Genomic DNA, 57,671 nt, shown 5'->3' with positions numbered 1-57,671 from the left:
TCGACTACGGGACAGGAACTCACTATCTTGACGTAGATGCGATAGCCATCGGTCCTATTGTGGAAGAGGTATCGCTGTCCTTCGATTCATATTGGAATAGCGCTTCTTCGTATGATGCCGTTCTCTTCTTAGACCTTCCCGCGGAAAAAAGCCTACAGACCAAAGCTAATGCGGCGCGCCAGACTGCCATCGGCGCAGGTTATCAGAAAGCAATCGAGGAAAGTGAACTACCCGACCGGATTGAGGGACATGATTTGAAGTTCGACTGGAGTGAGGTCACTCTTTTTGTCGACGACCCGGCCAAAGGCTTGGGTGGTGTCACAAGTGAAGACCTAATCGTCGAACGACTGATCGAATTCGCCAAAGCCTCTCAAACATCACTGGATCTTGTATCTGCTTATTTTATTCCCGGTGAACGAGGAGCCGAGGTCCTGAATGGGTTAGCGAAGTCCGGAGTAAAAGTCCGTGTCCTGACCAACTCCTTGGACGCGACCGACGTGATGCCAGTTCACGCAGCTTACATGCGGTACAGGGATGACTTGATGAACAGCGGTGTAGAACTCTTAGAGCTGCGCGCTTTGCGGCAGGAACATCGAGACCGAAGCCTACCAGAGATACTGGCCGGATCGGCATCGGGCCTGCACGCAAAGGTATTTGGGTCAGATAGTAAGCGGATTTTTATTGGCTCATACAACCTCGATCCCAGGTCTGCGAGTCTTAACACCGAAATGGGTCTGTTGATCGAAAGTCCGACGATCGCTGTGTCGCTCGCTGATCAATTGAACAAGCCTGAGCTCTTCTACCGTCTTGAGCATGACGACAAGGGGGAGATGATCTGGGTTCAAGAAGAAAAAGACGGGACTGTAAGAGTTCATACTACAGACCCGGAAACCAACGGTTTTCAGCGCGCCCTGACGGCAGTGGTCAGGTGGCTACCGGTAGAATGGATGCTTTGATGACTCCATTGCAGTGTTTTGACCAGTAGTACGACTTTAGTTTCATTTTCAGAAGGTACGAACTTTCTGTACCAAACAAGCAAGTTAGCGCAGCAGGTATGCTACACCATCTTGCCCAAGGCTAAAGTAATGCACAATGATAACTGTTTCAGTTTTTGCTCGATCCACACGGATCGAGCATGACTGGATCGAATGCCACCGACCAGGTTGTTAATGGCCAAGCTTATCCTACTACATTGAACTCAGGACCGTAAGGATAACCGGTAATGTTCTCATTGCCGTCCTCGGTGATAACCAGGATGTCGTGCTCGCGGTAGCCACCTGCACCCGGCTCTCCATCAGCAATGGTCAGCATCGGCTCCATCGAGATCACCATGCCCGGTTCCAGTACAGTGTCGATGTCTTCGCGCAATTCCAATCCGGCTTCTCGACCATAGTAGTGTGACAGCACACCAAACGAATGGCCATAACCAAAAGTGCGGTATTGTAGCAGGTTGCGCTCCGCAAAGAAGTCATTGATCTTGTGTGTAACTTCGGCGCAGGACGCGCCGGGCTTCAGCAGAGAAATTCCCAGCTCATGCGCACCCACATTAGCCTCCCAGATCTTCAGGCTAGCCGCGTCCACTTCGCCTACGAACATGGTCCGTTCAAGTGCGGTGTAGTAACCCGAGATCATCGGGAAAGTGTTCAGCGACAAGATATCACCGCGCTGCAGACGGCGGCCCGTCACAGGGTTGTGCGCCCCATCGGTGTTGATGCCCGACTGGAACCAGACCCACGTGTCGCGGTATTCGGCATCAGGGAAGCGCTTGGCGATTTCCAGTTCCATCGCGTCTCGCCCAGCCATTGCCACGTCAATCTCGCGCACGCCTTCTTTGACGGCCTCGCGGATCGCGTATCCACCGACGTCAGCCACGGCGGCACCGGCGCGGATCATCTCAATCTCGGCAGGCGATTTGTGCATGCGCTGGCGCATCGTTGCTTCGTAGAGATCAACAGTCTTGGAAGGTGAAAGGAAGCTATTCAACTTGCCCTGCTGCAACAGAGTTAGATGGTCGCCTTCAAAGCCTATGACTTTTCCCGAACCGGTGACGGACAGGATCGCGCGCCAATAGTTGTCGCGCTGCCAGTCGGTGTAGGTGATGTTGTCCCCGTAGCATCTGCGCCACGGCTGGCCTGCATCGATGCCCGCCGAAATAGTGACGCATTCTGTAGGTGTTACGACCAGCGCATAGGGTCGACCAAACGCGCAATAGGTAAAGCCCGAGTAGTATGAAATGTTGTGCATGGACGTGAACACGGCAGCATCCGAGCCCGTGTCGGACAGGATTTTGCGAAGACCGTCTACGCGGGCAGCGTATTCGCTTGGGGCGAATTGCAAGTCAGCTTTTTCGCCATTGTGGAAACGATAGAATTCAGGACGTGCAGTCATAGCGACCTCCGTTTAAGAAGGTCCCGGCGTTCAGGACTGTTAGAAACACGCGCCTCCCGGTGGCGACGCCATCGCCATTTGCGTAAGTATTATTTTGCCAGAATTATGGTTCGAATCCAATCTTTTTCGTCCGTCCTGACTAACTTTTCTAGAAGTATTGCGAACCTCTATTATGTTGTTTCAATTAACTAATTCAAGATCGGCACGTATTGAGAATTAGCGGGGCCCATGACTATTGTCATTAACCTCAGCGTAACAAGATTTTGGATAATCGTCTGAGGTCAACTTCGATTTTCGCGACAGGTCCGCTTATCTGCCGAGGTTCCAACGTGGTATTGGCTTTCAAACGTTGCGCCATTCCTGGATGAAGACAGACGTGTGTCCATCTTCCGAGACATTAGAAACGATGCCCTTCGCCGCAATCAAAAAAGCACCGGCCTCGGCCGGAGCTTTTTCTTCGCCAACAAATGCTCAAGAGGTCGTTTCGTTTAGTTGCCCAACGCTCTTTTGCTGAGGTTGCGATTCAGATGGGCTGAGATTTGGCACGACATCACTTGTCACACCCCATTTGATCAGATCTACTCCATCAGCTTGATCATCTTCGGATACACGAAGACCTGTCGTCGCCTTCAGGATTGGCGTCAGTACCAAGGCCGTTACAATTCCCAGTCCGAGCGAAACAACAATACCCAAAGCCTGCATTCCCAGCGAGACTTGGGCATTCTGGAAAGCATAGTCTCCTTCCAAGCCAACAAATCCGCCGTGAGGAGTGCCGGAATGCAGGACGCCAATCATCAGAAGACCATATGAACCACACCCGGCCATCAACGGGATCAGTTTATGCTCATCAATCTTCATCTTCAAAGTCGCTTCGTAAATGAAGTAGGCGACGAAGGGTGCTCCTGCACAAACAAGGAACATTTGCCATGGGACATAGATATCAAAACCGCTCGCGCCGGCGATATGTCCTGCAAACGGGCCAAGCAGCAAATAGGCGTACTTCCTGGTTTTGTAAGCAATCAGTGCACCCGAGAGCGAACCACCTGCCCAAGCCGCGCCAAAGTTGTTTAGTGCGATGCCGACGGACGTATCTGCCATCGTAATGCTTACTCCGAGAGCGCCAGGATCGAAGAAGAACATGCATGCGATAATGACCAAGGGCATGCCTGCAAAGACCATTACGACACAAGTTGTAGCAAGTCCTAGATTTGGTACAATATACGATGGAACCTTGGGATGCTCAGAGAAAATACCCGGACGATGACCCAGAGCCTTGGCAAATACAATCGCCATCCCGCCGGGGAACAAATAGACGAAACCGGCTCCGAAGTAGTCGTGATATCCGGCGTTTGTCAGCCAACCAACCGAACCCCAAGTCCACTGGCTCAGGATCGCGGATACGATTGTCGAAACCACACAGGTCACATAGAACGCTGATGCCTTCATTCGCTCGCCAACCGCTAGGTGCAGCAGAAGGTTTATGAGACCAGTAAAGGCTGCCAGGAAGAAGGCGAAGATCTGAAAGGTATTCAGTCCTGGGAATATGGCCGGATCAATGTGTTGAGCAAGCGAATTCATCATATCGCCGCCAATCCACCAGGCCTTGATGGCATCCCAGAATGCCACGTTGGCGGGATAGTCCGGTCCTTGAAACATGATGTAGTACTGGGAGACCCAGATGGCGAAGCCGATTACATAGTAGACGGTAAAGCTTATGAAAAAGCCGACCAGCTTTTCTATGGTCGCGTTGAAGTTGTTGCCGCGACGAATGCCTCCTGCATCACCCAGGATGAGTCCAGCGATAATCAAAAGCCCGCCAGCACAGCCCGATGCGTAGACAACGTTTTGTAGCAACTGTCCAGTACTGACCTGGTCAGCGAAGATTTGTGGCGCATTCTCTAGTGCCATTTTTGGTCTCCTTCCCCCAAGTTGTTCGTCTCTTGTTTCAATTGCGGAATGTCGCTCGTAGACGCAAACTTCCCGTGTCTTGTGCCGGGTAGATCCGGCACAAGTTTCTCATTTCAGTTGCTTGCCAACTGAGACCAATTAGGCCGCGGTCTGAATAGGTCCTCCGACCGCCGCCGATACGCGGTTACGCCGCTTCCTCTTTATCCTTTAGTGCCCGGATCACAGCTTCCGGTGTCATGGGCACGTCGACCCAAACACCGATTGCGTTATACACGGCCTGACAGATTGCCGGAGCGGCTGCGGCCGCAGGGCTTTCCCCCGCGCCGCGAGCGCCAAATGGTCCGACCGGATCTTCGCTCTCGACAAAAAACACTTCCGCGTCCGGTGGAAAGTCCCCTGTGCGCAGCAGCTTGTAATCGAGCAAACCGTCGTTCAACACCCTGCCGTCTGTGGGATCGAACTCAATGCCCTCATAGAGAGCAAAGCCCGCGCCGCAAATCGCGCCACCAATTACTTGGTTTTTCAGAACCTTTGGGTTCATGACTGTGCCGCTGTCCTGACCTGCAAGGTAGTCAGTTATCTGGATGATGCCGGTCTCGACATCCACTTCGACCTCGCAGAATTGCGCGGCCCACTGACGGGCAAAGGCGATTGTGGGTGGCATTGCCTTGTCGGGGCGACCAGTAATGACCGTAGTTTGGGCAAGGCTGTCCGAACATAGGACGTTCATCATCTCTTCGAGCGCAACGCGACGGTTGTCTTCCGGACGGTTCTTAAGGCAAATGAAAGCGTCATCAATGGTCAGTTCTTCAGGATCGATATTGTCAAAGAACTCACGCGACGCGATCTTCAGAACCTGCCGCTTGGCGTCTTTGGCCGCTTCACGGGTGGCCCAGCCGACGCGGAACATAGTTGTCGAAGCGGACGAGCCAGAGGCGAAGGGCACGGCTGAGGTATCGCCGGTTTCGATGTTGACCATTTCGATTGGCACACCGAATTCTTCTGCGGCGACTTGCGACAGGGTCGTTTCACTGCCTTGCCCCTGACGGCCGCAGGCGGAGAAAACGTTGATCGAACCATCCAGGTTCACCCGAACAACCGAGCTGACGTTGCCGCCGAACTCCACACCGCAACAATGTGCACCGGTACCGACGCCAACACCGCGACGTTTGCTGCCTTCTACGGACGAGGGCACACCCCAGCCCTTGAATCGCTCTTTCCAGCGGAACTTTTCAGCGCCCTGCACAAGCAGCGCCTCGGTGTCCCCAGCCGATAGGTGGAACATCTCGGGCCACTCGCCTTGCTGTTCGTCAGTCAGCCCGTCTACATACTCGGTTAGCGTACCCTTCATATGCTGACGAGGCTCCTGCATCCGCAGGGATTGACCAGCCTTAATTTGATTCTTGATGCGGAACTCGACCGGGTCGACATCAACTGAAATTGCCGCCTTGTCGGCTAGGCGTTCAACGGCAAGGCCCATCGTAATGTCGCCCACCGCACGCATGCAGCCCGACGTTACCAGGTTGGTGCTGGCACCGCGAACACCATAGTAGCCGTTCTTGGCTCCGCCCCAAAGGTCGCAGCAAAAGAAATAAACGTCTGTTTTGAAGCCGTAGGCACCGTTATCCATCAAGTGATTGAAGTTGGCTGCAGTCAGTGAGCCGTCCTTCTTCACCCCCATACGACCCTTGGTGATCTCGATATGGCGGCGTTTGACTGTTGCCATGCATTCTTCGCTGGTGAGTTCGATCTTCACCGGGCGTCGAATTTTCTGGGCAAGAAGCGCGGTTACCATCATGAAGTTGTTGGACCACCAAAGCCCGAAAGACGCGCCGGACGGTAAGGCTACAACCCGCACGTTTGCCATCGGAATACCAAACGCCTGATGAATACCTTGTTGCAGTTCGGACGGCGTTTGAGATGACGTCCACATCGTTACCTTGTCACCGTCCCAGTCGCAGATACAGGCGTTGCGCCCGATCCCCGCGTAGTTCTGGGCCTTGAACCGCATTTCGATTTCAACAACTTCATCTGCTTCGGCCAAGCCTTCATCAATATCGCCCCAAACTACGCGATACTCATCGCGCACGTTGCCCTCTTCACGAACTTGTGGGGCTTCGTCCTTTAGCGCTTCTTCAACGTCCAAAAGTGCGGGTAGTAGGTCATATTCGACCTCAATCAGCTCCAACGCTTGTTCGGCAATCTCTTCGGACGTGGCCGCGATTGCACCAATCTCGTCTCCTACGAACCGAGCTGTGCCGTCGAGAATCTTTCCGCGATAATTGTCCCAAACGCCGTCCCAGTTCAGGTCCGGCGCATCTACGTGCGAAACGACCCCTAGGACACCAGGAAGTTCGAGTGCCTTGGAGGCGTCGATTTTTTTAACTTTGGCGTGCGGTACAGTCGAACGAATGATCTTTCCGTGCACCATGCGTGGCATCTCAAAATCAACGCCGAATTCCAGCTCGCCAGTTACCTTGTCCTTGGCGTCTAGTACAGGAATGCCCTTGCCGGCGATTTTGAACTTCTTGGGTGTGTGTTGTTCGCCCATCATGTCCTCCGAATGTCGATACCCGTGCTTCCGGGTCGGCGCGAAGCTGCGCCATAATTGATATCTACGTCGATTTCTGTGCCTGAATCTTCTTAGCGGCATTCATCACTGCATTGACGATGTAGGGGTGCGCCCCACAGCGGCAGATGTTTCCGCTCATTGCTGTGGCGGCTTCTTCCTTGGTTGGGTTTGGGTGTTCTTCGAGGAAGTGTTTGGCAGCCAGAATGAAACCGGGCGTGCAGAACCCACACTGAAATCCCTGTTCTTCGATGAACGCTTCCTGAACAGGATCAAGCGCGTCGCGTGTCCCAATCCCTTCGATCGTAACGACCTCACGCCCAACAGCCTGACTTCCCAACATCAAGCAGGATGTGACGGGTTGGCCATCAACCAGCACCGTGCAAGAGCCGCATTCGCCTTCACCGCATGACACTTTAACACCAAATAGGCCTAAATCGTCGCGCAACACATCAGACAGTGCTTTGTGCGGATTGATTTCCACAGCATAGGACTGACCATTCACTTTCAACGTCTCAGTCATGACAAGCCTTTCAAGTTTTCGACACATTTCTGGACACCACGCGCTGTCAGAACGGCGGTCATGTCCGTGCGGTATTCTTTGCTTGCGCGGATGTCGCTGATGGCGCGGGCTGCACTTGCGGATTCGGCACCGGCCTTCTGCGCCAGCCCGTTGGCTGCTTGCTCAAGTGTGGCACCGCTCAGCACGCCTTCCGCACCACTGACACGCACCACGTTGGGGGCTACCGCACCCAGAGCAACGCCAGCACTTTCAATATTATCGCCATCGTCCAGTCGGAGACACACCGCTGAGCTAACTAAGGCAATATCGACTACGGTCCGTGCGACACGATTATAAGAGGCTGCAATACGTCCGCTGGCCTTAGGAATGAAGATTTCCTTGAGTAACTCACCATCGCCCAGATCGATCTGGTTTACACCTTTGTGGAATTGCTCCAGTGGCAGGCTGCGCTCTCCACTTGGACCTTGAATCACAGCCTGTGCACCAAGTGCTGTCAGTGGCGGCGACAGGTCAGCCGATGGTGAAGCGTGGCACATGTTGCCACCTACAGTCGCTATGGTGCGCGACTGTTTGGTGCACATCATGCGAGAGGTTTCCCCCAATGCAGCAGTAGCCGCATTAATGCCGCTGGCGCGGTCGAGATCATCCAATGTGGCCATGGCACCTATACGCAGGGCCCCATCTTCCTCGTCGATGTAACGCAGATCAGCGATGTGCGACAGGTCGATGCAAAAATCCAGATCAAGTTTTTTGCGCTTAAACAGCAGCATCATATCCGTGCCTCCGGCCCAGAACCGCGCGCGGTCCCCGTGTTCGGCCTTCATAGCAACGGCTTCCTCAATGCTGTCCGGGCGAAGATATTCGAAAGAGCGTGTCAACGCGGTTCTCCTACCAGTTATTGCGAACAACGGCACATTGCCGCCATTCTCAGATGCAAGTTCCTGCGCGCGGCGCCTAGACGGGGAGGGACACGTCACGCCGCGCGCTTAGTGCTTGTTCAGTTTGCGGCGTTCACCGCGTTACAAGCATTCGAGCAAGGCCCCAGACTCGGCCTTAGTTTCTCCCAAGTAGAGCTGCTGGAAGTATGCCGGCTCATTCTGGTGTACGGCTGTAAGTGCAGCATCCCAAAGCAAATTGGCGAAACGCAATTTCATAGCACCCCTCCCTGTCAGCTATTCTTGCAATACAGTAAGCTCCAAACAGTGCATTTTCATAATTTATTAAGAAAATGTTCTCATAAGGAATGCTAATGCATACTCCGTAGCGTTGATCCTAAAGAGGATTCTACGATTCTGAAGTGAGGTCACGGCCAAGAGGAAATCCAAGATAGAATTCAGCCATCTGCACAAGGTCGCCAGCCTTACGCACCGTGATCTGGTCTATTTGAGTTAGGAAGGTGGCAACGGGTGAGCGGCAGCCTTGAAGTGCTGATCTGTGTTGCGATCCAGGCAATCTATCAACCGGTTTGAGAGTTCGAGCCCGGCCGCGCTCATATTCGGAAGTTTGTAAAACAGACCTATGCGAATCGGTTTCAGAGGGGGAAAACCCTCATCCTCACTAAGTATTCGCATCTCATCGTCCAACGTCGCATTGGTCATGGCACTAACGCCCAACCCAGCTCCGACGGCGTATTGCAATCCAGATACATCCGGGCTGGTGTACACGAAGCGCCAATCGCGGTTAACAGAGCCAAGGGCGTCGGTCATGCGATTGCGATATTCGCATCCAGTAGGGTGGCCTACAATAGGAACTACAACGTCGGGGCTCAGTAGGAAGTCATTCTTGGCTACCCAGATCGGCTGATCCTCCCAGACCCGCACCAAGTATTGCTGGGTCTTTTCGCCTATTAAAGCAATAATCAGATCAAGCTCGCCTTTATGTAAGTCCTCAAACAGCGCCAAAGACAGTCCACAATTAACTTCCAGATCAACATCCGGGTGCTCATCCACATACGCGGCAACCGTGGCTTGCAACTTCGACACCGCAAAGTCAGTTGGAAGCCCGATCCTCAGCACCCCTTGTCGCTCTGGACTTTTGAACCGCGCCACCGCTTCGTCATTAAGATGCAGGATTTGGCGAGCGAATGCGGCCAAAGCACTGCCTGCCTCAGTCAACTCCAGTGACCTTCCTTTCTGTTCCAGAAGCTTGGTTTCAAGTAAATCCTGCAGCCTGTTCATTTGCAGGCTGATTGCGGGCTGAGTACGGCCAAGAGCATCACCGGCGCGCGTGTAACCGCCCAAGTCGATGACCGTCACGAAGGTCCTTAGCAAATCCGTTGGAAGGTTAATCGTCGACACAAAGCATTTCCGATCTTTATTTAATCATTATAACTATAAATTGTATTAATCCCTTTGCAAGCTCTAACGTCACCTCATTCCAGAAACCCAACGGAGAGTGAGGATGAACCGCAGCGACTTTCACACTGAATTTGGTAATGCGGGACCGGTCGTTCTGCCCGTTATCCATGTGCTCAACGAGGCCCAAGCGGAGAAAAATGTCCAGGTCGCAATCGATTGTGGTTGCCCCGGCGTATTTCTAATCAATCACGATTTCGAAAAGGAAAAGTTGGTCCCAATTATTAGGTCTGTCCGGGGCAAGTTCCCGGATTACTGGTTCGGCGTAAACTTCCTCGCAGTAACTGGAAAAATCGCGTTCCCGATCCTTGGCGACCTGCAGCGCGAAGGTGTCCGCGTAGACAGTTACTGGGCGGATGATGCATGCATCGACGAGCGCCGAGGAGAGAACGATCAGGTCGAAGCTTCTGAAATAGACCTCATTCGTCAGCAAAGCGGCTGGAACGGTCTCTACATTGGCGGAACCTGCTTCAAGAAACAGCGTGAAGTTGACCCTTCCCAATATGGATATAGTGCCCAATTGGCCTGTAACTACATGGATGTAGTGCTGACTTCAGGTGTCGCCACCGGTCACGCCGCCGACCTCGGAAAGATAGAAACGTTCCGAAAAAACTGTGGTGATACGGCGCTTGGAATTGCATCGGGTGTCACCCCTGAAAACGCGAATGACTACAGCGATGATGTCGACCTGTTAATGGTCGCCACCGGAATCAACCATGAGGGCGATTTCTACAACATCAATCCCGCTCGCCTTCAGCAACTTATGACAATCACCAAGAGATAGAGAGGTAACCTAACATGGCACTCGACAAAGGACCCCGTGAAGACCGCTGGTATTTCGGCATCATGGCCCCCAACACTAAAGGCGAAAAGTTTGCCTGGCTGGATCCAACTTCGATCTACATAAATGGTAAAGCATACCAAGATCTTCTCGACGATCTGTGCGCTGATCTGGACCCCGATGAGATCGATGTCGTTGCTGGCCTGGATGCTATGGGTTTTGTGCTCGCCGCGGGCATCGCAGCGCGGATCGGTAAGGGCTTTCTGCCCATCCGCAAAGCCGGAAAACTGTGCGTAGACACTGACAGTTCGTCGATGACCAACTACTCGGGCAAGACCCAAGACATGGAAATGCGCCTTCCTGCATTCCGACCCGGAACCCGCGTACTGCTCGTTGACCAATGGGTCGAAACCGGCGGCACAATGCACGGAGCCATCCAGCTCGTCGAACAACAACAAGGGGTTGTCGCCGGCATGGTCGCGGTTGTCATCGAAGAGAACGAAGCCACCGCGGAATACCGCGAAAAATATAAGTGCGTTACGGCCATTCAGCCCGGCACTAAGTGGCAGGAGGAGGCAAACAACCACTTCCTGGAGAGCTTCCGTTCCTACGATCCATCCATGGCATTTCCCACCTAACCGAAAACTACTACTCCCCGACGCGCACGAGGTAACGACCAATGAAACTTATCTGCGGTAACAGCAATACCGATCTGGCTCAATCAATTGCCGGATACTTGAAAACCCCGTTGGCCGAATGCCTCGTGCGCCGTTTTGCGGACGAAGAAGTCTGGGTCAAAATCGGAGAAAACGTGCGAGGAGACGATGTGTTTGTAATACAATCGACATCATATCCTGCTAACGACAATCTGATGGAGTTGCTCGTTCTGATCGATGCGTTGAAACGAGCATCTGCAAAACGAATTACCGCTGTTATTCCATACTTCGGATATGCTCGCCAGGATCGCAAACCTGCACCTCGCACGCCCATTTCGGCTAAATTGGTTGCAAACCTCATTACGTCGGCGGGTGCAGACCGTGTGCTTACAATGGATTTGCATGCAGACCAAATTCAAGGGTTCTTCGATATCCCAACAGACAACCTAATTGCTGTCCCTGCGATGGTACGCGACATCGAAAAAAACTATGACACTGGAAACACAATCGTCGTGTCACCTGACGTTGGAGGCGTGGTGCGCGCGCGCCAACTTGCCAAACGTATTAAGAGCCCATTAGCAATTGTTGACAAGCGTCGGGACAAGCCAGGCCAATCTGAAGTCATGAATGTCATTGGGGATGTATCTGGCAAATCGTGCATTCTGGTCGACGACATCATCGACTCTGGTGGCACATTGTGTAATGCCGCCACGGCTCTTTTGAAGAATGGCGCAAAAGATGTCTCTGCCTTTATCACCCACGGCGTTCTTTCAGGCAAAGCCGTTGAACGCATCAATGGGTCCGACCTGAAAGAGTTGGTCATTACCGACACGATTTCAGCAACCGATGCAGTTAAAGCGTCGGATCGCATTCGGGTCATCACAGTTTCCGATATGTTCGGCAAAGCCATCGTGCGTACGGCGAATTCGGAATCGGTCAGCGTTCTTTTCGAGTGATACAGCAGGGGAAGATCAGCCGGAGAGTTTCCAACACAGAATAAGGAGATAGATATGTCGCGTTTAGAGCAAAGGGCCTTTGTCAGTGGTTATGATTTTGTGCCGAAAGGTGCCGCCTCATTCCAAGTTCCCGAAGATGCACCCGCGCGCGACTATCTATTCCTGCTTTTACCAAATCTAACTTTGCTCGCTCTTAGTTCGGCCATCGAACCCTTGCGTGTGGCCAATCAGTTGACCGGCAAACAGTTGTATCGCTGGTACACTACGTCGATCCAGAACAATACCGTCAATTGCTCTAACGGGATCTCAATTACACCGGATATTGAGCTGCCGCAAAAAGTGGATGACAGATACACATTTGTCTGTGGTGGAACGGAACCAGGACTCAATTCCGATAGTCAAACCATAAACTGGATCCGCGGACAGCACCGCTTTGGGCGCAGCTTTGGAGCAATTTGTACTGGGACATATCAATTGGCCCAGGCGGGCATCTTGAACAACAAGCGTTTTACGTTGCACTGGGAGAACCAGTCGGCGTTCTGCGAAGCTTTCCCAACACTCGTACCCACTATGAATCTATATGAAAACCATTCTGGGCTTTTGACCTGCGGTGGCGGTTCAGCAGCTGCAGATATGATGTTGTCCATCATCGCCAAAGACCATGGGAATGAACTTGCGGCACTGGTAGCTGACATGTGCATCCATGGGCGCAAGAACAGCGATCATGTCCCCCAAAAATCTTCCATTGCTCATATGATCGGAAATCGCAACAAGGCCCTCATAACTGTATTGGAACTCATGAAGAACAATCTTGAAGAACCATTGGCGCTAAACGAAATGACTAAGGCTGCGGGTATTTCGCGTCGGCAGATCGAAAGATTGTTTCAAATTTACTTAGGCACCTCCCCAAAGCGCTTCTATTCAGATTTGCGCCTCGAAAGGGGGCATGTACTACTTGGCGAAACCAATTTGTCCATCATGGAAATCGCATCCGCGTGTGGGTTTTCCGTGGGCCATTTCAACAATCGCTTCAAAAAGCGATACGGGGTTAGTCCGCGCGACTACAGCGCGCAATGGCGCGTTAATCAATCGCGTGAACCTCTAACGAAATCTATGAATTAACGGAGGCTGTAGCGCTGCGATGAATGTCGGAAAAATGACACTTACAGCACTCGACGTCGGCGCACCTTTGCAGCCAATCCGGGCATTAGTTGACTCGCCCGAACAAGGCGCCCTTGCTGTGATTGTGAACGTAGAAGGACCCTCATACCGCCCGCTTGGAGCTATGATGGCAGTATTCAAAGACAAGCGGCGAGTAGGTAGCTTGTCGTCGGGCTGTGTCGAAGCCGATATAGCATTGCATGCGCTGGAAGCCCTTGCAAACGGACGGCCAAAAACTGTGCATTACGGCCGCGGCTCATCGTATCGCGACATCCAGTTGCCTTGCGGGGGAGGAATGAGCGTGTTGCTTATACCTGCACCAGACCTCTCTGTCCTTCGCGACATATGCGAGTGCCATGCGGCTCGAAAGGTTTTGACCCTGCACATACAAACCGATACCGGAGCACTTTCCCTAATTGGTGATACCGAAGCGGCGGTCAAAGAAGCAACATTCGTGCTTCAGATCAACCCAGAGCTCAGATTTTACGTTTTCGGAAAGGGACCAGAAGCAAGTACTTTTGCTTCGCTGGTTCAAACAATGGGTCACGCCAATCTTTTGCTTACCCCGGATACCGAAACGTTGGAAGCGGCCATGCGAGTGGGTTGCAATACGCAACACCTGACCAATCGAAGCTTTCCACCTGATCTTTCCGTCGATGCATACACAGCGATTATTCTCTTTTTTCACGACCACGATTGGGAACCGCCGATACTCGCCCACGCGCTTGAAACACCCGCCTTTTACATCGGCGCTCAAGGTAGCCGTCGCGCCAGAGATATCCGGATTGCTGAACTTAAGAAAATGGGTGTTCTCGAAGCGTCTCTGGACCGACTGGTCGGCCCAGTGGGTATTGTCCCATCGGCGCGCGATGCCGGCACTCTCGCAGTCTCGGTCTTGGCCGAAGTGCTAGGAGCTTTCAACACAAGACATTTGGGTTTGCCGCAAGCAGGCTGATCTTAAGGTTGATGAACTTGGGTCCGTTCAACGTGGACTGCTGCCTTTTTGCACCGACCAAAACTGTTTTTGGTAAGATCAATGGGCAAGGTACTGAATTCCGACATCTTGTTTCTCCTGAGAAAGAAACATCCGTGTATATCCACAAATTTCGATGCCGTCGGGTTGGGGAAAGCATCCACATCATCGCACTTGAAAGAAGCGCACACCGAAAAAGTGACCAAAAGCGCAGAAGCTTAATTATGTTAAATATACACCAACCCGAGCTGCCCAACCGTCAATCAGACCCCGCAACGTTTTCCTGCAAGGCGGTCAACAAAATTCTGGCCGCTATGATCTGACAAACAAACCCGGGCCGTATCAATCTGATCTAAGCTGAGACGCTCTCTGCTATTGGCAAAACCGAAACTGTGCCTTCGCTCATCCAGTTGATAGCAATTCCATTGAGTTGTTTTTCCGGCCACTCCTTTCGGATCAGGTCTGCATACGCTGCGAGTTGAGGCTGATAGGTAGCGAAACGCGCCTCTGGATTGGGGCAGGCACCGGACTTGTGGTCTACGATCAACAAACCGTTCGGGCCTTCGGCCAACAAGTCGATGATAGCATTGGTCTCGGAACCATCCTCAGCTACCCGCTGGAGAGGCAGTTCGAAATGCAATCGGTTATAGCCTTTATCATCGAGCCAAGCGGTGAGTGCTTTGGCATGAACCGTGATTTCTTCAAGGGTTTTCTCCGACAAACCGGTCGCGGCTTGCAGTTGATCGGCTTTGTCCGGAAATTGGACAAGTACTCGAAACGCCAGATGCCATGCCGTTCCGCGTGCAGCCGGATCAACCACTTTACTGTCTGTGACCGGTGCTCCAAGGTCGAGTGTGGTCAGCTCACTAACCACTACTTCGTCTACGCCCTCGAAAGTCGATGGACTTTGCCGCCATGCAGTCTTGTCAGACGGCCTTAAAGCGCGCCTTTCACCAAAAGCTGGCCGCGCTGTTTGTTCCGCAACTGATGGCGTTTCCGGGGCGTCTGTTTTCCCGTCAATAATCTGTGCTTGAAAGGTGCGGCCACAAAGGGAAATCCCGCCTTCCTTCACCGCAAGACCCCCGTGATCCCGCAGAATGTCTACCATCCGCTCAGGCAACACTCGAGCAGCTCTACGCTCTTTTGGCAAAGCCAAGATCAGTCTGTCTCGCGCGCGTGTCAGTGCCACATAGAGCTTGCGCGCGGCGTCTTTCATGTCTTCTGGATGGCGCGGTGCATCAAACAATTGCTGACTCTCTGGGGCTGCAAAGTCTGGCAAGAAGCCAAGGCCAGCGTTGTCGAGCACTCTTGAAAGGTCGTCGAAGCTTTCGAATTCAGCACGCAAGGTGCCCGGCCGCTCGGCGATCTTCTGGTCAAGACCAGCTACGATTGTGATCGGCCATTCTCGGCCCTTCGCAGAATGCCATGTGCAAATCTCAACACCATTGCCAGACCAAGCATCGGGGTCTGGGTGGCGATCCCAGTCTCTTTCCGTCTGCCCCGAAATCCAACCAAGGAAAATTTGCATGTTGCGGCCATGGAAGCCGGCTGCGGCGCGAAGCCCAGGCAACATCCGGTCAAACTCCTGCGCTTCACCATCCAGTCGGGCCAAATCCGCCAAGGCCTGTGTCGCGTCGGGCATGCCTGCAGCCCAGTCTCGTAAACCGACAGACTGCAACACAAAGACAACCGCGTCAGCGATCGGAAGCTGTTCGATTGCTTGGCTCAATCCTCTAAGGGTTTCCAATGACTGATGTGTGTCCAGGACCCCATCCACGGCGTTGCGAAGCGCATCCTCCAGCGCCACTCGAGGTGGCCCTAGCGTCAGCCAGGTGAGTGCCGCGTATTTGTCATTGGGGTCAGACGCGTAGGCCAGCGCCGCGCGCGCAGCACACATAGCAGGTGCGTTGAGCCAACCCGCCTGCTGAATGCGCACAGGGATACCAAGTGCCTCGAGTGCTGCGGCGACATTGCTGGCATGACCGTGCGTGTAACACAGCACAGCGATGTCTTCTGGACGAACGGAACGAAGCTCTTCTCGCACTTTGTCGAACACATTTGTTGCGTTGGCCAGAAGCTCGGCGACTCGGTTGGCGATGCAGGGAGCTGCATTTACAAAGTCGCTACGTGGCAAGTTCAGGGCTTCGAATACCGTCTCACCGGTTTCAGCCCTCACTGGCGAAAGAGCATCGTAGTTATCTGGGAAGAGTGTTGACCCAAGGGTGTTGACGAGTTCCATGATCCGCGGATCGGACCGCCAGTTGCGGTCAAGCGGTGCAATAACATCCGGATTGGCCGTTTGCAGTGCTGCTGACAGCCTGGCGTCTGCGCCCTGAAATCCCATGATCGACTGTTTGGTGTCTCCGACGATGAGTGCATGCTTGGAACTACAGGCAAGCCGCCATAGTAGGGCGAACTGAACCGGGTTGGTGTCCTGAAATTCGTCGATCACCACACAATCGATCTCGCCAAGAATCGATTGCAGGATTGCGGGATCCCTCCTAAGCAGGGCTTCAGTTTCAACGATCATGTCGGCATAGTCGATGAGACCCGCCACGCGCTTTGCAGCTTGATAGGCGGCGAGAACCTCCTGTGCACCGGACACAATTGCGGTGAGGTGGGCGCGAGCATCCTCTAACGGCCCCGGATGGCGTGGCAAGCAATCTGCAGCTGCGACTACGGCAGCTGCGCGTTCGTCGTAGCCCTCAGGGGTTTGAGAGCCCCGCTTCGACTGACGAAGATTTCTCAGCTTTTGCCATAGCTTCCAGTCGGTTTTGTCGCAAACTTCGCCCCTACCTGTCAGTTCGACTGCATTTCTGGTAGCGCGTGCTCTAAATGACAGGAGCAGACCGTGACGATCTCATTTAAGGGCGCGCATTTTCCGAAGGACGTGATATTGCACGCGGTTTTCTTCTACCTGCGCTACAGTTTGTCGTACCGGGATCTGGAAGAAATCATGGCGGAACGCGGCGTTGATCTGGATCACGCAACGCTGAACCGGTGGGTCAGTCGATATGCCGGCCTCATTGCTGAAACAGCGCGGTATAGAAAGCGTCCCGCAGACCGTTCGTGGCGCATGGATGAAACCTATGTGAAAGTGAAAGGCGAATGGGTTTACCTTTACCGAGCGATCGACAAACACGGGAAGACCTTAGATTTCATGTTGTCCGAGCGCCGGAACAAGGCCGCTGCGACGAGGTTCTTCGCCCGCGCTCTCGAGGTGAACGGATTGCCGCGCAAGATCGTTATCGACAAAAGTGGCGCCAACACAGCTGGCATTAAGGCGATCAACAAGATGCTGAAAGGCTTTGGTTGCCCGATCCCGATCGAGATGGTGAGGCGGAAATACCTCAATAACATCATTGAACAAGACCATCGATTCATCAAACGACGGATCAGACCGATGCTGGGATTCAAATCTTTCGCCTCAGCCGCATCTGTCCTGGCAGGCATAGAACTGGTCAACATGATCCGCAAAGACCAATTCACGCCCGGACTCCGTCCGTTTCAACAATTCGCCCAACTGGCAGAGTAAACCGCTCACCAATTTCACTGATGCTCTGCCATCTAAAAAGTTTGCGACAGAACCGATCTTGATCCATGGCATGGCCCGCGCTCAGGACGTTCGGCCCGCAAATCGGCGATGACCTTGCCCAATGCTACCGGGAGCCGCGCAGGTACCGTCGTCTTTGCGAAAACCGATGGTGTGGTCCCAACCCGCCCAAAAGGTCCGGTTCTGCGCGTTGTCCGGCGGCACGCCGGAGCGGTCCTGTGCAGACCCCGGTGCAGCGACTGCAAGAGCAGCGGCAATTGCCGCCAGCAACTTGTCGAGCAGCCTTCGGCGGAAGCCGGAAAGGTCGAACTCGAGGTCTCTCATCTGTCTTCCATTCCGGTTATCCATCGTTGTTCCACCCGACCGGTGTCAGGCGGCCATGCGTTCGGGTCTTCGCCCGCTGCGGCGACGAGCGCGGCGCTTGGGTTTTGGTTTGGCCTTTTCAGAGTTTCCGCCCCAAGGCGCACCGCCCGCGACCTCGATGCCAGTGCCAAGCACCTTCTCGATGGCTTTCAACTCGCTCATCTCGTCAGCCGCGCAGAATGCGACCGCGCGCCCCTTTTGTCCTGCTCGGGCGGTCCGCCCAATGCGGTGGACGTAGTTTTCGGGAACGTTCGGCAGATCGTAGTTGTAGACGTGGCCCACACCGGGAATGTCGATACCGCGTGCAGCGACATCGGTTGCGACGAGGACACGCACCGCCCCTGCCTTGAAGGCGGCGATAGCGCGATCGCGCTGGCCCTGGCTTTTGTTGCCGTGGATCGAAGTGGCCGCGAACCCGATCTTCTCGAGGTGCTTCATCAGACGTTCCGCACCGTGCTTGGTGCGTGAGAAGACCAGCGCCCGGTCGTCGCGGTGTCCGTCGAGAAGGTCTATGAGCAGATCCTGCTTCTTCTCTTTTGGAACGAAATGCACCGAGTGGGCCACCTTGTCGGCAACCTTACCGGGAGGTGAGACTTCGACGCGAACCGGATCAGTCAGATAATCGCGAGAAAGATCCGCCATCGCCTTCGGCATGGTGGCCGAGAACATCATTGTCTGGCGATCCTTGCCCAGTCTCGGTGCGATTTTCCGCAGGGCATGAACAAAACCGATATCGAGCATCTGGTCCGCCTCGTCGAGGACAAGAAAGCGCGTTTTGGTCAGGTCGACAGCCCGCCGGTCCATGAGATCGATCAGTCGACCCGGTGTCGCCACGAGGATGTCGGTGCCGCGCGAAAGCTTTTGCGCCTGTGCGTTGATCGACTTGCCTCCGACGACAAGCATGATGCGAAGGTCAGAGGTCAGGCCCTTGAGGCTCTGGACAATCTGGTTAGCAAGTTCCCGTGTAGGCGCAAGGATCAGCCCGCGTGCCGACTTAGGCGCGGCCTTCTCGGAACTTTTGGCGAGCGCTACAACCAGTGGAATGCCGAACGCAGCGGTCTTGCCGGTTCCTGTCTGGGCGATTCCGAGGATGTCGCGACCTTCGAGCGCCCGCGGAATGGCCTTAGCCTGGATCGGCGTGGGGTCGGTCAGTCCCCGGCTATCGAGCCGCGAGACCATGCGGGCGTTCAGCCCGAGTTCATTAAATGTCATGTCAGTCCTTGTCCGAACAGGCGTCCGGTATCACCGACGAGCGCCCTTGCGATCGTTCGGTCGGGGTGCACCCGGAGCAACCGCCCGCGGCACCGCATTGTGCCGAGAGCCGCCCTGGGCGACGTCCCCCCTACGTGATGTGGGAAAACGGTACGTCACGGCCGGGGGCGGGTTGATCCCGCCTGCTCACGCGGCAGAGCGATGACGTTCATGACACATGGTGCATGGCGTGCCTGGTGTCAATCGTTGTCGGACGATTGAAACCGGATGTGTCGGAAAGATATCCCGGCCGACCCTTCGCGAAACCGCCCGCTAAAGGTCATGCGACCCAGGCTATTGTTGTTCTTTTTCGAACCGCTGTTTCCGTTCATTCTGCTCTCAGTCGATCGTCCTAAACTGACCTTGCCGAGCTGCCGCATCCTGCGCGCAGAATTTCAGACCTGGCGACCACGGATATAGCCAACCCGCGCCCCACAAACGGCCCGTCATCTCCAGACGTGGTTTCGATGCTCCGGCCGCAGCCGAACACACGATCCATCATTTAACCAGAGCCGTCCCTTCTTTGGTTGTTTCATTGGCACTTTCAGCCCCTCCCGACGCCAAAGCCTCTCGACGCGCTTGTCATTCACCTGCCAGCCCGCATCTCTCAGCAAAGCCGCGATCCGGCGATAACCGTAGCGGCCATACTGGCGGGCCAATTCTATCATGTCCGCCACCAGGCGCTTCTCGTCAGCTCGACCTTTCGGCAGCTTTCGCTGTGTGGATCGGTGCTGTTTCAGGACGCGACACGCCCGGCGTTCTGAGACACGCAGTTTGTGGCGCACATGGTTGATGCAGGCACGGCGACGGGCGGGGCTCAGTAGTTTCCCTTGGCCGCCTCCGTCAGGATCAGTTTGTCCAGGGTAAGATCCGAGACGGCCTTTCGAAGACGCTCATTCTCTTTTTGAAGGCGCTTAAGTTCCTTCAATTGATCCGTACCCATTCCGCCGTACTTCTTCTTCCAGCGATAAAAGGTCTGTTCAACAACTCCAATCTGCCGGATCGCATCCAGACGGGACATGCCTTGCCCCATCAATATCTCAACCTGCCGCAACTTCGAGACAATCTCTTCCGGCTTCGGTCGCTTGTTCGCCATGTGGTTCCTCCATTTTCTTAACCATAACGGCGGACCACTTCAGAGGGGGAGGATCAGTGGATCTGTTGCAAACAATTAGCTGTTGACGCTCGTTGGTGCTGCGAGTGAATGGCTATCGGCATTTTCAACTCGAGAGTCGGCTCATGATCTCTTTCAAAGGCACGCAATATCCGAAGGATGTGATCCTATTCGCGGTCTTCTTCTACGTTCGATACGGCGTTTCATACCGTGACCTTGAGGAAATCATGGGTGAGCGAGGCGTCACGGTGGATCACACCACGCTGAACCGCTGGGTGACACGGTATTCTGGCGCAATTGCTGATGCAGCGCGTCGTCGCAAGGGACCATGCGACCGCTCCTGGAGAATGGATGAAACGTACATCAAAGTGAAAGGCACATGGCTTTATCTTTATCGTGCCGTAGACAAACACGGCAAAACACTTGATTTCATGCTGTCCGAGCGTCGAAACAAGCCGGCCGCCACAAGGTTTTTCGCCAGAACGCTGGAGGTCAACGGTCTGCCACGAAAGATCGTTATCGACAAAAGCGGTGCAAACACTGCTGGCATCAAGGCAATCAACAAGATGCTTGTGAGCTTTGGCTGCCCAATCCCGATCGAGATGGTCAGGCGTAAATATCTGAACAACATCGTCGAACAAGACCATCGTTTCATCAAAAGACGAACTCGCCCGATGCTCGGTTTCAAGAGCTTTGCCTCAGCCGCAGCAACACTTGCTGGCATCGAGGTGTCACACATGATCCGAAAGGGCCAATTCGCACCCGGACTCTGTCCGTTCAGACAATTCGCTGAACTGGCAGCCTAACTTCGTTGTGATCGCCAAGACAGATCGGTTAGCTCAAAACTTTGCAACAAAGCCATTGCGGGGCGTCAACATCTTCAGTGCCTCTCGCGGCAAGGCAACTCTAGCGTCCATGTCGCGCAGACTTTGCGCGGAACGCCGGTACCAGGGTTGGTACAGCGGTTGCCATCGGGCAGTGTCCTATCGGGTTGAAATAACTGTTCCGGGCAGGTTCAAGTCGTCCTCGTGCCAGTCCGCCAGAACCAGATCTTCTTCGGTGAAAGCGCGCGCGGCGAAGTCTGTTTCACCTTCTTCGCGCAGGATCTCGTGCAGGTCCGAGACGTCGCCCGCTTTCTTTGTGATAAGAACGGTGCGGTGTAGAAGGCCGTAGTGCCGGATCGACCGGAGTTCGCGGACAACCGGCGTGCTATCCCCATCCCGGCAATCCACGACGATGAGCGGGCACATACGAATGAGGTAGTAGGCGACGTTCTCCCAGTATTGCGTGCGTGATCGTATCGACCACACCCTTGGTGCAGTGGGGTCCCTGTAAAAGGCGGACATGGTCGGACTGAACCGCTCCATGATCTGGCGCTCGCTGTGATACACGGCGCTGTGGGATTGGCCAAAACGGTCCAATAGAGCGATGCCATTGCGTGGGGCCCAGCTGAGGCGCAGAATGCGAAAGACTTCGAACTGGAAGTATTGCGAGGCCGCAAAGAACACCCAGACAGGCGGCAGAATACCAGAGACCGTAATCAAGACCCTGGCAGAGATCACGGCGGTGGCTGCAATCCCACCTGCTATTGGATGCGGGGCGTCTACCCAGAGAAATGCGCCCAGGGCGATGATGGGCAGGTCGGCGATGATGGGTACGAACCAAAAGAAATCGCGGGGTGGGCCCATCATGCGCAGATGCAGCATGCGGAGCACGGCCAGAGGAAACTTTCTGCCATAGATGCGGGCCGAGGTCCGGATGCGGGAAAAGCCGCCCAGAACGGCAGCGCTGAAGATAAATGCTGCTGAAGCGATGGCAAAAGCAGGTCCCCACCATCCCAGAACTCTCGTTTCCGGGTTGTTGCTGGGCACATCTTGAAGAAGCCAGACTAGACCACGTGTACCTGCACGCTCAAGCGGCCCGAATGCGACCAGTAACAGGCCGATGACCAGGATTTGCCGCGCGAGAACGCTAAGGACAAGTTTGCTGACACCGGGATCTATCTTCTGGCCTTTGGGCAAGTGCGAAAAATGCTCGTTCAGAAAGTGACGAGTATGGTCCAACAAGATCCAGGCGACTGCGAAAACAAGCCCGCTTAAGAACCAGCGGACGGCGCGGCGGGCGAAGTCTGTCGATTCGGCCAGAAAGGACCAGTCGCCCGATTGGAACAAGGCAATGGCCAGCGCCGCCGAGAGAGACACGATGAGCCATCGCGTAATCCAGTTGAGCATATAGCGCATGTCCAACTCCTGCACTTAATCCGTCGGCTTGCACGTGCAGCTTCGCAGGTCATGCGGGTTGGATGTCAATGGCCTTGAGCCGGCAGCTCGGCTTGTGAGGTATTCACCGATGGTTGCTGCGCGAGCGCAATCGAAGAAACGCCCAACACTGAGTTCACGGCGCATGAACGAGACATACGTTCGTGTTTACGCTAAATGAATGTACCTCTATCGGGCCGTAGACAAAGCTGGAAATATCCTTGATTTCATGCTGTCTGAACGGAGGATACGCCCAAACAGCATGACGTTTCGCGACACCAGCGCCGTTCAACCAGCGACCTGACAAGCTTTTGCATCATCTGTTCAACTTGGATGTCATCCAAAAGTTAGCGACAAAATTTTATGTCAGACCGATTTCGAGGCGCGTCTTCAAGTCAATCCGACCTTGATCAACAAGTCGGAGACCCTTCCAGCCTTTATTCTTCGTTCAGCTTCGTGACATTGATTGCCAGTTTTAGGAGTATTTTCGAAAAAGCTTTGCGCTCATCAGCACTGAGCACCGCTAAAACTCTGTCTTGTCTTGTCTTGAGGTATTGCGCGGCCTTGTCTTGAAGGGCTCGTCCGGCGGGTGTGATCCTGAGCAGAGCCTGTCGTCCATCCTCAGCATCAGGTGAGCGCTCTATATATCCTTCCGCCACCATCCGATGAACAGCTCGGGATACGGTATTGCGCGGCCTGCGCGATATGTCTGCGATGTCTTGCGCCTTCATTTCATCGAAGTGCGCCAGACAGGCGAGAAGAACGAACTCAGCGCGAATGACTCCAAAATCGCGCTTGATGGCATCATAGGCTGGTCCAGCGATTGAACCGGCCAAATAAGTGATCCGGTAAGCTTCAGGAAAGCCAATCGTTTCAAAAAGCGAGGTAAAATCCTCGGCTGCCTTGCCCTGCTTTACTTGCGTCACGCGTGCTTTCCCTTTCCCGGCATCTCCGGGCTTGCCAGAATCGTTAGCTCATTGCAAGTTGTTCCAAGTGGAACTAATCTTGCATGTGTGAAACCTGACACCGAAGGAGACGGCGATATGTCTGGAGCGCGCAGTCGGCTGACCATTCCTGACCTCGCGGCCAAGAAAGCTGCAGGTGAACGCCTGGTTATGGTGGCCGTTGGTGAGGTGCTGACTGCCACTTGGGCGGAGCGCGCCGGTGTGGACATTGTAGGAGTTGGCGACAGTCTGGGTATGACACTTCACGGGCATGAAAATACTCTCGCGATAACGGTCGACCAGATGATCATGCATACGCAAGCAGTACGACGGGGTGCGCCGAACACTATGAGTATAGTGTCGATGCCCTACGGGTCTTATGCGACGCCAGACGTTGCCGTGAAAAACGCTGTTCGGATGATGAAGGAAAGCGGGGCCGATGCACTCAAGGTGCAAGTGGGTCGTGAAGGAGCGCATATCATAAGCGCTGTCGCGGATGCGGGCGTCCCGGTGATGAGCCACGTAGGACTTTTGCCGCACAAAGTGCATTTGTTTGGCGGTTTCAAAATACAGGGGCGGACGGCAGAGGCCGCGATGGAGATCCTAGAAGACGCACGCGCCATTGAAGCGGCAGGAGCCATTGGTCTCGAGATTGAGGCAATGCCTTATGAAGTCGGGAAAGCCGTAGACGAAGCGGTGTCAATCTTCACTTTTTCGATCGGATCAGGATCGGCTGGCACCTGCCAGTTATTGAATGGCTACGATCTGATTGGTGCCTTTGACACATTCAAACCAAAATTCGCAAAACGGTATGCAAACCTGGCTGAGATCGCCACTGCGGCCTTCGCTGAATACGCCGAGGACGTTCGGTCCGGAAACTTTCCCGACGCCGATCACAGCTACCAAATGAAACCCGAAGAAATCGAGCGCTTCGCAGCGTTGTGCGCCACAGGAGGATGACATGGACGGAAACGAACCCATCACCCGGAACGGTCAGCGTATCCCAAACGGGATGCTTCAGGATAACTATCCCCGCAACATGTGGTGGGTTGCTGCACACAGTCGTGAGGTGACCAGCAAACCGCTAGCCCGGTGGATATTAGAAACGCCAGTAGTTCTCTACAGGCTTGAAGACGGTACACCCGCCGCTCTGTATGACCGTTGCCCCCACCGGTGGGCCCCTTTGTCAGAAGGTCACGTCGATGGTGACAAAATTGTCTGCCCTTACCACGGCATGGAATTCAATTCGGGGGGTCTTTGCACTAAAGCACCGACCCAGCACATGAAGCCCAAACGGGCCGAGATTCCCTCGTTTGCTGTGCGCGAAGCAGGTGCTTTCATATGGATATGGATGGGCGATCAGGACAGCATCGACTGCGATCCGCCCGAGGTGGACTATCAAGTCGATCCGAATTGGTCGTTCCTTGACGGTTACTATGAAGTCGCGGCCAACTGGGTGCTGATACGCGAGAACGTGATGGATCTGACGCACATAGCGTTCCTGCACAAGAACACGTTCAAGCAGAATGACTGGGTCACCCCACCGGATCACTACATGGAAGGCGACACTGTCTGCTACGAACAGGGCTTTGACCTCGCGCCGCTCTCGCCGCTTTTCTGTGCGGGTATGGGCTTGCCCGAGGACAAGCCGATCAAGCGCACGCAAAAGGGGCGGATGCCTTCGTTGGCCATCTCTTTTTCGGACTGGGTCGTACATGATCCAACGCCAGAACCCGATGCACGCGCTGATTTTCTGATGCGGGGCTGCCATATTGTGACCCCTTCAGTCAGAGGCAAAACGCACTACTTTTGGGGCGCGGCCTTTGACGTGCCAACAATAACTGATGATGTGGCCGAAAAGACCAAGGCCAGCATCGTTGCCGCTTTCGACGAGGATAAACATCTACTGGAAGTCATGCAAAAGCAGATCAGCGTGGATCCGCGCGGACTCGATTTTCTTGAAGTCACATTAGGCGCTGACGGCGCTGGTATCTTTGTCCGCCAGATTTTGAACAAGAGACTCAAGGCCGAAGGTCGACCTCTCTGACACGTCGTATGTTGACTTTGGAGAACTGTAAACATGCTCAACACAGTGGCCACCAAAATAACATCGCAGATGCCGCTAACTGTGCGTGAGCGTCGCTCGGCTTTCTGGGCCAGCAGTGATGCACATAATCCCAATGGTTACATGGTTTACAATCACACGTTGATCCCCTCGACTTTTGGTGAGGCGGAGCAACAGTACTACCACTTGAAATCTGCAGTGCAGCTTTGGGATGTGGGTTGCGAACGGCAGATTGAGCTGGTCGGCCCGGACGCCTCAAAGCTCATTCAGATGTCGACACCACGTGACATCAGCCAGATGACACATGATAGATGTTTCTACATTCCCACTGTTGATGGGAAAGGTCATATGACCAACGATCCAGTTCTGCTTCGTCTGGACGAGGACCGGTTTTGGGTCTCAATTTCCAACAGCGATCTATTGCTCTACTACAAGGGCATAGCTGCCGCGTTGAATCTTAATGTGGAGGTTTTCGAACCGGAGGTCTCGCCATTGGCAATTCAAGGTCCTAAGGCTGACGAATTGGTCTCGCGTGTTTGGGGCAGTGAAATCCGCGATCTTAGGTTCTTCCGCCACATGCGCGTGGATGTGAACGGTACGCAGATGATCCTCGCTCGATCAGGGTTTTCCACACAAGGCGGCTTTGAACTGTATTTCGAGGGCAATGAGGGCGGTGATGTGATCTGGAACCAGCTTATGGAAGCTGGTCGCGATCTGGATGTTCGGGCAGGTGCGCCGCACCAATCCGAGCGTATCGAGTCGGGAATGCTGTCTTTCCTAGCAGATATAACCTTCGATATGACGCCATTCGAGGCTGGTCTCGGAAGCCTGTGCGAAACAGAGCGCGACATTGGTTGCCTTGGATGGGTGGCCCTGCGCGAAAAGCGCGAGCCGGATCGGCAGCTGCGCCCCATCGAGATCGCCGGTGATGCGCTGCCGCCTCAGGGCGCATTCTGGGATGTGATCGCTGATGGCCGTTCTGTCGGACGGATCTCGTCTTCATGCCGCGCATATAGTTTCGACTGCAACGCGGCAATCGGTTTGATCGATCGTAGTCATTGGAAACCGGGCACTGCTCTCGAGATACTTACATCCGATGGCCTCCGCGAAGCTAAGGTCAAAGAGAAGTTCTGGGGGAGGTTCTGATGACAGCACGTATCGCCCGCCCGCGTCGGAGTTTTATTTTTACACCGGGTTTGCGCCCAGAAATGTTCCCTAAGGCGCTGGCAAGCGGTGCGGATATCGTCTGTGTCGAGTTGGAGGACGGGATAGCGCCAAAAGACAAAGCTGAAGCGCGAAAAAACGCACTGGCTCTGTTCCAAACCCCGCAAGCCGACGACGGCGTTGAGCGTATTGTACGGATCAATTCCATGCGCGAACGGTTCGGAATCGAGGATGTAAACGCGATCCTATCTACCAATACTCCGCCACCAGCCCTGATGATGCCAAAAGTCAGGACCCCTGACGAGGTCGTTATTCTGGACCAGCTTTTGAGCGAAGCGGGCCACTCATCACGGCTGCACATCATCATTGAAACAAATGAAGGGTTAGAAGCGGCGTTCGAGATTGCCCGAAGCTCAGATCGGATCGATGCGATGTTTTTTGGGGGCGTTGATATGGCTGCCGAGCTTAGATGTAAAAACGAGTTTCAGTCCTTGATTTATGCTCGATCTCGCGTGGTTCACGCCTCTGCAGCTGCCGGGCTTGATGTAATCGACGTTCCATTTCTTGACCTAGACGATCCGGATGGAATGCGAAAGGAGGCTGAACTGGTGCGAGACCTAGGTTTCGCTGGGAAGGGTTCTGTGCATCCCAAACAAATTTCGATACTGAATGAGGTCTTCATGCCGACGGACGCACAAATCACCACTGCGCGTCACGTCATTTCCGAATTCGAGAAAGCCGGCACAGGCCTTGTTGTGATTGACGGCAAGCTGATCGAGAAACCGGTACTTCGTGAAATGCGCCGTATCGTTGCTATAGCTGATCGCGTGGAAGCTTAGTGTAGCCGAAGCCGGTTTAACGGGTAGATTTGATTGTCGGCAGTCGTGCATGAATGCCAAAGCTTGTCTGGTTTCTAAGCAACTCGCCCGACTCTGCTCGTTCTCTCGTGCATTGAAATCCTCGGGGGATCGTATTGCCTCTAACTGTGAAGAAAGCCCTCAAGTTCGTTTAGGTAGCTGTCACGAGTTTCAATCAAGCACTGCTCAAATGCCGATACCATCGTACTTTCGGGCTGAAACTTGGATCGAAGCAAGGTGCTATTGAAGGGTAAGCTAAACGAGAATTTGCGGAAAACGACATTCCGGTGTTTGAAGCTTAGTGCGGAGAACGGGTTTATTATTGTTAGACCTACTCCTTGTGCGACTGCTTCTGCGGCCATGATCGAATTGTGTACTTCCACGACTGTGTTGGGTGCCACCGATTTCTCTTCGAGCAACCGGCTCAACCGCTGACTGTAAGGATCATTTTGACCAAGTCCCACAAAGCTCTGATCGTTGATGTCCTCGGGCGTAATTTCGTCTTTTGCGCACAACTCATGATCTGCTGGAAGGATACAAATTTCAGGAGCATCGGTGAACGACTGGAATACGGTTCCGTCAGGTTCGACAGCATAGGCTGCTAGCCCGATATCGCATTGCTGAGAGGCAACCATATCTGAAATTGTCGGAGTTTGCCGGGTTGATACGACGATCTGAACGCGCGGCCGATTTTTGTGGAAGGCTCTCACGGCAGATACAAGAAACCCCTGAGAATAAGCCGGTGCACAGGCAACGTGGATCTTGCCCTGTTGCAAGTTGCGGATCTCTTCGGCAGTTCTCCCAATCCTTCTCAGACTTCGAAACGATTTGTCGACCTCTTCATAAAGCAGCATTGCTTCGCGTGTCGGCGTAACTCGGTTTCCGGAGCGAATGAAAAGCTTCATTCGAACTGCATCCTCAAGCTGCTTTAAGGACCGACTAACGGCAGGTTGGGATGTGTTCAGGATGTCTGCGGCTCCGGTAACGGTACCCACGGCGATTGTCGCATGAAAGCATTCGAGAAGACGGGAATTGAGCTGCAATTGTTGTCCTTTCGGGTGCACCAGGCCCCTTGCTCGGCCTTATTTCACCATATCAAAAGTGAATACTAAAGGTCCAACCTTGTATTATCCTTCTGTCTGCCAGCATGCTCAAACTCTACCGAGGCAACCATCACATGATGTTTTGCGTTGGTCGAAGATAGCTCCATGACGTCGTTAGTTGCTCTGTTCTTCGTCTTTCGCAGAGGAGGCAGAACACGATGTATGACTTTTACGCTGACACAAAAACCAAGCCCACAGCAGAGATGAGAAAAGCTGTATTGGACTGTGTCGTGGGTGACGAACAAAAAGATGAAGATCCCACCACAAGCGAATTGTGCGCACGTGTCGCTAATCTGCTTGGCAAGGAAGCCGCTGTTTTTCTGCCGTCGGGCACGATGTGCAATGAGATCGCCATCAAGATTCACACAAACCCGGGTGATGAGATCATTTGCGAGCAGTCCTGCCACATTATCAACTTTGAGACCGGCGGTCCCGCTGCAATCAGCAGCGTCATGATCCGCGCTATCCATGGTCAGCGCGGGATTTTCACTCCGGATCAGGTGAAAGAATGTCTGCGACCCAATTCCCGCTACATGCCCAAAAGCGCACTGCTGTGTGTTGAGCAAACCGCGAATATGGGCGGTGGTGCGATCTGGCCTGTTGAACAGTTGGACGAGGTGGCGCGCACGGCGAAGGCTGCCGGTCTTGCTACCCATATGGATGGCGCCCGGTTGATGAACGCATCGTTGAAAACCGGTATCTCTCCTGTGCGATACGCCCAGGAATACGACACGGTCTGGATCGACTTTACGAAAGGTCTGGGCGCGCCCGTAGGGGCTGTGCTTGCCGGTTCGAAAGAGTTCATTACCAAGGCGTGGCGTCTCAAGCAGCAGATCGGCGGCGCAATGCGCCAGTCAGGGATTGTCGCTTCGATGTGTCTCTATGCGCTGGACAACCATGTGAAGCGCCTCGCTGACGACCATTCCCTGGCCGAACGTCTTGGGCGCGAAATTGATGACTTGCCGTTTGTCAAAGCGGTGCTTCCGGTCGACACCAACATCGTCATCTTCGATATGACCGAAGATGCGCCAAAAGCGGCCGAACTGGTCGAGCTGTTGAAAAAACAAGATGTACTTGTCGGTGCTTTTGGCGAGCGCCGCATCCGAATTGTCACCCACATCGATGTAAACCCAACAGCTGCTGACGCGCTGATGTGCGGCCTGAAGCAGCATTTGGGTGCCGCGGAAGAGGAGGTTTCGTACGATGGCGCTTGATAGTGTTTCAAATGAGGGCCCGCTGGTCAAAATTGATGAGCTTTCAAAGGTGTTTCACACGGCTGATGGCCGGACAATAAATGCCCTGAAATCCGTCTCAACGCATGTGGATCGAGGTGAGGTCGTTGCAATTATTGGCCCAAGTGGATCGGGCAAAAGCACTTTGCTGCGGGCGCTCAACGGCCTAGACCCGCTGACATCGGGCCACATCGTCATCGACGGCACCGACCTTGCGGATCGCAAAACCGACATGAATGCGCTTCGCGCCGATGTCGGGATGGTGTTTCAGCACTTTAACCTGTTCCAGCATAAGACCTCGTTGGAAAACATCACGCTGCCACAAACTCTGGTGCGCAAGCTTTCCAAATCCCAGGCCGAAGACGTCGCAATGGATCTTCTGAGGCAGTTGGGTCTTGACCATCTGGCCAACAACTACCCGTCGCAGCTGTCGGGTGGCCAGCAGCAACGTATTGCCATTGCCCGCGCTTTGGCGATGAAGCCGAAACTGATGCTTTTCGACGAAGCAACCTCGGCTCTTGACCCCGAAATGGTCGGCGAAGTGCTCGACCTTATGAAACGTCTTGCTGCAGACGGAATGACCATGTGTCTCGTGACCCATGAAATGAATTTTGCGCGTGAGGTTTGCGACCGTGTGATCTTCATGGACGGTGGCGAATTGGTCGAAAGCGGTGAGCCCGCAGCATTTTTCGAAAACCCAAAAACCGACCGAGCACGTCAGTTTTTGGACAAGGTTCTCTAAACCATCACTCAACCCAAGGGAGTATACGTGATGAACTTCTTCAAGTCACTTTTGGCGGGGGCGGCAACATTTGTGGCTGCACACACCACCACTTTTTCGGAAGCGAATGCTGATACCGTTTCCGATATCGTAAACCGGGGCGCGCTGAACGTTGCCGTTCAGACTCAGGGCCCTCCGTTCAGCTTTGTTGACAAAAACGGTGAACGCACCGGCTTTGCAGTCGAGATCGTGAAACTGATCGCGCAGGACATGGGCGTTGAAATCGAATTCCACGACTACGAGTGGAAGGGTCTGATCCCTGCACTGCTGGCAGAAAAAGTCGATTTCATTGCGGCTGACATGACGCCGACCCCCCAGCGCGCACTGCAATTGAACTTCACCGAGCCGTTCTACTACAGCGAAGTTGTCGCTTACGTTGGTGGAGACTCGGACGCGGCAGCGTGGTCGGACCTCAACAAGGACGGCGTGAAAATCGGTGTTCCTCAGGCAAGCTCGCACGTGCGTTTTGTTCGTGAGAACATCCCGAATGCCGAAGTTGTTGAACTGTCCGGCGGTAGCCCGGCCGTCGCACAAGCCCTGTCGGTTGGTCGCGTCAATGCTGGTGTAACCTCGCGCGAGATCGCAACCCAGTTCACCCGCGAATTCGAAGGCGTGCGCATCACCGATGGCGTCATCGTTCAGTCGCCGCTGAGCTTCCCGGTTCGTCCGACCGATACTCATCTGCAGTCCTGGCTCAACAACTGGTTCCGCATCAAGCATGCTGACCGCACCATCGAGCGCATGCTGAACTACTGGGTTCTGAGCGACGCGTGGGAAGCTGACCACAAGTAATCAGCCTTCGTAGGTAGAGAGTGGCCGGTCAATCCGGCCACTCATTCGACCTGATAAAATAGGAGGCAAAAATGAGCCTTATTGAAATCTACAATTATCGGGTCGTATCTCAATACTTTCCCGTATTTGCAGAGGGGCTATGGGCGACACTTTGGATATCCTGTGTATGCCTTGTACTGTCCCTTATCCTCGGCACTCTGATCACAGTGGCCCGTCGATCAAAAAAGCGCTGGATCGCGATTCCAATTGTCACATATGTCGAAGCGATCCGTAGTACGCCGCTTCTTGTGCAGCTCTACCTTGTATACTATGGCCTTTCGCAGATACCCGTTCTGAACATCCCCGTTCCTGCTCTTGCATGTGGCATCTTTGCTCTGACCGTGCATACCGCAGCTTACATGAGCGAGATCATTCGCGGAGGAATTGAATCCGTCGATCGTGGCCAGTTCGAAGGGGCCAAAGCCGTGGGTATGAGCGAGCGCCAGGCGATGATCAACATCATCTACCCACAGGCTTTTGCAAATGTTATTCCGGCACTTCTGGGACAAACGGCCGTTCTTATCAAAGACAGTTCGATCCTGAGCTTTATCGCGGTGTTTGAACTGCTCGGTGCAGGCCTAATCATTTTGTCTGACCGCGTCATGCCTGTCGAAGCCTTCATGACGGCTGCGTTCGGTTACCTGCTGATCTACCTCATGATGCTATATCTCTCGTCCGTCGCCAAAAAACGACTGGCTGGCAACTCTTGGTGTCAGCGATAGGAGGCAAGAATGCTTGAAATCACGCTTCAAACAATGCCGTTCCTGCTGGAAGGCTTTCTGAACACCATCTTGATCTCTTTCGTTGCGATCTTCTTTGGTAGTGTTGTGGGACTTTTTCTGGGGCTGATCCGGACTGTTGGGCCTGGATACGCAAACAACCTAGTAGGTCTTTATGTGCACCTTGTTCGTGCAACTCCGTTCCTGGTGCAGATCTACATTGTCTACTATGTGCTGCCGACGACCGGTTGGTCCATATTTGACTTCTCCAATTTCACGGCTGCGGTCATCGCCCTGACGATATATACTTCTTCCTATACCGCCGAGATCGTTCGTGGTTCGCTGGAAGCTGTTCCGAAGGGGCAGTGGGAAGGTGCCGCCGCCACGGGTATGACAATGCGTCAGAGACTGGCGTATGTCATTCTACCCCAAGCCTGGAAACTGACACTGCCTCCGCTTGCCGGCGTCTATGTTCTGGTCATCAAGGGCACATCAATCCTGTCAGTGATCGGCGTTGTGGAATTGATGCGCCAGGGCGAGGACGCGATCCACCGGCATCCAACGCACATCATGTGGATCCTGTTCCTCTGTGCCACGCTTTACTTCATCTACTGTTTCCCGATTTTGCGCGGAATCAAGTACATGGAGAAGCGCATCGCGGTCAAAGGTGCGCGCAGCCTGGCCACTGAAGAAGGCTGGTAGCACTATCACCACCTCCCGTTTGTTCGAGAGGTGGTCGACCTCAAGCCAATTGACACTCCCCATGGGGCAGGGCGCTTGAGTCCTGTCGAGCAGACCAATTCCAATCATCAGAGGGCATTCACGATGTCACAAAGTCCAAACTCAACGTTGTTCATAGGTGGCGGGAATATGGGCCTCGCTATCCTGAGAGGCTTCCGCAGTAGTGGTGGGGATATGGATCAGGTCTCAGTCGTTGACCCATTCCTGGATGCCGAAGTGGCTGTCGAACTTGGCCTCAGCGGTTTGTTCCATAGGATCGAAGAGATCCCGGAAGACAAGAAGTTCGGAACCATCCTTTTGGCCGTAAAGCCGCAGATCTTTGAGACGCTTGGTTCCGGATGGGCGGTTCCTTTGTCTGAGGGTGGTCTGGTGATTTCCATCATGGCTGGCGTTGCCAGCAGCCGAATTGCAAGGAACGCTGGAAAACCATGTGTCGTTGCGCGCTGTATGCCGAACATGGCCGCGGCGGTTGGTCAATCGGTGAATGTGGCACATCTGTCGGAACCGTCTCACAAAGAACAGTTCGAAGCCCTGATTTCCGGTTCCGGCCCTGTTCGCTGGGTGGATAACGAAGACCACATCCACATGACAACGGCTGTATCCGGTTCGGGCCCGGCGTATTTCTTTGCATTTGTCGAAGCGCTTGCACTGGCCGGCGAACAAGCTGGGTTGGACCCGGAACTGGCCCTGGACCTGTCTATTGACACGTTGATCGGCGCTGCAGAGCTGCTCAAGACCAACAGAAGCCCGGCGAGCCTGCGCGAGAGTGTAACGTCAAAAGGTGGAACGACGGCAGCCGCATTGTCGGCCTTTGCTACTAATAACAATCTGAAAGGCGTTGTTGGAGACGGCGTCAATGCCGCTGTTTCAAGATCTCGGGAGTTGTCTCAGTAACGAACCGAGGATTGCCTTTCACAACCGCAACCCAGTGATCGGTGGTCTTTTTCAGACAAACAAGGCAATCGCTATGGCTAGCTCTACAAGTCTGTTGCACATCTTGGAAAGGCTCTGCAGCTTCCAAACGGTCAGCGATCAAAGCAACCTTGAATGGATGTGTTGCAAAATCTGGGACCCAATTGACGAACATGCGTGATCTGACGTTTGTTTTGCCCAGTAGTTTTCGAATAGGTTCCAACATGATCTCTTTGAAAGGCAGCCCTTTCCACAAGGATGCAACTTTGCCTTTTTGGCCGACGGTGGACCGCGTTTACAAACCTCGGTAGGAGGAAGCCGCGGGAACTGGGATCATGCTATGGGGAAAGAGCGCAGACGGATGAGGCTGACGTTGCCACAGACGCGTGGCCGACAGTGTTTGATGCGCCAGCTGCGACCATTTTCTGCCACTTTGGTCGCGGGCATTTCACCGATTGAGTCCATATGCTGTGAGTCACAGCATTTATTCTGAGTGATGACCGCAAGTAGGTTTGACCGATCAGCTAAAGACGACCGGAGCATATCGAAGTGTATGGTCAGGCATCGGAAAATGCGGCCTGCTCCCGTAGTGGCGCACACGGCATCGGTATCTAACCACGCCGGAAGATCTCAATGATACGCATTGGACCGCCGCAGCAGGGGCATGGCTCGCGCAAAGTGAGCGGAGTGACATCGGGCTCCTGCTGTGGCTCGGTGATTTCGTCGGAGCGTTGAACATTAAGCGAAGTCTGGATCTTCTTAATGTTCGTTTTGCGCGCTGAACTGGCCAGCAGGCCGTGGTGGCGGATGCCGTGGAACCCGTCAGGCAGATCGTGGATCAGGAAATGGCGCATGGCCACATGTCGGGCATAGATTGGTTTTGTATGAAGGACCACTTTGTGCGCCTCACAACAACCGTAATAATCGGCCTGTACTTGAAGCAGAAGCTGAGACGGTTTTTTGAACCGCCATATTCGACTGAGCCACTTCCGGCCTACCCACCGAGCCCTCAACTTCTATGGAAGGAGACTTCTAGCAGTTTCGTGCCGCTGGATCACCACAATAGCCACACAAATCCTACTATCCTGAACAAAATGTGCTGGCGACAGATGTCGCCAGCGCATTCCACTTCACTGGGTGATGATTTCCGGTCCCATGAACGTGTTGGGGAGGAATGTAGACAGGAATGGAACGTAAGTTACGATGATCGGATCAAACACTCGACAACAGCAGGCTTGTCTCACTGTTGGAGATCCCATCGATCATTCGAACTTCACGCAGCACGCGATCAAAATCGTGTAATTTGGCGACGCGAACTTCGGCGATCAGGTCCCAGTTCCCATTCGTGGTGTGCAAGGCGTAGAGTTCTGACATTCCGCGCAACGCCCGAATGACCTGACTAGTGGACTTTCCCACGACCTCAATCATCATAATCGCGCGGATGTAGTCTTCCTCGTAATCCTCGCGAATCCGGGCCGTGAAACCGAGCAGCGCCCCAGTTTCTATCAACTTGTCCATCCTGCTTTGGATTGTTGCTCTGGTCACACCAAGCAGATCTGCAAGTTTGGAAACTGGCGCTCGACCGTCACGTCGAAGAAAAGAGATTAGTTGACGGTCTAGATCATCGTAAATGTGCTTACCCCGACTTTGTTTCATCAGCTGTACTTTCTGCAAAAATCGACCGAACAAATTGGTCGACTTTGACCTAGCGAACTGCGTAATTTGCTCATTTATCCTAAAATTCTTACAGGCGATATTGCAAGAAACCAAGATTCGAAGGTGTCTCCATGCCCAAACTGTCCCCATCCGAACTCGCTTTTGTTCCATTTGTCAGCGTCGAAAACATGATGCGCCTAATACACAGCATCGGCATTGAGTCGATGCTGAAAGGTCTTGCATTGTATATCGAAGACGATTTCCGACGTTGGGAGAAATTCGACAAGACCCCACGCGTTGCCAGTCATTCAGATGTCGGCGTGATCGAGTTGATGCCAACTTCGGACGGTGAGGCCTATGGGTTCAAATACGTGAACGGCCACCCAAAAAACACCAAGGAAGGCCTGCAAACTGTCACTGCCTTTGGTCTTCTTGCCGACGTCAATACAGGCTACCCCGTTTTGCTGACTGAAATGACAATGCTGACCGCACTGCGTACTGCGGCGACATCTGCGATGGTCGCCAAGTACCTGGCCCCCAAGGGTGCAAGCTGCATGGCGATGATCGGAAACGGGGCCCAATCTGAATTCCAAGCCACCGCAATGAATGTGCTTTGCGGTGTTGATACGCTCCGGCTTTATGACATCGACAGCAAGGCAACCCAAAAGCTAGTCAGAAATCTTGAGGGCCGCGGCTTCAATATCACGTCGTGCAAGACGCCCGAAGAGGCCATCGAAGGGGCAAAGATCGTCACCACCTGCACGGCAGACAAGCAAAACGCGACCATCCTGACCGACAACATGGTCGGTGCAGGCGTTCACATCAACGCTATCGGCGGCGATTGCCCGGGCAAAACCGAGGTACACAAAGACGTTCTGCTGCGATCAGATGTTTTCGTTGAGTACCCGCCGCAAACCCGCGTGGAAGGTGATATTCAACAGATGCCTGACGATTTCGCGGTAACTGAAATGTGGCAGGTCATAAAGGGCATCAAGCAGGGCCGTACCGGTGACCGCCAGATTACCCTGTTCGATGGAGTAGGATTTGCCATCGAGGACTTTTCCGCCCTGCGCTTTGTCCGTGACCGGATCACGGGCACTGACTTCTTTCAAGACCTGGACATGCTGGCTGACCCCGACGATCCGCGCGATCTGTTCGGAATGCTGCTGCGCGCCCAATAACCGGACAACTGAGGAGATCACAATTATGGAAAAACCCAGTATTCAGGCCCCGTCTTCAGTTGTCATGATCCGTCCGCACCATTTTTCGGTGAATACGGAAACTGTTGATAACGTGTTTCAGGCCGGTCAAACCGCAAGCGGCGATATTGCTAAGCAGGCTTATGACGAAGCCACGCGATCTGCAGAAATCCTGCGCCAGTACGGCGTGCTCGTCCATGTATTTGAGGGAGACGACAACCGTACCCCCGATTGTGTCTTTCCCAACAACTGGTTTTCGACCCACGCTGGCGGACATGTCGCGATCTATCCAATGATGGCCCCAAACCGCCGACTAGAGCGTCGGACGGATGTCATCGAATTACTCAAGCAGGAATACCGTGTTCAGGATATCATCGATTATTCGGGGCTTGAGCATGACAACCTGTTCCTAGAAGGCACAGGGGCTATGGTTATCGATCATGTTGATCGCGTCGCTTATGCCGTTGAATCTGACCGGACCAGCCCGATCCTGCTGGAGCGGTTTTGCACCCATTTCAACTATGAACCGATGGCGTTCGCAGCAACTGACAGAAACGGAGTTGCTGTGTATCACACCAACGTGCTGATGTGCATCGCAACGGATTATGCATTGATCGGCGCGAACATGATCACTGACGAAAACCGCAGGAAAGAGGTCGTAGACCGACTTGGGCGACCTGGACGCAATGTGATCGAACTCAGTCATGATCAGATCGAAGCCTTCGCCGGTAACGCCATTGAACTTCAGGGCAGAGACATGCGCCTTCTGGCCCTGTCGCAAACGGCTTTCGATGCTCTGACGGAAAACCAGAAAGCCATCATCGAGAAGAGCGCGAAACTTGTTCCACTTCCCATTCCAACGATAGAAATGGCTGGCGGTTCGGTGCGCTGCACTATCGCCGGGATCCATTTGGCACGCCGCTAAGACCTGAGAACAGAGTGGAGGGTGCCGTGATCAGACTGGATGGCATCGAAGTCGTCATCATGATCTGATAGCTGCAACTGTCCTCAACCCAGCCTGAAACCAGCCACTGCACTGCACCAATTGATTTTGGTGCAGTACGGCATCACTTCGCGCCGGGGGCGACATATACTTCAGACCTCAGCTCCCCTCGGGAACATGCTGATGCCACATGTCGGTGACGATTTTCCAGCCATCGTCCTCTGGGCGGAGGACAAACAGATAGGTGCCTGTTGCATCCATACCTACGGCCTCGATTTTGGCCTCAACAAAGCCGATCATGACCGCCAAGGTCTCATCGTCCGAGACATACAGATGATCAATCGTATGGGTAACGTCGCCTTTGTTGGCGGTGGCTAAGGCCTTTGATCCCACTCGCCTCAAGAAAAATCGTCAAAAACCCGTTCCTCCCACCCACGCGGAGAGGGTCCCCAAGAGCTTTCCAAAATTTCAACTGGCTTAGTCCTCAGAACACAAACGACTTTTTTGCCGACCCTCTCCATCCGGGAACAACCGAGAACGGGTAAGCTGGCAAATCACCTCACCCGCCAATTGCTTAAAATCTGGGCAATTCTTCTCGACCCTTTTCGACAAAAGATGAGTCTCAAGTGCGAAACTATTGACTCGTTACGTCAAGTTAGACATTCTTTATAACAATACAGACGTGCTGATATTCAGAACAACAGTGGAGTTGGAAAAATGCAAATCAAAGGTTTGGCGGTAGGTTTGGCTTTGGCGGCAGGGACGGCTTTCCCCCACCTTGCGCTGGCGGAAAGCCCCACGATCAAAGCAATCCAGGATCGCGGCACGATGCTGTGCTCGGGTCACAACGGCTCCTATTTCGGCTTTGTCGAAGTGAACGACAAAAACGAGTGGAAAGGTCTAGATATCGACCTCTGCCGCGCGATGACAACTGCGCTGCTGGGCGACCCGAGCAAGGCTCAGATCGTTCCGTTGAGCTGGGCACAGCGTTTCCCGGCCCTGCAGTCTGGTGACGTCGACGTCATCATCAAAGCCACCGGCTGGACCATGGGTCGCGACACCGAACTGGGTCTGCAATTCTCGATCCCCTATTTCTTCGGCGGCGCACAGTTCATGGCGCATGGCGATCTGGGCATCACCGAGGCGAAGGATCTGGAAGGCGGCACCATCTGCGTCGAAGCGGGCACCACCATCGAGCGCATCGCGGCCAACTATCTGCAGAGTCTTGGTGTGGAACACACGATGGTTAGCTATGAAAAAGCCTCCGAACTGCGCGCGGCCTATTTGGCCAACCGTTGCGACAGCTTTGTCGCCTGGGGTCCGTTTCTGGCTGTCCTGCGCGCCACGGAAATGGAAAACCCGGATGCGCACGTGATCCTGAACGACCAGTTGTCGAACGAACCGATCTCGGCGGCGATGCGCCAGGGTGATGAGGATTTCGTCGACTTCACCAACTGGATGCTGGCAGCCCTGCTGATCGCCGAGGAAGAAGGCATCACCTCGGAAAATGTCGAGGAAATGGCAGCCAACCCACCGAACCCGAAAATCGCCCGTCTGCTGGGCGCCGAACCGGGCATGGGTGAGCGTCTGGGCCTGCGCGACACATGGGCCAAAGAGATGATCGCAGCCATGGGCAATTATGGTGAAATCTATCACCGTAATCTGGGCGACAACAGCCCGTACAAACTGGAACGCGGTTTGAACAACCTCTGGAGCCACGGCGGCGTTCTCTACGCCCCGCAGCTTGACTAAGCATTGACTTAGCCCGGGGTCGCCGTAGAAGGCGGCCCCGCAACTTCCGGTACATTAAAAAAGACTGAAGCCATGGACGCATCCGAACTGAAGGCGCGCGCCAACAGGCGCAAGCTGATTATCCAAAGCGCGCTGATTGTATTTTCCGCGCTTATTGTCATCGGCGCCATTCAGAGTGCCAAGGTCAACCTGAATGCGCTGGGTCTTGCCAGCGGCTTTGGCTTCCTCGAGCGGTCCACAGGCTGGTCTTACTCGTTTTCGCTGATTGATCGGGATATCAATGACAGCTATGCCCGAACCCTGACGATCGGGTTCCTGAACACGATCTTTCTGGGCTTTCTGACAATTGTGCTGTCCACTGTGTTCGGTTTCCTCATCGGGACGTTCCGCGATGCGCGCAACCCGGCCCTGAAAACCGCGGCGACGGTTTATATCCAGACCTTCCGGAACATTCCGCTGATCCTGCAGGGTATTTTCTGGTACGCCGTTGTGATCCACCTGCCGGGGCCCAGACAGGCGATGTCACTGGGTGAGGCGATCTTTTTGTCCAATCGCGGGCTGATGATCCCGCTGCTGAACGTGTCATTGACCGTCGCCCTAATCATGGTTCTGGTCCTGGTCGCTGCGGCGTTTTTCATGGCGCGGATGAAAATCAGCTTCCTAAAGATTGTACTCGCTCTGACTGGCCTGGGCTTTTTCATGGTGTTGGTCGCAACTGGCCTGACGGTTCCAGCGGGCGAGGGCGCGATTTCGTGGCCTGCGCTGCAGGGGCTGCGGTTTGAGGGTGGTCTGACCATCTCACCAGAACTACTGGTCATGATCATTGCCATCACGCTCTACGGCTCGGCCTATATCGCTGAGGTCGTTCGTGGTGGCCTCGCCGAAGTGCCTAAAGGTCTGATCGAGGCTGGGGAGGCGCTGGGTTTGACCCAGCGTGCGATCTGGGCGCGCATCAAGATGCCCATGGCATTGAGGACAATCATTCCCCCGCTTGGCAACCAGTGGATTTTCATCATGAAAGCCACAACAATCGGTGTCGCCATCGGGTTCTCGGACCTGTTCTACATCGTCTCAACCTCGATCACGCAATCCGGTCAGACGCTGGAACTGATCGCCATCCTCATGGGCGCGTTCCTGCTGGTCAACTTCTCGATTGCTCAGTTCGTCAACTGGCTCAACGAAAGCCTCAAATTGAAGGCGCATTGATATGGCTGACGCAGTCCTCTCCAAGAAATTCGACTGGCAGCAATTCCGCCGCCGCTCCTTTGCCACGCCCACGGATTCAGTGATCACGGTTGTTGTGTTTACCTTTTTGGCGTGGCTGGTTTGGCAGGCGGTGAGCTGGGGTGTGTTCAACGCAGTCTGGAGCGCCGACAATGTCGAGCAATGCGGCCATGGCGGGGCCTGCTGGTCCGTTATCGACGCCCGGCACCGGCTGATCCTGTTTGGCCTTTATCCCTATGACGAGCATTGGCGGTCGGCACTGGCCTGCCTGTCAATTATCGGCACGGTTATCGTATCGTGCTTCCCGTGGACCTGGACGGCCAAACGCCTGTCAACCATCTGGATCGTGGGTTTTGCCATCTATTACCTGCTGATGGAAGGCAGCCTACTGGGTCTGCCTCAGGTTACCACCGACCAATGGGGAGGATTGGCCCTGACGCTGTTCCTGTTCTCCAGCGTGGTCTTGATCGGGATGCCAATGGGGCTGGGTCTGGCTCTGATGCGGCGCTCGGAAATGCCAGTCGTGCGCGGCTTTGCCTCTCTGGTAATCGACATGATCCGGTCTTTGCCACTGCTGACAACTCTGTTCACAGCCGCCGTTGTCATTCCGATCCTGCTACCAAGCTGGCTGGAAGGCGACAAGATATGGCGTGTGATTATCGCCTTTGGGCTCTTCTTCGCCTGCTATCAGGCTGAGGTTTTGCGCGGTGGATTTCAGGCTATCACCAAAGGCCAGTTCGAAGCGGGCAAAGCGCTGGGTCTGACCTATTGGCAAATCCTCGGGCGCATTGTGCTGCCGCAGGTGTTCCGTCATGCCCTACCTGCGACGGTCAACAACGTGGTTGTGACCTTCAAGGAAACCGCCATCGTCATCATCATCGGGTTCTTCGATATCCTTGCTTCGGCCAATGCGGCCTTCGGCACGGGCGAGTGGGCGCCATACTACATCGAGGTTCTGGCCTTTGTTGCGGCGATCTACTGGGTCTTCCTGTTTGGACTTGGCCAGTACGGTGAATACCTCAAACGACGCATGAAAGTTGCAGAGCGGTAATTTCCCCAACCTCCCCTAATCCGCAACTGCAAAAGCAACCGCCCATCTGAAACCAGATGGGCGGTTTGTTAATTGTAGGCGGTATAGTGGTTAGAGCTTGTTGATGGGGGTCTTGAGCATCATGTTCCCGTCGTGGTCCTCTGGCACTTCACCGGCGCGCATGTTGACCTGAAGCGAAGGAAGGATGAGCTTGGGAACGGCCAGCTGCGCGTCACGCTCCGTGCGGAACTTGATGAACTCTTCCCGAGATTTGCCGCCACCAACATGGATGTTCTTGGCTTTTTGCTCACCAATGGTGGTCTCCCAAGCAATTGCGCGCCCTCCGGGGCCGTAGTCATGGCAGATGAAAAGTCTCATCTCATCAGGCAGCGAAAGAACCCGTTGTATCGAGTCGTAAAGCTGCCCTGCATCGCCGCCAGGAAAGTCGGCCCGAGCTGAGCCGCCGTCCGGCATGAACAACGTGTCTCCGGCAAATGCAGCATCACCAATGACATGAACCATACAGGCCGGTGTGTGGCCAGGTGAATGCAGCGCGAAGCAAGCCATGCTGCCCAGCTGATAGGTGTCACCATCCCTGAACAGGGCGTCAAATTGTGAGCCATCCCGCTGAAACTCGGTGCCTTCGTTAAAGATTTTGCCGAAGGTGTCCTGAACGGTCTGCACATGCTCGCCAATACCGATCCTACCGCCTAGCTTTTGTTGAAGGTAAGGTGCGGCCGAGAGATGGTCGGCATGGACATGTGTTTCGATGATCCATTCCAGAGTCAGATCGTTCTCGCGAATATAGGCGACGACTTGATCTGCGCCTTCAAATGTCAGACGGCCAGCTGAAAGGTCGAACTCCATCACCGGATCGACAATGGCGCAGGCCGTCGAACTGGGATCGCGCACGATATATGTGATCGTGTTGGACCCCGGATCAAAGAAACCGGTAACGTCCGGTTTTTGCGACAGATTGACCGGTGGGATCGCCATAAAGCACCTTTCTCTTAGTCGAGCGTCACAGTTCCATTTGGGCTTTCCAGAACAAAGGACAGCGCGGTGGGACCTTCGGAAATCTCCGCCAAATGCGATATCTGAAGTTTTTCAAACATGTCCTTCAGTCGCGCGGCATCCGGTGTCTGCACCAGCACCTTTGAAAGCGTAACGCCCAGGTTCTGCTGACCCGCTGACGGGTGCGGACCGGGGGACCATTCGATGAATGCCGGAAGCAGTCCGTTTTCCGGCAGATGCCCGTCTTTTGGTACGGTCAGACGCCAACTGCGGTCGCCGCGCTGGAAATGGACAACCTCGCCCAGTTCAACCGGGCTGGCGGCGATGACGGCATCCAGATCATCAGTGTTCACCACCCAGCACAACGCCCGAGGGCGCTCGTTCAGCCGGTCTTGCGTCGCGGGATCATCCAGAGTGAACCAGCGGACCCGGCCCGGATCGGGGGCATCGGGGTCGATTGCGATCAGTTCAAAGAAGCTCTCCTTGCCTGCCTGCATTACGCAGTTATGCGTGCTCATCGCATCGTGTTTCGATCCTTGAGGCACCTCGACACCCAGCGCGTCTTTCATGGCCGTAACGCCTTGGGCCAGAGTGTCTGCGCCGATGGCAAAATGGTCGATCTTGTTGAGCATTTCTAAATCCTTACTGATCAAGCAGGGGGAGGGCATTGACGATGTCTGCTTTCAGACTGTCAAGGTCCTCTAACCCGATATTGAAACGGACAAGCTGGCCGGTTTCCGACCACTTGGTCGCTGTACGCACAGGCGTGACCGGCAGGGCGAGGCTTTCATACCCGCCCCAGCTGACCCCTATTCCGAAATGGTGCAGCGCATCAACAAAGCGATGCACGGCGCTTTCGCTTGTGGTGTGGAAGACGACGCCAAACAGCCCGGCAGCGCCGGTAAAAACCCGCGCCCAGTTCTCATGTCCCGGACAGGAGGGCAACGCCGGGTGCAGAACGGTTTTGACCTGCGATTGGTCCAAAAACCAATTCGCCATCTCGCGACCAGCTCTATCGAAATACTCCATCCGCAACTTCAGAGTTCTGAGCCCGCGCAGGGCGAGCAGGATTTCCTGACCGCCGGTTTTATCGCCAATCTGCATGACCGCCTTGCGAATGATCTTTGCGTAAGAGGCATTGCTTGCGGCTATTCCCAGCATGCAGTCTGAGTGGCCTGAGATGTATTTGCTGCCCGAGTAGACAACGGTATCAACGCCCCAGGACAATGGCTGGCTAAAAACTGGCGTTCCCCATGTGTTGTCGAGGACGGTCGGCACTTTTACCGATCTCGCTGCTTCCGTGATAGCCCGGATATCAGGCATCTCGAAAGTTCCCGACCCCGGGCTTTCAAGCATGATGGCCGCCGTTTTTTCACGCATCAGGCCACTGATCGCGCCACCAATCAGTGGATTGAAATACTCGATCTCGACCCCTTGCTGGGTCAGCAGCCCGTCGCAGAAGGCGCGGGTGTTGCCATAAACGTTGTCAGCGACCAGAACGTGGCAGCCGGGGTGGGTCAGCGCCATCAGCGTCGTTGTGATGGCGGCCACCCCAGAGGATGTCAGCGTGATCGCTTCGGCGCCTTCAAGTTTTGCCAGCATCTGCTCAAGCTTAAAGGTCGCGGCATTGCCATAGCGCCCATAATAGAGTGTGCCGCTTTCATATCGGGCATCACGTGCAGCTGCGAATTCTGCAAAGCTGTCGAAAACCATTGTTGAGCCGAGTTCTATCGGCATATTAACATGTCGACCCTCAACACGATCGGGACGTCCATCCTGCACAAGGCAGTCTGCTAGATTAAGTGGGATGTCTTGCACTTTTGTGCCCTCTAATGCTGTTCAGCATGATGACAGGCCACCAGTTTTGTGTCAATATTCGGAAAGACAGTATTTTATAACGGAACAAAGACGTGACCGCAGAGACGACCCGGACCCTGACCGGAAACCATTGGGGTGCTGGTATTTCAGAAACAAAGGGCGGCAAACTGGTCGCGGTTCACCCGCATCCTGACGACCCGAATCCTTCAGAGATCAACCGCAATATTGCCTCAAGTCTGAATGGTCGCGCGCGCGTGTTGCGCCCGGCCGTCCGCCGTGGTTGGCTGGAGGGGGAGGTTGCGCGCGGGCGTGACAGCTTTGTCGAAGTTAGCTGGGATGACGCACTGGACCTGATCGCCTCCGAACTCACCCGCGTGCGCGAGTCATATGGCAATGAGGCGATTTTTGGTGGCTCCTATGGGTGGTCCAGTGCGGGGCGTTTTCATCATGCGCAAAGCCAGCTCAAGCGGTTCCTGAACACACAGGGTGGATTTGTCCGCTCGGAAGGCAATTACAGCTACAACGCCGCCTTGGTACTGATGCCTCATATTGTCGGCCCGTTTCGGACCCATGTTGCGCAGGCGACCCGATGGCCGGTGATTGCCAAACACTCTGATCTGGTGGTGATGTTTGGTGGTATGGCCACACGCAACACGCAGGTCAGCGACGGCGGCGTGGCGCGCCACAGAATGGTGGACAACCTGAAAGCCTGCGCGGTAGCCGGCGTGAGATTTGTGAACTTCAGCCCACTGAAAACGGACGCGGCGGGCGAGATTGGCGCAGAATGGCTTCCGCCAAAACCCGGAACAGACACCGCCGTGATGATGGGGATCGCGCATACCCTTCTGACCGAAAAGCTGCACAACCGCGATTTCCTGGATAGCTACACGGTCGGATTTGATAAGTTTGCGGCCTATCTGATGGGCGAAACCGACGGGATAGTGAAATCTGCTGCTTGGGCTGCGTCGATCTCAGGCGTTCCTGCAGATCGAATTTCGTCGTTGGCGCGAGAAATGGCTTCGGGCCGTACGATGATCACCTGTGCAGCTGCACTGCAAAGGGCCGATTACGGCGAACAACCTTTATGGATGACAGTCACTTTGGCCGCGATGCTTGGGCAAATTGGGTTGCCTGGTGGCGGCTATACTATTGGCTATGGGGTCAACGCCAATATTGGCAATATAGAGCGACCATTCCGTTGGGGAACTTTTCCGCAGGGCAAAAACCCGACTTCGGATTTTATCCCTGTCGCGATGATCTCGGAAATGCTTCTGAACCCAGGTGGTGAGTACCTATACAACGGCGAAAGGCGTATTTTCCCTGATATTCGAATGGTTTGGTGGGCCGGAGGAAATCCCTTCCATCACCATCAGGACCTGCGACGCCTTCACAACGCGTTTCAACGCCCTGAAACAGTGATCGTGAACGAGCTGAACTGGACTGCGACGGCTCGCCACGCGGATATTGTTCTTCCGATTTCAGCACCGCAGGAACGCACAGATTTTGGTGGGGGTAAATCGGACAACGCCTTGGTGCCAATGCCCGCCAGCGCTCAGCCGCCCGGAGAGGCACGGACCGAATTTGATATCTATGCAGACCTCACCAAGAAAATGGGCAACTCAGATCGATTTACCGATGGGCTGGATCGTGAAGGCTGGTTGCGCCGTATTTGGGCTCAGACAAGGGAAGCGGCGCAAGCAAGCGGTGAAAACTTACCGGAATGGGAAACATTTATACGCGGTGATGTTGTCGAAATGCGAGATCCATCCCCGACGCAGGTATTTTTGGCTGAGTTTCGGCAGGACCCGGATGCGAACCCACTGCCGACGCCCAGTGGCCGGATTGAAATTTTCTCTGAACGAATTTCAAGCTTTCGGCTTGACGATTGTCCTGGGCATCCCACTTGGTTTGAGCCGCGCGATACCGCTGCGGGTATGCAGCCGCTCTATTTGCTTTCTGGTCAACCGGGTACACGGCTACATTCGCAACTGGACAATGGGGACTATAGCCTCAGCCTGAAAGTGCAGGGACGGGAACCGGTTCTGATCCATCCGGAAGACGCAACCGACCGAGGAATTGCGGATGGCAATGTCGTCGAGCTCTTCAATGATCGCGGCCGGTGTCTGGCCGGAGCGCGCGTTACGCCGGACATTCTAAAAGGCTGTGTCTTTCTGTGGACGGGTGCGTGGTACGACCCGGATTACGACGCCCCGCAGCAGCGGGACCGGCACGGCAATCCGAATGCATTGACCCATGACATGCGCACATCAAGCCTGACGCAGAGTCCCGCGTCCCATTCGACGATGCTGGACGTACGCCGCTTTGGAGGGGAGGTGCCCGACTTGACGGTTCACGATCAGCCTGCATTTGAAGCTGTTTCGCGTTCTGCTATACAGAACAAGTTACGAGGAAAGGACGAGCAGTGAGCGAAACACCAAAAGCCCCGAAAGTGGATTCCACACTGTCTAAAGGACTAGCCATTCTGGAGAATCTCGCGGCGCATCAAGGCAGTAAAGGTGTGACGGAACTTTCTCGGGAACTGGAGTTGACGAAATCAAACACGTTCCGTCTTTTGCAAACGCTGAACACGCTCGGATATGTGAAACATCTGGATGACAAGACCTATGCCGCAACCCTAAAGACCTGGCAGGTTGGGCGCAGTTCGGTTGAAAACCTGAACCTACGGGCGGTCGCCGCGCCCGAGATGGCATTTCTGAGCCAAGAGACGGGTGAAGCAATTTACCTCGCGGTGCCTGAGGGGCTGAGCGTCATCTATATCGACAAGGTTGAAAGCCTGAAGCCGATCCGGTCCTGGAACCCGGTTGGCGGCAGCGCACCGATTCATTGTGTGGGTACGGGCAAGGCCATTCTGTCGAGCAATTTCGAACAGCTGCGCAACAAACTGGGCGGTCAACTGGCCCGATACACCGACAAAACCCTTACGACATTGGATGAAGTGACCGCAGATGTCGAGGAAACACGCAAGCGGGGTTATGCCTTCGACCGCGGAGAATTTCGCGATCGCATTCTAAGCTTCGGCGCGCCGATCCTTTTGCCCGACGGTGAGGCCGTCGCTGCCCTTGGTATTTCGCTACCCGATATCAATCTAAGCGAAGGCGGAGAAGAACGGCTAGGTATGTTGGTTCATCACGCTGCAGAGGGTGTGACGCAGAAGCTTCGCCAACTCTGAGGCGTAGCTTCTGCTCAGTGTCAGTCTTTTTTCTCGATTGGCCCACCGGATTTCTCCCAAGACCCGAAGCCGTCCTTCAGGTGCGCGGCTTCAAAACCCATATCTTGCAAGGTCGCTACAGTAAGGGCCGAGCGCCAGCCTGAGGCGCAATGGAAAACGTACTTCTTCCCCTCCTGCGCAAGAATGTCCTTGTGATATGGGCTATCGGGATCGACCCAAAACTCGATCATCCCGCGCGGGGCGTGGAAGCTGCCGGGGATGAAGCCGGTGCGCTGACGTTCGCGCACATCGCGGATATCGACGATGACAACATTCGGGTCATCAACCATCGCGATCAGATCCGCAGTTTCGATCTCTTCGATGCGATCTCGTGATTCCTGAACCATCTGGGCTGCTGTTTTCTTAAGCTGGGTCATATCATTTGTTCCGATATATAAAACACACTTGTCATATATTGACACAAAGAAGAGTTCGTTGCAACGTAGGTAAACAGGAATCGCCTGGCTGCCGGGTGTGTTCGAAGTTCAGAAAGAGGGTACCCGCGCATGAATACAGACAGCCCGATCTCTCTTTGGGATATGTCCGCGGAGGAACCGGATCTTCGTAATCCGATGACTGGCGACGCAGAAGCAGATGTCGCAATCGTTGGCGGCGGGTTCACCGGTCTTTCAACGGCGCTTTACTGCGCGGAGCAGGGGCTGAGCGCCCATGTCCTTGAGGCAAAGCATATCGGATTTGGTGGATCGGGGCGCAATGTGGGTCTGGTTAATGCAGGGGTTTGGCACCCGCCAGCTGCGGTCCGCAAAAAGCTGGGTGACACTTACGGGCCTCGCTTTGTAAAGCGGTTCGGTAATGGGCCGGCGCAAGTCTTTGATCTGATCGAAAAGCACCAGATCCGCTGCGAGGTTACCAAAACAGGAACCATTCACGCAGCGCATGCACCGTCAGGCTTCGAAGACCTGAAGGCGCGCCATGCAGAATGGGCACGTTTGGGCGAACCAGTCGATTTGCTATCCGCTGAAGAAATGATTGAAAAAACAGGAACAAGCGCGTTCCACGGCGGCCTGTTGGACCATCGAGCGGGTACCATCAATCCGATGGGCTACTGCCGGGGCTTGGCGCGTGCCGCAAAAGGTGCGGGGGCCGAAATCAGCACCGGTGTCCGCGCAACCAATCTGCGGCGCGATGGTGAGACATGGGTTGTTGAAACCGACAAAGGCACGGTCCGGGCCAAATACGTTGTGCTGGGTACAAATGCCTACAGCGACACCCTGTGGCCGGACCTGAACCGTGTCTTCACCATGATCCACTATTTTCAGTTGGCAACGAAGCCGCTGAAAGCGGACATGTCGCATATTCTTCCCGGTCGTCAGGGCATCTGGGACACGGGTCAGATCATGTTCAGCATTCGGCGCGATGCCTACGATCGCCTTGTGATCGGGTCCATGGGGACGGTCGTCGGATCGGTCGGACGCGGGCTATCGCATCGCTGGGCCCAAAAAAACCTCGCACGCCTCTATCCCGAACTGGGTCCGGTGGAGTTCGAAGAGGCCTGGCATGGACAGATCGCCATGACTCCCGATCACCTGCCGCGCATCTATCAATTGGCCCCGAACCTGCTGACCCCCATCGGCTATAACGGTCGCGGTATCACCACCGGCACGATCTTTGGTGAGTGCATGGCCAATCTGATCTCGGGCATGGACCCAGCGGAGTTGCCGCTGCCCATGACCGAGCTTTCAACCGTTCCGTCGGCCCCGATCATGTCCCGTCTGTATCAGACGGCGTTCACGGCCAACCAAATCCTCAAGAGCCTTTAGAGTCCCATGAGCAAGATTGATATTCGCGTCGGCGTCGACATTGGTGGAACCTTTACGGATGTGGCGCTGCAGCATCCCGGCGGTCTGTCCACCTGCAAAGTCCTGACCAACTACAGCCAGCCGGAACAGGCGATCCTGGACGGGATCGTGAAAGCGGCAGATCAGGCTGATCTCGCGCTGGGAGACATTGGGCAGGTCATTCACGGCACCACGCTGGTGACCAACTCGCTGATCGAACGCCGCGGCGCCAAGACCGCCTTCATCACCACCGAAGGGTTCCGGGACGTGATCGAGATGCGCTCGGAAAACCGGTTCGAGCAATATGACCTGAACCTGAACCTGCCGAAACCGCTGGTGCCGCGTCAGGACCGATTCACCCTGAATGAACGCATGGGCCCGGACGGAGAGGTTCTGCTGGCGCTGGATCTGTCCGAGGTCAACGCCATGGTCGACACGATCAAAGCGGGTGGCTTCGAAGCGGTCGCCATCGGCCTGATGCACGCCTATGCCAATGACGCGCATGAGGTTGCCATGGGCGCGGCGCTTCGCAAGGCGCTGCCCGATCTGTCGATCTCGCTGTCCTCGGTGATCTCGCCACAGATGCGCGAATTGCCCCGGTTCAACACAGTCATCGCCAACGCCTATGTGCAGCCGCAAGTGGCCGACTATTTAGGCCGCCTGGTGGCGCGCCTGCGCGACACCGGCGTGAACGCGCCTGTGTTTATGCTGCATTCCGGTGGTGGTCTGATCTCGGTCGAAACCGCGGCAGAGCAGCCCGTGCGCCTACTGGAATCCGGCCCTGCAGGCGGCGCAATCTTTGCCGCCGACTTTGCGCGCGCGCATGGGCTGGACAAGGTGCTCAGCTTTGACATGGGCGGCACTACCGCCAAAATTTGCCTGATCGAAGACGGTGCGCCCAAGACCGCAAACACCTTCGAGGTTGCCCGGACCTATCGGTTCAAAAAAGGCTCGGGCATGACCGTGTCGACCCCCGTGGTCGAGATGGTTGAAATCGGGGCCGGGGGCGGTTCGATTGCTTCGGTTGACAGCATGGGGCGTTTGCAAGTGGGGCCGCGCTCGGCCGCATCGGAACCCGGACCGGCCTGTTATGGGCGCGGCGGGACCGAGCCGACGGTGACGGATGCGAACCTGTTGCTGGGCCGTCTGGACCCGGACAATTTTGCCGGTGGCGCGATCCCGTTGCACACGGCAGAATCCGAGAAAGCCGCCGCCAAGCTGAACCTCTCCGCCGGGGATGCCGCCTTTGGCATCACCGAACTGGTGGACGAGAACATGGCCAACGCCGCGCGGGTTCACACGGTCGAAAACGGGCGCGACATCGAACATTTTACCATGATCGCTTTTGGCGGCGGTGCCCCGCTGCACGCCTGCCGTCAGTGCGAGAAACTGGGGATCAAGGCGCTTATCATCCCGCCGGGCGCGGGGGTGGGTTCGGCCATCGGGTTCCTAAAGGCGCCGTTCAGCTTTGAGGCGACACGCGGGTTGTTCCAGCGTCTGGACGACTTCGACGCCGGTGCCGTGAATGCGGCCCTGATTGAGATGGAGGCCGAAGCGCGTGCTTTTGTGGACGAGGGAGCGAAAGGGGCCGATACTGAAACTCGTCTGACCGCGCAGATGCGCTATTCCGGGCAGGGTTGGGAAATCCCGGTCGTGCTGTCGCACAAGCAGTTCGAAGACAGCGATGTGTCACTGATCCTCAAGGCCTTCGAAGACGCCTACCGTACGCTCTTTGGCCGGATCATCGAAGGGCTTGCGGTGGAGATCACCAACTGGCTTCTAACCGTCTCGACGGTTCTGCCCGATGCCGAACCTGTCGTCGGTCATAACAGCGGCTCGGACGCGGATGTTGCGCGGACGCGGGAGTTCTTCGACGCCGCCCTGCGCAAATCGGTTGAAGCGCGCGAGATCGAGCGGTCGAGCATGACACCGGGCAAAGCCGTCGAAGGCCCCGCGATCATCGTCGAATCCGAAACATCAACCGTAGTCACTTCGGGTTATCGCGCGGTGGGGCAGGGCGATGGAAGTTTGCTCTTGCTGGCGAAGGAGGCTTAAGCGATGAGTGCGTCAGATATCGATCATCAGATCATGTGGAACCGCTTGATTGCGGTTGTAGAGGAACAGGCTACAACGCTGATCCGTACGGCCTTTTCAACCTCGGTCCGCGAGGCGGGCGACCTGTCGGCGGGACTGTTCGACCGTGAGGGGCGGATGATCGCACAGGCGGTGACTGGAACTCCGGGCCACGTAAATGCGATGGCGGAGAGCGTCACGCATTTCGCCGCGCAGATCGGGCCGCAGAACACGTTTGATGGCGATGTGTTCATCACCAATGATCCGTGGCTGGGCACCGGCCACCTGCACGACATCACCGTGGTTACTCCGGTGTTCCGAAAGGGCGCGCATATCGGGTACTTTGCCTGTACCGCGCATGTGGTGGACATCGGCGGACGCGGCTTTGGGCCGGATGGCAATGAGGTGTTTGAAGAGGGTCTGCTGATCCCGATCACCAAGTTCGCCGAACGCGGTCAGGTGCAGCCTCTGCTGATTGAGATGATCCGCGCCAATGTGCGCACGCCCGACCAGACCGTGGGCGACATGTACTCGCTGGCCGCCTGTAACGAGGCGGGCGACCGCCGTCTGCAGGCGATGATGGATGAGTTCGGCATTGACGACCTGCAGTCCCTATCGGATTTCGTCATCGAGACAAGCCGTAAGGCGACGCTGGAGGCGATCGCCAAAGTGCCCTCGGGCACCTATCACGAGACGATGCAAGTCGACGGCTATGACGCCCCGGTGCATATGGAGGTGACGCTTAGCGTCGATGGCGATCAACTGCTGGCGGATTTCGCGGGCACATCGGGGATGAGCCGGTTCGGCGTGAACTGCCCCGAGGTCTATACCCGCGCCTATGCCTGTTACGCACTAAAATGTGCAATTGCACCCGAGGTGCCGAACAACACAGGCTCGCTTGAGCCGTTTCAGATCACCGCGCCAGAGGGCTGCATCTTAGCGGCCAAACGTCCCGCGCCAGTTTCGGTGCGCCACGTCATGGGCCATCTGGTGCCGGATGTGGTTCTGGGCGCGTTGCACAAGGCGATGCCGGATACGGTTCCAGCCGAGGGCGCAAGCGCGCTCTGGAACATTCAGATTTCTGCGCGGGCCTCGGACCCCGAAAGCGGTTTGCCGAACCGCGAGGTTCTGATGTTTAATTCGGGCGGCACCGGTGCGCGCCCCGGTTTTGATGGACTGAGCGCCACAGCTTTCCCGTCCGGCGTGTCGACCATGAGCGTTGAGGCGACCGAGCATGTGGGGCCGATCACCGTTTGGCGCAAGGATTTGCGCGAAGGCTCAGGCGGGGCAGGTGCTCTGCGCGGCGGTCTGGGCCAGACCATCGAAATTGAGCCGCGTGAGGGCTATGATTTCTACTTCAACGCTATGTTCGACCGGGTGGAAAACCCCGCGCGCGGACGCAATGGCGGGCTGGCCGGTGGCGCGGGTGCCGTAGAACTGTCCGATGGGACCAAGCTGCGCTCGAAGGGGCGGCAACTGGTCAAGAACGGCCAGCGGCTGAAACTCAGCCTGCCGGGTGGCGGCGGCTATGGCGCGCCGGAACAGAGGGATCGGGACGCGGTGGCAGGCGATCTGGCCGCCGGGTTGATCACTGCCGGCCAGGCAAAGCAAGATTACGGATTTGAAGGGTAAACGCAGATGGCTGACACTCCTATTGCAGTTGTAACCGGTGCTGCGCAGGGCATTGGACTGGCCTGCGCCGAGGCGCTGAGCGAGGATGGCTACAAGGTCGTTCTGGTCGATGTTAAGGACAGCGTGCACGAAGCCGCCGCGACCGTGGGCGGTGTCGGAATGGTTTGCGACATGGGCGACGTGGACGCCATCAGCGCGATGTTCGACACGATTGAGGGTGAACACGGCCCGGTCTCGGCGCTGGTGAACAATGCGGGTATCGCGATGCCGGGCAACTTCCTGGACTATGATCTGGCCGCCTATGACCGGGTGATGGATATCAACCTGCGTGGCGTGTTCGTGGCGATGCAACGGGTTGCGAACACGATGGTCGAAAAGGGCATCGAAGGCGCGATCGTGAATATGTCGTCGATCAACGCGCAGGTCGCGATCCCGGCGATCCCGGCCTATTGCGCCTCGAAAGGCGGGATCATGCAGCTGACCAAGGTTGCTGCACTGGCGCTGGCTCCAAAAAACATTCGTGTCAATGCGGTTGGCCCCGGCTCGATTGATACCGAGATGATGGCGGGTGTGAACGCCAATCCCGAAGCGTTCAAAATGGCGATGTCGCGCACGCCAATGGGCCGTGCAGGCACCGCGCGCGAGATCGGCGATGTGGTGGCGTTCCTGTGCTCGAAAAAGGCCAGCTATGTCACTGGCGAAACGATTTACGTCGATGGCGGTCGCCTCGGCCTGAACTACGTGATGTCATGAGCTACGCGGACGCATATGCAAGCTGGCAGGCCGACCCCGAGGCGTTTTGGGGCAAGGCCGCCGAACAGATCGACTGGTTCACGCCTGCTGAAAAAGTCTTTGACCCGGAGATGGGCGTCTACGGGCGCTGGTTCGCCGGGGCAACCTGCAACACTTGCTGGAACTGTGTCGACCGTCACGTCGAGGCTGGGCACGGTGACCGCAAGGCGCTGGTTTATGACAGCCCGGTCACCGATACGGTTCAGACCTTCAGCTTTTGTGAATTGCAGGCCGAAGTCGGCGCGTTGGCTTCGGTCATGCGCGCTCATGGCGTCGGCAAGGGTGATCGCGTTGTCATCTACATGCCGATGGTGCCGCAAGCGGTGTTTGCGATGCTGGCCTGCGCTCGCTTGGGTGCAATCCATTCGGTCGTTTTTGGCGGCTTTGCTCCGCATGAACTGGCCACCCGCATCAACGATGCCGCGCCGAAGATGATCATCTCGGCCTCCTGCGGAATCGAGCCCGGACGGATCGTGCACTACAAACCGTTGCTGGATGCAGCGATTGAAGAAGCCACAACCAAGCCCGAGCATTGCCTGATCCTGCAACGCGACATGGAACTGGCTGAGATGTTCCCGGGCCGCGATCTGGACTATGCCGAACGGGTTGGCGCAGCAAAGGCGGCGGGCGAGATCACGGAATGCGTGCCGGTCGCGGCGACCGATCCACTCTATATCCTCTACACCTCCGGAACCACCGGCCAGCCCAAGGGGGTCGTGCGCGACAATGGCGGGCATATGGTGGCGCTGAAATGGACGATGGAACACCACTATGGGATCACTCCCGGTGAGGTGTTCTGGGCCGCATCCGATGTGGGCTGGGTCGTCGGACATTCCTATATCTGCTACGGGCCGCTGCTGCATGGCTGCGCTACCGTCGTGTATGAGGGCAAGCCCGTGGGCACGCCGGACGCGGGTGCCTTCTGGCGGGTCATTCAGGATCATGCGGTCGCAGCGCTGTTCACGGCCCCGACCGCCTTCCGTGCGATCAAGAAAGAGGACCCGAAGGGCCAGTTGATCGGCCAGTATGACCTGTCCAAGTTCCGCACCCTGTTTCTGGCTGGCGAACGCTCGGACCCGGCGACGATTCAGTGGGCCGAGGAAAAGCTGAAGCGTCCTGTGATCGACCACTGGTGGCAGACCGAAACCGGCTGGGCCATGTCGGGCAACCCTGTGGGTCTGGGGCAGTTCCCGGTCAAGTATGGCTCGCCGGGCAGGCCGATGCCGGGCTATGACATACAGGTTCTGGACGATGAGGGGCATGAGGTCGAACCCGGCATGCTGGGCAACATCGTGTGCAAGCTGCCGCTGCCGCCGTCGGGTTTCCCGACGCTCTGGAATGCGCCGGAACGGTTCCTGACTTCGTATATGAACGAATTTCCCGGCTACTACGCCACATCGGATGCAGGGATCATTGATGAGGACGGCTACGTCTTCATCATGGCGCGCACCGATGACATCATCAACGTGGCAGGGCACCGCCTGTCGACCGGCGCTATGGAAGAGGTGATTGGGGCGCATCCGGACATCGCCGAATGCGCCGTGGTCGGTGCCGCCGATGCGTTGAAAGGTCAGATGCCGCTGGGCTTCTATGTGACCAATGACGGCGCGGATCGGGATTCGGGTGAGCTGGAGAAAGAACTGATCGTGCTGATGCGGGAACAGATCGGAGCCGTCGCTGCCTTCAAAACAGCCATCCCGGTCAAACGGTTGCCGAAAACACGCTCTGGCAAGGTTTTGCGCGGGACAATGCAGAAGATTGCCGACAGCGTTGAGTTCAAGATGCCGGCTGCGATCGATGATCCGGCCATTCTGGATGAGATTTCCGAAGCGCTGAAAGGCCGGGGGCTATTGAAATGATTGAACGTCTCCACACCGGTGCGCGGATGTCGAAGATCGTCAAGCACAATGGCGTGGCCTATCTGTGCGGTCAGGTCGGCTCGGGTGACAGCGTCACCGAACAGACGCAGGACTGTCTGTCCCGCGTTGATGCCCTGCTCGCCGAGGCGGGCTCGGACCGCGAACATATCCTGCAGGCCACCGTCTGGCTGCGCGATATGGCGGATTTTGCAGAAATGAACGCCGTCTGGGATGCCTGGGTACCCGAGGGTCACGCGCCGGCTCGAGCCTGTGGCGAGGCCCGTCTGGCGCGGAACGTATTGAAAGTTGAGATCATCGTAACAGCCGCTATCAAATCTTGAAGGGGAGATCGCCCATGTCCGAAACACCGGCCGTCAGACTAAACAAGGTGGAAAAGTACTACGGAACTTTCCACGCCCTAAAAAACATCAATCTGACCGTAACCAGGGGCGAGAAAATCGTCGTCTGTGGGCCGTCGGGGTCGGGCAAGTCGACCATGATCCGGACGATAAACCAGCTTGAGGAACATCAGTCCGGCTTGATCGAGATCAACGGCCACGCGATCAGCGCCGAGGACCCCAATATCGACAAACTGCGGCAGGATGTGGGCATGGTGTTCCAGCACTTTAACCTGTTCCCGCATATGACGATCCTTGAGAACTGCACATTGGCCCCAATGCTGGCGCGCAAAATCTCTAAGGCCGAGGCGGAAGAGACCGCGATGATGTATCTGGAAAAGGTCCAGATCGCCAATCAGGCCCCTAAGTATCCCGGCCAGTTGTCCGGTGGTCAGCAACAGCGCGTGGCCATTGCGCGGGCACTGTGCATGAAGCCGGATATTCTTCTGTTTGACGAGCCGACCTCGGCCCTGGATCCCGAGATGATCGGCGAGGTTCTGGACGTTATGGTGACGTTGGCCGAAGAAGGCATGACCATGATCTGCGTTACCCACGAAATGGGCTTTGCCCGGAAGGTCGCGGATCGGGTGATCTTTATGGATGCTGGTGAGATCATAGAAGAGGACGATCCGGAAAACTTCTTCAACAATCCCAAGAGCGAGCGGACGCGGAACTTCCTCGAACAGGTTTTAGTTCACTAGCCGGCGCCGATTGTTTTGATGGTTGGCGCAAAGCAACAAGATATGGAATCATCAAATTGTGTGTTTTTCAACTTGAATGAAATGCGCGGTAGTTCGAAAGCCAGCAGAGATTTGGGTGTGGCCGGTTATATGGAAAGCGACCAAAGGAAAAAATGTGCATATTCAGTTTAGTATCTGAGTTTCGAGAGTGTTTCTGTTTGGCCTATGAAGTATTGGACGAGAAGGGATTTGGCCCATTTTTGTATACAAACTGAAAGGTCTGATTTTCGAGATCAATGTTGATCGCATCACCAGTTCTTCCGCTTAGGGTCAGGATTCATAACCAATAGATGACGACAGCGGCGAGAGCGATGGCCGATAGGAAGACCTTTGGGCATCGGTCATAGCGGGTCGCC

At 55.2% G+C, this 57,671-nt stretch carries 50 protein-coding genes and 3 pseudogenes (1 of these 53 running past the window's edge); 33 read left to right on the top strand and 20 right to left on the bottom strand.

Annotated elements, in window-relative coordinates; genetic code table 11:
- Nucleotides 1–956 carry the 3' portion of a phospholipase D family protein gene (locus ACR0K1_RS20010; protein ID WP_480851696.1) on the top strand. 586 nt of this gene lie to the left of the window's left edge, so 956 of the gene's 1,542 nt are visible here — the last part of the coding sequence; its start codon lies beyond the left edge, outside the window; it ends in the stop codon at nt 954–956.
- A 223-nt stretch (nt 957–1,179) separates the two neighbouring features.
- Here ACR0K1_RS20010 and ACR0K1_RS20005 read toward each other — a convergent pair whose 3' ends face one another.
- The 6 genes from ACR0K1_RS20005 to ACR0K1_RS19980 form a co-directional block, all read right to left on the bottom strand.
- Nucleotides 1,180–2,388, bottom strand: coding sequence for an aminopeptidase P family protein (locus ACR0K1_RS20005; RefSeq protein ID WP_480851695.1), 1,209 nt, complete (start codon nt 2,386–2,388; stop codon nt 1,180–1,182).
- A gap of 471 nt (nt 2,389–2,859) precedes the next feature.
- Nucleotides 2,860–4,296, bottom strand: coding sequence for an ammonium transporter (locus ACR0K1_RS20000; RefSeq protein WP_480851693.1), 1,437 nt, complete (start codon nt 4,294–4,296; stop codon nt 2,860–2,862).
- A 184-nt stretch (nt 4,297–4,480) separates the two neighbouring features.
- The gene (locus ACR0K1_RS19995) at nt 4,481–6,847 is read right to left on the bottom strand and encodes a xanthine dehydrogenase family protein molybdopterin-binding subunit (RefSeq protein WP_480457460.1); all 2,367 of its coding nucleotides are present in this window, start codon (nt 6,845–6,847) and stop codon (nt 4,481–4,483) included.
- A 64-nt stretch (nt 6,848–6,911) separates the two neighbouring features.
- Nucleotides 6,912–7,388 (bottom strand): (2Fe-2S)-binding protein, encoded by a 477-nt coding sequence (locus tag ACR0K1_RS19990; protein WP_480851690.1) that lies wholly within the window; start codon nt 7,386–7,388, stop codon nt 6,912–6,914.
- The gene (locus tag ACR0K1_RS19985; RefSeq protein ID WP_480851688.1) at nt 7,385–8,266 is read right to left on the bottom strand and encodes an FAD binding domain-containing protein; all 882 of its coding nucleotides are present in this window, start codon (nt 8,264–8,266) and stop codon (nt 7,385–7,387) included. Before ACR0K1_RS19985 ends, ACR0K1_RS19990 begins: the two co-directional genes overlap by 4 nt.
- A gap of 510 nt (nt 8,267–8,776) precedes the next feature.
- Nucleotides 8,777–9,685, bottom strand: a complete 909-nt coding sequence (locus ACR0K1_RS19980; RefSeq protein ID WP_480851686.1) for a LysR substrate-binding domain-containing protein — start codon at nt 9,683–9,685, stop codon at nt 8,777–8,779.
- 103 nt (nt 9,686–9,788) lie between these two features.
- Here ACR0K1_RS19980 and ACR0K1_RS19975 point away from each other — a divergent pair, with 103 nt between their 5' ends.
- The 5 genes from ACR0K1_RS19975 to ACR0K1_RS19955 are packed head-to-tail and all read left to right on the top strand — an operon-like array spanning nt 9,789 to nt 14,251.
- Complete coding sequence (locus ACR0K1_RS19975) at nt 9,789–10,526, top strand: BtpA/SgcQ family protein (RefSeq protein WP_480851685.1); 738 nt, start codon at nt 9,789–9,791, stop codon at nt 10,524–10,526.
- Between the two features lie 14 nt (nt 10,527–10,540).
- A complete protein-coding gene (locus ACR0K1_RS19970) occupies nt 10,541–11,161 on the top strand; it encodes a phosphoribosyltransferase family protein (RefSeq protein WP_170753550.1) in 621 nt (206 codons plus the stop codon).
- A gap of 41 nt (nt 11,162–11,202) precedes the next feature.
- Nucleotides 11,203–12,135: a ribose-phosphate pyrophosphokinase gene (locus ACR0K1_RS19965; protein ID WP_170753548.1), complete on the top strand. Its 933-nt coding sequence runs from the start codon at nt 11,203–11,205 to the stop codon at nt 12,133–12,135.
- Nucleotides 12,136–12,189: 54 nt separating this feature from the next.
- The gene (locus tag ACR0K1_RS19960; RefSeq protein ID WP_480851684.1) at nt 12,190–13,257 is read left to right on the top strand and encodes a GlxA family transcriptional regulator; all 1,068 of its coding nucleotides are present in this window, start codon (nt 12,190–12,192) and stop codon (nt 13,255–13,257) included.
- A gap of 34 nt (nt 13,258–13,291) precedes the next feature.
- Nucleotides 13,292–14,251, top strand: coding sequence for an XdhC family protein (locus ACR0K1_RS19955; protein WP_480851682.1), 960 nt, complete (start codon nt 13,292–13,294; stop codon nt 14,249–14,251).
- 370 nt (nt 14,252–14,621) lie between these two features.
- On the opposite strand, the gene ACR0K1_RS19950 is transcribed toward ACR0K1_RS19955, so the two are convergent.
- Nucleotides 14,622–16,874 (bottom strand): UvrD-helicase domain-containing protein, encoded by a 2,253-nt coding sequence (locus tag ACR0K1_RS19950; protein ID WP_480851680.1) that lies wholly within the window; start codon nt 16,872–16,874, stop codon nt 14,622–14,624.
- 246 nt (nt 16,875–17,120) lie between these two features.
- On the opposite strand from ACR0K1_RS19950, the gene ACR0K1_RS19945 reads away from it, so the two are divergent.
- Entirely contained in the window at nt 17,121–17,804 is a 684-nt protein-coding gene (locus ACR0K1_RS19945) for an IS6 family transposase (RefSeq protein WP_480851678.1), read from the top strand.
- An 81-nt stretch (nt 17,805–17,885) separates the two neighbouring features.
- On the opposite strand, the gene ACR0K1_RS19940 is transcribed toward ACR0K1_RS19945, so the two are convergent.
- From ACR0K1_RS19940 to ACR0K1_RS19930, 3 genes and pseudogenes are all read right to left on the bottom strand, one after another.
- Nucleotides 17,886–18,146: a hypothetical protein gene (locus ACR0K1_RS19940; protein WP_480851677.1), complete on the bottom strand. Its 261-nt coding sequence runs from the start codon at nt 18,144–18,146 to the stop codon at nt 17,886–17,888.
- 45 nt (nt 18,147–18,191) lie between these two features.
- Nucleotides 18,192–19,397 (bottom strand): DEAD/DEAH box helicase, encoded by a 1,206-nt coding sequence (locus tag ACR0K1_RS19935; protein ID WP_480851676.1) that lies wholly within the window; start codon nt 19,395–19,397, stop codon nt 18,192–18,194.
- A gap of 491 nt (nt 19,398–19,888) precedes the next feature.
- A pseudogene (locus ACR0K1_RS19930) lies at nt 19,889–20,532 on the bottom strand (IS3 family transposase); the annotation flags it as partial.
- A 143-nt stretch (nt 20,533–20,675) separates the two neighbouring features.
- On the opposite strand from ACR0K1_RS19930, the gene ACR0K1_RS19925 reads away from it, so the two are divergent.
- Nucleotides 20,676–21,356 carry an IS6 family transposase gene (locus tag ACR0K1_RS19925; protein WP_480851674.1) on the top strand — a complete coding sequence of 227 codons (681 nt, stop codon included), beginning with the start codon at nt 20,676–20,678 and terminating at the stop codon, nt 21,354–21,356.
- 177 nt (nt 21,357–21,533) lie between these two features.
- Here the strand turns inward: ACR0K1_RS19925 and ACR0K1_RS19920 are convergent, their stop codons facing one another.
- Nucleotides 21,534–22,790 (bottom strand): hypothetical protein, encoded by a 1,257-nt coding sequence (locus ACR0K1_RS19920; protein ID WP_480616903.1) that lies wholly within the window; start codon nt 22,788–22,790, stop codon nt 21,534–21,536.
- Nucleotides 22,791–22,896: 106 nt separating this feature from the next.
- Between ACR0K1_RS19920 and ACR0K1_RS19915 the strand changes: the two are divergent.
- Nucleotides 22,897–23,055: pseudogene (locus ACR0K1_RS19915) on the top strand (DDE-type integrase/transposase/recombinase); the annotation flags it as partial.
- A gap of 190 nt (nt 23,056–23,245) precedes the next feature.
- Here the strand turns inward: ACR0K1_RS19915 and ACR0K1_RS19910 are convergent.
- Nucleotides 23,246–23,734, bottom strand: a complete 489-nt coding sequence (locus tag ACR0K1_RS19910; RefSeq protein ID WP_480851673.1) for a MarR family winged helix-turn-helix transcriptional regulator — start codon at nt 23,732–23,734, stop codon at nt 23,246–23,248.
- Nucleotides 23,735–23,851: 117 nt separating this feature from the next.
- Here ACR0K1_RS19910 and panB point away from each other — a divergent pair, with 117 nt between their 5' ends.
- From panB to ACR0K1_RS19890, 4 genes are read left to right on the top strand one after another with little or no spacing between them, the layout of a single operon-like run.
- Nucleotides 23,852–24,712 (top strand): 3-methyl-2-oxobutanoate hydroxymethyltransferase, encoded by an 861-nt coding sequence (panB, locus tag ACR0K1_RS19905; protein WP_480616907.1) that lies wholly within the window; start codon nt 23,852–23,854, stop codon nt 24,710–24,712.
- Between the two features lies 1 nt (nt 24,713).
- Nucleotides 24,714–25,799, top strand: a complete 1,086-nt coding sequence (locus ACR0K1_RS19900; protein ID WP_480851671.1) for a Rieske 2Fe-2S domain-containing protein — start codon at nt 24,714–24,716, stop codon at nt 25,797–25,799.
- 33 nt (nt 25,800–25,832) lie between these two features.
- On the top strand, nt 25,833–26,963 hold the full coding sequence (locus ACR0K1_RS19895; RefSeq protein ID WP_480616911.1) for a dimethylsulfoniopropionate demethylase: 1,131 nt from the start codon (nt 25,833–25,835) through the stop codon (nt 26,961–26,963).
- Nucleotides 26,963–27,820, top strand: coding sequence for an HpcH/HpaI aldolase/citrate lyase family protein (locus tag ACR0K1_RS19890; RefSeq protein ID WP_480616913.1), 858 nt, complete (start codon nt 26,963–26,965; stop codon nt 27,818–27,820). Before ACR0K1_RS19895 ends, ACR0K1_RS19890 begins: the two co-directional genes overlap by 1 nt.
- A gap of 140 nt (nt 27,821–27,960) precedes the next feature.
- Here ACR0K1_RS19890 and ACR0K1_RS19885 read toward each other — a convergent pair whose 3' ends face one another.
- Nucleotides 27,961–28,902 (bottom strand): LysR substrate-binding domain-containing protein, encoded by a 942-nt coding sequence (locus tag ACR0K1_RS19885; protein ID WP_480616915.1) that lies wholly within the window; start codon nt 28,900–28,902, stop codon nt 27,961–27,963.
- A gap of 197 nt (nt 28,903–29,099) precedes the next feature.
- Between ACR0K1_RS19885 and ACR0K1_RS19880 the strand changes: the two genes are divergently transcribed.
- From ACR0K1_RS19880 to proC, 6 genes are all read left to right on the top strand, one after another.
- The gene (locus ACR0K1_RS19880; RefSeq protein WP_480616917.1) at nt 29,100–30,155 is read left to right on the top strand and encodes a threonine aldolase family protein; all 1,056 of its coding nucleotides are present in this window, start codon (nt 29,100–29,102) and stop codon (nt 30,153–30,155) included.
- Nucleotides 30,145–30,915, top strand: coding sequence for an amino acid ABC transporter ATP-binding protein (locus ACR0K1_RS19875; protein ID WP_480616919.1), 771 nt, complete (start codon nt 30,145–30,147; stop codon nt 30,913–30,915). Before ACR0K1_RS19880 ends, ACR0K1_RS19875 begins: the two co-directional genes overlap by 11 nt.
- 30 nt (nt 30,916–30,945) lie before the next feature.
- Nucleotides 30,946–31,746, top strand: a complete 801-nt coding sequence (locus ACR0K1_RS19870) for an ABC transporter substrate-binding protein (protein ID WP_480616921.1) — start codon at nt 30,946–30,948, stop codon at nt 31,744–31,746.
- A 71-nt stretch (nt 31,747–31,817) separates the two neighbouring features.
- Nucleotides 31,818–32,507, top strand: a complete 690-nt coding sequence (locus ACR0K1_RS19865) for an amino acid ABC transporter permease (RefSeq protein WP_480851667.1) — start codon at nt 31,818–31,820, stop codon at nt 32,505–32,507.
- Between the two features lie 9 nt (nt 32,508–32,516).
- Nucleotides 32,517–33,206: an amino acid ABC transporter permease gene (locus ACR0K1_RS19860; protein ID WP_480851665.1), complete on the top strand. Its 690-nt coding sequence runs from the start codon at nt 32,517–32,519 to the stop codon at nt 33,204–33,206.
- A gap of 123 nt (nt 33,207–33,329) precedes the next feature.
- Entirely contained in the window at nt 33,330–34,139 is an 810-nt protein-coding gene (proC, locus tag ACR0K1_RS19855; RefSeq protein ID WP_480851742.1) for a pyrroline-5-carboxylate reductase, read from the top strand.
- Between the two features lie 629 nt (nt 34,140–34,768).
- Here proC and ACR0K1_RS19850 read toward each other — a convergent pair.
- Nucleotides 34,769–35,011: pseudogene (locus ACR0K1_RS19850) on the bottom strand (IS91 family transposase); the annotation flags it as partial.
- 358 nt (nt 35,012–35,369) lie between these two features.
- The gene (locus ACR0K1_RS19845; RefSeq protein WP_480851664.1) at nt 35,370–35,813 is read right to left on the bottom strand and encodes an Lrp/AsnC family transcriptional regulator; all 444 of its coding nucleotides are present in this window, start codon (nt 35,811–35,813) and stop codon (nt 35,370–35,372) included.
- 131 nt (nt 35,814–35,944) lie between these two features.
- Between ACR0K1_RS19845 and ACR0K1_RS19840 the strand changes: the two genes are divergently transcribed.
- The gene (locus ACR0K1_RS19840; RefSeq protein WP_480851662.1) at nt 35,945–36,994 is read left to right on the top strand and encodes an ornithine cyclodeaminase; all 1,050 of its coding nucleotides are present in this window, start codon (nt 35,945–35,947) and stop codon (nt 36,992–36,994) included.
- A 25-nt stretch (nt 36,995–37,019) separates the two neighbouring features.
- Nucleotides 37,020–37,937 (top strand): citrulline utilization hydrolase CtlX, encoded by a 918-nt coding sequence (gene ctlX / locus ACR0K1_RS19835; protein ID WP_480851660.1) that lies wholly within the window; start codon nt 37,020–37,022, stop codon nt 37,935–37,937.
- Between the two features lie 177 nt (nt 37,938–38,114).
- On the opposite strand, the gene ACR0K1_RS19830 is transcribed toward ctlX, so the two are convergent.
- Nucleotides 38,115–38,357: a Cif family virulence factor gene (locus ACR0K1_RS19830; protein WP_480851658.1), complete on the bottom strand. Its 243-nt coding sequence runs from the start codon at nt 38,355–38,357 to the stop codon at nt 38,115–38,117.
- Nucleotides 38,358–38,672: 315 nt separating this feature from the next.
- On the opposite strand from ACR0K1_RS19830, the gene ACR0K1_RS19825 reads away from it, so the two are divergent.
- The 3 genes from ACR0K1_RS19825 (at nt 38,673) to ACR0K1_RS19815 (ending at nt 41,982) form a co-directional block, all read left to right on the top strand.
- The gene (locus tag ACR0K1_RS19825; protein WP_480851657.1) at nt 38,673–39,707 is read left to right on the top strand and encodes an amino acid ABC transporter substrate-binding protein; all 1,035 of its coding nucleotides are present in this window, start codon (nt 38,673–38,675) and stop codon (nt 39,705–39,707) included.
- A 72-nt stretch (nt 39,708–39,779) separates the two neighbouring features.
- Entirely contained in the window at nt 39,780–40,913 is a 1,134-nt protein-coding gene (locus ACR0K1_RS19820) for an ABC transporter permease subunit (protein WP_480851656.1), read from the top strand.
- A 1-nt stretch (nt 40,914) separates the two neighbouring features.
- Nucleotides 40,915–41,982, top strand: a complete 1,068-nt coding sequence (locus tag ACR0K1_RS19815; protein ID WP_480616939.1) for an amino acid ABC transporter permease — start codon at nt 40,915–40,917, stop codon at nt 41,980–41,982.
- A 90-nt stretch (nt 41,983–42,072) separates the two neighbouring features.
- On the opposite strand, the gene ACR0K1_RS19810 is transcribed toward ACR0K1_RS19815, so the two are convergent.
- The 3 genes from ACR0K1_RS19810 to metC are packed head-to-tail and all read right to left on the bottom strand — an operon-like array spanning nt 42,073 to nt 44,757.
- The gene (locus tag ACR0K1_RS19810) at nt 42,073–42,957 is read right to left on the bottom strand and encodes an MBL fold metallo-hydrolase (RefSeq protein WP_480851654.1); all 885 of its coding nucleotides are present in this window, start codon (nt 42,955–42,957) and stop codon (nt 42,073–42,075) included.
- Nucleotides 42,958–42,971: 14 nt separating this feature from the next.
- On the bottom strand, nt 42,972–43,607 hold the full coding sequence (locus ACR0K1_RS19805; protein WP_480616942.1) for a VOC family protein: 636 nt from the start codon (nt 43,605–43,607) through the stop codon (nt 42,972–42,974).
- A 10-nt stretch (nt 43,608–43,617) separates the two neighbouring features.
- On the bottom strand, nt 43,618–44,757 hold the full coding sequence (metC, locus tag ACR0K1_RS19800; protein WP_480851653.1) for a cystathionine beta-lyase: 1,140 nt from the start codon (nt 44,755–44,757) through the stop codon (nt 43,618–43,620).
- Between the two features lie 128 nt (nt 44,758–44,885).
- Here metC and ACR0K1_RS19795 point away from each other — a divergent pair, with 128 nt between their 5' ends.
- Together ACR0K1_RS19795 and ACR0K1_RS19790 are read left to right on the top strand one after the other, a co-directional pair.
- Entirely contained in the window at nt 44,886–47,219 is a 2,334-nt protein-coding gene (locus tag ACR0K1_RS19795; RefSeq protein WP_480851651.1) for a molybdopterin-dependent oxidoreductase, read from the top strand.
- Nucleotides 47,216–47,983 (top strand): IclR family transcriptional regulator, encoded by a 768-nt coding sequence (locus ACR0K1_RS19790; RefSeq protein WP_480851650.1) that lies wholly within the window; start codon nt 47,216–47,218, stop codon nt 47,981–47,983. Before ACR0K1_RS19795 ends, ACR0K1_RS19790 begins: the two co-directional genes overlap by 4 nt.
- 20 nt (nt 47,984–48,003) lie before the next feature.
- On the opposite strand, the gene ACR0K1_RS19785 is transcribed toward ACR0K1_RS19790, so the two are convergent.
- A complete protein-coding gene (locus ACR0K1_RS19785) occupies nt 48,004–48,399 on the bottom strand; it encodes a rhodanese-like domain-containing protein (RefSeq protein WP_480616945.1) in 396 nt (131 codons plus the stop codon).
- A 195-nt stretch (nt 48,400–48,594) separates the two neighbouring features.
- Between ACR0K1_RS19785 and ACR0K1_RS19780 the strand changes: the two genes are divergently transcribed.
- From ACR0K1_RS19780 to ACR0K1_RS19750, 7 genes are read left to right on the top strand one after another with little or no spacing between them, the layout of a single operon-like run.
- Nucleotides 48,595–49,803, top strand: a complete 1,209-nt coding sequence (locus ACR0K1_RS19780; protein ID WP_480851649.1) for an NAD(P)/FAD-dependent oxidoreductase — start codon at nt 48,595–48,597, stop codon at nt 49,801–49,803.
- Between the two features lie 6 nt (nt 49,804–49,809).
- Nucleotides 49,810–51,876, top strand: a complete 2,067-nt coding sequence (locus ACR0K1_RS19775; RefSeq protein WP_480851648.1) for a hydantoinase/oxoprolinase family protein — start codon at nt 49,810–49,812, stop codon at nt 51,874–51,876.
- A 3-nt stretch (nt 51,877–51,879) separates the two neighbouring features.
- The gene (locus ACR0K1_RS19770; protein WP_480616948.1) at nt 51,880–53,526 is read left to right on the top strand and encodes a hydantoinase B/oxoprolinase family protein; all 1,647 of its coding nucleotides are present in this window, start codon (nt 51,880–51,882) and stop codon (nt 53,524–53,526) included.
- A 6-nt stretch (nt 53,527–53,532) separates the two neighbouring features.
- Entirely contained in the window at nt 53,533–54,279 is a 747-nt protein-coding gene (locus ACR0K1_RS19765) for an SDR family NAD(P)-dependent oxidoreductase (protein ID WP_480616949.1), read from the top strand.
- A complete protein-coding gene (locus tag ACR0K1_RS19760; RefSeq protein WP_480851646.1) occupies nt 54,276–56,177 on the top strand; it encodes a propionyl-CoA synthetase in 1,902 nt (633 codons plus the stop codon). Before ACR0K1_RS19765 ends, ACR0K1_RS19760 begins: the two co-directional genes overlap by 4 nt.
- Entirely contained in the window at nt 56,174–56,518 is a 345-nt protein-coding gene (locus ACR0K1_RS19755) for a RidA family protein (protein WP_480851645.1), read from the top strand. Before ACR0K1_RS19760 ends, ACR0K1_RS19755 begins: the two co-directional genes overlap by 4 nt.
- A 14-nt stretch (nt 56,519–56,532) precedes the next feature.
- Nucleotides 56,533–57,276: an amino acid ABC transporter ATP-binding protein gene (locus tag ACR0K1_RS19750; RefSeq protein WP_480851644.1), complete on the top strand. Its 744-nt coding sequence runs from the start codon at nt 56,533–56,535 to the stop codon at nt 57,274–57,276.
- Nucleotides 57,277–57,671 lie beyond the last annotated feature (395 nt).

It is taken from the genome of Ruegeria sp. F5 (assembly GCF_056533845.1).
This window is presented reverse-complemented; position numbering and strand designations above follow the sequence as displayed.

Coding starts and splice junctions, on each gene's coding strand:
- ACR0K1_RS19820 (WP_480851656.1), top strand. CDS start 39,780: ATGGACGCATCCGAACTGAAGGCGCGCGCCAACAGGCGCAAGCTGATT.
- ctlX (WP_480851660.1), top strand. CDS start 37,020: ATGGAAAAACCCAGTATTCAGGCCCCGTCTTCAGTTGTCATGATCCGT.
- ACR0K1_RS19775 (WP_480851648.1), top strand. CDS start 49,810: ATGAGCAAGATTGATATTCGCGTCGGCGTCGACATTGGTGGAACCTTT.
- panB (WP_480616907.1), top strand. CDS start 23,852: ATGTCTGGAGCGCGCAGTCGGCTGACCATTCCTGACCTCGCGGCCAAG.
- ACR0K1_RS19870 (WP_480616921.1), top strand. CDS start 30,946: ATGAACTTCTTCAAGTCACTTTTGGCGGGGGCGGCAACATTTGTGGCT.
- ACR0K1_RS19805 (WP_480616942.1), bottom strand. CDS start 43,607: ATGCTCAACAAGATCGACCATTTTGCCATCGGCGCAGACACTCTGGCC.
- ACR0K1_RS19995 (WP_480457460.1), bottom strand. CDS start 6,847: ATGGGCGAACAACACACACCCAAGAAGTTCAAAATCGCCGGCAAGGGC.
- ACR0K1_RS19920 (WP_480616903.1), bottom strand. CDS start 22,790: ATGCGCTATATGCTCAACTGGATTACGCGATGGCTCATCGTGTCTCTC.
- ACR0K1_RS19875 (WP_480616919.1), top strand. CDS start 30,145: ATGGCGCTTGATAGTGTTTCAAATGAGGGCCCGCTGGTCAAAATTGAT.
- ACR0K1_RS19750 (WP_480851644.1), top strand. CDS start 56,533: ATGTCCGAAACACCGGCCGTCAGACTAAACAAGGTGGAAAAGTACTAC.
- ACR0K1_RS19940 (WP_480851677.1), bottom strand. CDS start 18,146: ATGAGAGACCTCGAGTTCGACCTTTCCGGCTTCCGCCGAAGGCTGCTC.
- ACR0K1_RS20005 (WP_480851695.1), bottom strand. CDS start 2,388: ATGACTGCACGTCCTGAATTCTATCGTTTCCACAATGGCGAAAAAGCT.
- ACR0K1_RS19860 (WP_480851665.1), top strand. CDS start 32,517: ATGCTTGAAATCACGCTTCAAACAATGCCGTTCCTGCTGGAAGGCTTT.
- ACR0K1_RS19865 (WP_480851667.1), top strand. CDS start 31,818: ATGAGCCTTATTGAAATCTACAATTATCGGGTCGTATCTCAATACTTT.
- ACR0K1_RS19815 (WP_480616939.1), top strand. CDS start 40,915: ATGGCTGACGCAGTCCTCTCCAAGAAATTCGACTGGCAGCAATTCCGC.
- ACR0K1_RS20000 (WP_480851693.1), bottom strand. CDS start 4,296: ATGGCACTAGAGAATGCGCCACAAATCTTCGCTGACCAGGTCAGTACT.
- ACR0K1_RS19765 (WP_480616949.1), top strand. CDS start 53,533: ATGGCTGACACTCCTATTGCAGTTGTAACCGGTGCTGCGCAGGGCATT.
- ACR0K1_RS19880 (WP_480616917.1), top strand. CDS start 29,100: ATGTATGACTTTTACGCTGACACAAAAACCAAGCCCACAGCAGAGATG.
- ACR0K1_RS19955 (WP_480851682.1), top strand. CDS start 13,292: ATGACACTTACAGCACTCGACGTCGGCGCACCTTTGCAGCCAATCCGG.
- ACR0K1_RS19785 (WP_480616945.1), bottom strand. CDS start 48,399: ATGACCCAGCTTAAGAAAACAGCAGCCCAGATGGTTCAGGAATCACGA.
- ACR0K1_RS19810 (WP_480851654.1), bottom strand. CDS start 42,957: ATGGCGATCCCACCGGTCAATCTGTCGCAAAAACCGGACGTTACCGGT.
- ACR0K1_RS19845 (WP_480851664.1), bottom strand. CDS start 35,813: ATGAAACAAAGTCGGGGTAAGCACATTTACGATGATCTAGACCGTCAA.
- proC (WP_480851742.1), top strand. CDS start 33,330: ATGTCACAAAGTCCAAACTCAACGTTGTTCATAGGTGGCGGGAATATG.
- ACR0K1_RS19760 (WP_480851646.1), top strand. CDS start 54,276: ATGAGCTACGCGGACGCATATGCAAGCTGGCAGGCCGACCCCGAGGCG.
- ACR0K1_RS19990 (WP_480851690.1), bottom strand. CDS start 7,388: ATGACTGAGACGTTGAAAGTGAATGGTCAGTCCTATGCTGTGGAAATC.
- ACR0K1_RS19780 (WP_480851649.1), top strand. CDS start 48,595: ATGACTGGCGACGCAGAAGCAGATGTCGCAATCGTTGGCGGCGGGTTC.
- ACR0K1_RS19840 (WP_480851662.1), top strand. CDS start 35,945: ATGCCCAAACTGTCCCCATCCGAACTCGCTTTTGTTCCATTTGTCAGC.
- ACR0K1_RS19970 (WP_170753550.1), top strand. CDS start 10,541: ATGGCACTCGACAAAGGACCCCGTGAAGACCGCTGGTATTTCGGCATC.
- ACR0K1_RS19935 (WP_480851676.1), bottom strand. CDS start 19,397: ATGACATTTAATGAACTCGGGCTGAACGCCCGCATGGTCTCGCGGCTC.
- ACR0K1_RS19890 (WP_480616913.1), top strand. CDS start 26,963: ATGACAGCACGTATCGCCCGCCCGCGTCGGAGTTTTATTTTTACACCG.
- ACR0K1_RS19755 (WP_480851645.1), top strand. CDS start 56,174: ATGATTGAACGTCTCCACACCGGTGCGCGGATGTCGAAGATCGTCAAG.
- ACR0K1_RS19895 (WP_480616911.1), top strand. CDS start 25,833: ATGCTCAACACAGTGGCCACCAAAATAACATCGCAGATGCCGCTAACT.
- ACR0K1_RS19960 (WP_480851684.1), top strand. CDS start 12,190: ATGTCGCGTTTAGAGCAAAGGGCCTTTGTCAGTGGTTATGATTTTGTG.
- ACR0K1_RS19965 (WP_170753548.1), top strand. CDS start 11,203: ATGAAACTTATCTGCGGTAACAGCAATACCGATCTGGCTCAATCAATT.
- ACR0K1_RS19925 (WP_480851674.1), top strand. CDS start 20,676: ATGATCTCTTTCAAAGGCACGCAATATCCGAAGGATGTGATCCTATTC.
- ACR0K1_RS19770 (WP_480616948.1), top strand. CDS start 51,880: ATGAGTGCGTCAGATATCGATCATCAGATCATGTGGAACCGCTTGATT.
- ACR0K1_RS19900 (WP_480851671.1), top strand. CDS start 24,714: ATGGACGGAAACGAACCCATCACCCGGAACGGTCAGCGTATCCCAAAC.
- ACR0K1_RS19825 (WP_480851657.1), top strand. CDS start 38,673: ATGCAAATCAAAGGTTTGGCGGTAGGTTTGGCTTTGGCGGCAGGGACG.
- ACR0K1_RS19975 (WP_480851685.1), top strand. CDS start 9,789: ATGAACCGCAGCGACTTTCACACTGAATTTGGTAATGCGGGACCGGTC.